Source organism: Hanstruepera marina (genome assembly GCF_019880635.1).
GTDB lineage: Bacteria > Bacteroidota > Bacteroidia > Flavobacteriales > Flavobacteriaceae > Hanstruepera > Hanstruepera marina.
Genome location: NZ_JAINVX010000002.1, coordinates 230,685 through 288,355, shown reverse-complemented (window position 1 = coordinate 288,355; position 57,671 = coordinate 230,685). Strand labels below are relative to the sequence as shown.

Annotated in this window: 58 protein-coding genes, 6 tRNA genes and 1 pseudogene (2 of these 65 cut by a window edge); 26 read left to right on the top strand and 39 right to left on the bottom strand. The window is 34.4% G+C overall.

The features are described from left to right. The 3 genes in view from K7G76_RS09085 to K7G76_RS09075 are tightly spaced (at most 1 nt apart) and all read right to left on the bottom strand, a layout consistent with a single transcriptional unit that may run on beyond the window. Positions 1–247, bottom strand: the 5' portion of a protein-coding gene (locus tag K7G76_RS09085; protein WP_223033887.1) for an Hpt domain-containing protein. It extends 95 nt beyond the left edge of the window; 247 of the gene's 342 nt are visible here — the first part of the coding sequence; it begins with the start codon at positions 245–247; its stop codon lies off the left edge, out of view. Continuing rightward, a complete protein-coding gene (locus K7G76_RS09080; RefSeq protein WP_223033886.1) occupies positions 248–859 on the bottom strand; it encodes a fumarylacetoacetate hydrolase family protein in 612 nt (203 codons plus the stop codon). Between the two features lies 1 nt (position 860). Continuing rightward, positions 861–1,637, bottom strand: coding sequence for a 3'-5' exonuclease (locus tag K7G76_RS09075; protein WP_223033885.1), 777 nt, complete (start codon positions 1,635–1,637; stop codon positions 861–863). A 139-nt stretch (positions 1,638–1,776) separates the two neighbouring features. Between K7G76_RS09075 and K7G76_RS09070 the strand changes: the two genes are divergently transcribed. After that, entirely contained in the window at positions 1,777–2,526 is a 750-nt protein-coding gene (locus K7G76_RS09070; protein WP_223033884.1) for a hypothetical protein, read from the top strand. Positions 2,527–2,533: 7 nt separating this feature from the next. Beyond that, the gene (locus tag K7G76_RS09065) at positions 2,534–3,619 is read left to right on the top strand and encodes an NADH:flavin oxidoreductase (RefSeq protein ID WP_255572974.1); all 1,086 of its coding nucleotides are present in this window, start codon (positions 2,534–2,536) and stop codon (positions 3,617–3,619) included. 83 nt (positions 3,620–3,702) lie between these two features. Here the strand turns inward: K7G76_RS09065 and K7G76_RS15400 are convergent. Beyond that, a pseudogene (locus K7G76_RS15400) lies at positions 3,703–3,801 on the bottom strand (3'-5' exonuclease); the annotation flags it as partial. A gap of 171 nt (positions 3,802–3,972) precedes the next feature. Between K7G76_RS15400 and K7G76_RS09060 the strand changes: the two are divergent. Genes K7G76_RS09060 through K7G76_RS09050 form a run of 3 tightly spaced genes read left to right on the top strand, consistent with a single transcriptional unit; the run spans position 3,973 to position 5,169 of the window. Then, a complete protein-coding gene (locus K7G76_RS09060) occupies positions 3,973–4,515 on the top strand; it encodes an RNA polymerase sigma factor (protein ID WP_223033883.1) in 543 nt (180 codons plus the stop codon). Positions 4,516–4,526: 11 nt separating this feature from the next. Beyond that, positions 4,527–4,925 carry a hypothetical protein gene (locus K7G76_RS09055; RefSeq protein WP_223033882.1) on the top strand — a complete coding sequence of 133 codons (399 nt, stop codon included), beginning with the start codon at positions 4,527–4,529 and terminating at the stop codon, positions 4,923–4,925. Further along, positions 4,918–5,169, top strand: coding sequence for a hypothetical protein (locus K7G76_RS09050; protein ID WP_223033881.1), 252 nt, complete (start codon positions 4,918–4,920; stop codon positions 5,167–5,169). The genes K7G76_RS09055 and K7G76_RS09050 overlap by 8 nt, the downstream gene beginning before the upstream one ends. 90 nt (positions 5,170–5,259) lie before the next feature. On the opposite strand, the gene K7G76_RS09045 is transcribed toward K7G76_RS09050, so the two are convergent. The 3 genes from K7G76_RS09045 to recR all read right to left on the bottom strand — a co-directional run bounded on the left by K7G76_RS09045 (position 5,260) and on the right by recR (position 8,390). Then, positions 5,260–6,576: a dihydrolipoamide acetyltransferase family protein gene (locus K7G76_RS09045; RefSeq protein ID WP_223033880.1), complete on the bottom strand. Its 1,317-nt coding sequence runs from the start codon at positions 6,574–6,576 to the stop codon at positions 5,260–5,262. Positions 6,577–6,656: 80 nt separating this feature from the next. Then, on the bottom strand, positions 6,657–7,763 hold the full coding sequence (locus tag K7G76_RS09040) for a glycosyltransferase family 2 protein (protein WP_223033879.1): 1,107 nt from the start codon (positions 7,761–7,763) through the stop codon (positions 6,657–6,659). A gap of 9 nt (positions 7,764–7,772) precedes the next feature. After that, positions 7,773–8,390, bottom strand: coding sequence for a recombination mediator RecR (recR, locus tag K7G76_RS09035; RefSeq protein WP_223033878.1), 618 nt, complete (start codon positions 8,388–8,390; stop codon positions 7,773–7,775). Between the two features lie 78 nt (positions 8,391–8,468). Between recR and K7G76_RS09030 the strand changes: the two genes are divergently transcribed. Continuing rightward, the gene (locus K7G76_RS09030) at positions 8,469–9,911 is read left to right on the top strand and encodes a sodium:solute symporter (protein WP_223033877.1); all 1,443 of its coding nucleotides are present in this window, start codon (positions 8,469–8,471) and stop codon (positions 9,909–9,911) included. Here K7G76_RS09030 and K7G76_RS09025 read toward each other — a convergent pair. Continuing rightward, positions 9,882–10,244: a CoA-binding protein gene (locus tag K7G76_RS09025; protein WP_223033876.1), complete on the bottom strand. Its 363-nt coding sequence runs from the start codon at positions 10,242–10,244 to the stop codon at positions 9,882–9,884. The two genes, K7G76_RS09030 and K7G76_RS09025, sit on opposite strands and share 30 nt — an antisense overlap. Before the next feature lie 107 nt (positions 10,245–10,351). Between K7G76_RS09025 and K7G76_RS09020 the strand changes: the two genes are divergently transcribed. Continuing rightward, on the top strand, positions 10,352–12,847 hold the full coding sequence (locus K7G76_RS09020; RefSeq protein ID WP_223033875.1) for a TonB-dependent receptor domain-containing protein: 2,496 nt from the start codon (positions 10,352–10,354) through the stop codon (positions 12,845–12,847). A gap of 307 nt (positions 12,848–13,154) precedes the next feature. On the opposite strand, the gene K7G76_RS09015 is transcribed toward K7G76_RS09020, so the two are convergent. After that, complete coding sequence (locus K7G76_RS09015; protein WP_223033874.1) at positions 13,155–14,165, bottom strand: 3-oxoacyl-ACP synthase III family protein; 1,011 nt, start codon at positions 14,163–14,165, stop codon at positions 13,155–13,157. Positions 14,166–14,332: 167 nt separating this feature from the next. Between K7G76_RS09015 and K7G76_RS09010 the strand changes: the two genes are divergently transcribed. The 5 genes from K7G76_RS09010 (at position 14,333) to K7G76_RS08990 (ending at position 22,574) form a co-directional block, all read left to right on the top strand. Next, positions 14,333–16,774 (top strand): alpha/beta hydrolase family protein, encoded by a 2,442-nt coding sequence (locus K7G76_RS09010; RefSeq protein WP_223033873.1) that lies wholly within the window; start codon positions 14,333–14,335, stop codon positions 16,772–16,774. A gap of 145 nt (positions 16,775–16,919) precedes the next feature. Further along, positions 16,920–18,830: a molecular chaperone HtpG gene (htpG, locus tag K7G76_RS09005; RefSeq protein ID WP_223033872.1), complete on the top strand. Its 1,911-nt coding sequence runs from the start codon at positions 16,920–16,922 to the stop codon at positions 18,828–18,830. Positions 18,831–19,046: 216 nt separating this feature from the next. Continuing rightward, the gene (locus K7G76_RS09000; RefSeq protein ID WP_223033871.1) at positions 19,047–20,378 is read left to right on the top strand and encodes an OmpP1/FadL family transporter; all 1,332 of its coding nucleotides are present in this window, start codon (positions 19,047–19,049) and stop codon (positions 20,376–20,378) included. Positions 20,379–20,589: 211 nt separating this feature from the next. Further along, positions 20,590–21,222, top strand: coding sequence for an outer membrane beta-barrel protein (locus K7G76_RS08995; protein WP_223033870.1), 633 nt, complete (start codon positions 20,590–20,592; stop codon positions 21,220–21,222). 110 nt (positions 21,223–21,332) lie between these two features. Next, entirely contained in the window at positions 21,333–22,574 is a 1,242-nt protein-coding gene (locus tag K7G76_RS08990) for a DEAD/DEAH box helicase (protein WP_223033869.1), read from the top strand. Between the two features lie 3 nt (positions 22,575–22,577). Here K7G76_RS08990 and K7G76_RS08985 read toward each other — a convergent pair whose 3' ends face one another. Then, positions 22,578–22,991: a hypothetical protein gene (locus tag K7G76_RS08985; RefSeq protein ID WP_223033868.1), complete on the bottom strand. Its 414-nt coding sequence runs from the start codon at positions 22,989–22,991 to the stop codon at positions 22,578–22,580. Further along, on the bottom strand, positions 22,972–23,562 hold the full coding sequence (locus tag K7G76_RS08980; protein WP_223033867.1) for an RNA polymerase sigma factor: 591 nt from the start codon (positions 23,560–23,562) through the stop codon (positions 22,972–22,974). The genes K7G76_RS08985 and K7G76_RS08980 overlap by 20 nt, the downstream gene beginning before the upstream one ends. Before the next feature lie 139 nt (positions 23,563–23,701). Between K7G76_RS08980 and K7G76_RS08975 the strand changes: the two genes are divergently transcribed. The 4 genes from K7G76_RS08975 to K7G76_RS08960 all read left to right on the top strand — a co-directional run bounded on the left by K7G76_RS08975 (position 23,702) and on the right by K7G76_RS08960 (position 27,284). Next, entirely contained in the window at positions 23,702–24,046 is a 345-nt protein-coding gene (locus K7G76_RS08975) for a DUF6249 domain-containing protein (RefSeq protein ID WP_223033866.1), read from the top strand. Positions 24,047–24,192: 146 nt separating this feature from the next. After that, positions 24,193–25,959 (top strand): DUF885 domain-containing protein, encoded by a 1,767-nt coding sequence (locus K7G76_RS08970; protein WP_255572973.1) that lies wholly within the window; start codon positions 24,193–24,195, stop codon positions 25,957–25,959. 1 nt (position 25,960) lies between these two features. Continuing rightward, positions 25,961–26,938 (top strand): peptidase associated/transthyretin-like domain-containing protein, encoded by a 978-nt coding sequence (locus tag K7G76_RS08965; protein ID WP_223033864.1) that lies wholly within the window; start codon positions 25,961–25,963, stop codon positions 26,936–26,938. Continuing rightward, positions 26,931–27,284: a DoxX family protein gene (locus K7G76_RS08960; protein WP_223033863.1), complete on the top strand. Its 354-nt coding sequence runs from the start codon at positions 26,931–26,933 to the stop codon at positions 27,282–27,284. Before K7G76_RS08965 ends, K7G76_RS08960 begins: the two co-directional genes overlap by 8 nt. Positions 27,285–27,317: 33 nt before the next feature. Here K7G76_RS08960 and K7G76_RS08955 read toward each other — a convergent pair whose 3' ends face one another. Beyond that, positions 27,318–27,992 carry a M15 family metallopeptidase gene (locus K7G76_RS08955; protein ID WP_223033862.1) on the bottom strand — a complete coding sequence of 225 codons (675 nt, stop codon included), beginning with the start codon at positions 27,990–27,992 and terminating at the stop codon, positions 27,318–27,320. A gap of 32 nt (positions 27,993–28,024) precedes the next feature. Here K7G76_RS08955 and K7G76_RS08950 point away from each other — a divergent pair, with 32 nt between their 5' ends. The 8 genes from K7G76_RS08950 to K7G76_RS08915 all read left to right on the top strand — a co-directional run bounded on the left by K7G76_RS08950 (position 28,025) and on the right by K7G76_RS08915 (position 33,996). Continuing rightward, a complete protein-coding gene (locus tag K7G76_RS08950; RefSeq protein WP_223033861.1) occupies positions 28,025–28,624 on the top strand; it encodes an alpha-ketoglutarate-dependent dioxygenase AlkB family protein in 600 nt (199 codons plus the stop codon). A gap of 364 nt (positions 28,625–28,988) precedes the next feature. Then, positions 28,989–29,915, top strand: a complete 927-nt coding sequence (locus K7G76_RS08945) for an alpha/beta hydrolase (protein WP_223033860.1) — start codon at positions 28,989–28,991, stop codon at positions 29,913–29,915. Positions 29,916–30,159: 244 nt separating this feature from the next. Then, on the top strand, positions 30,160–31,020 hold the full coding sequence (locus K7G76_RS08940) for an SPFH domain-containing protein (protein ID WP_223033859.1): 861 nt from the start codon (positions 30,160–30,162) through the stop codon (positions 31,018–31,020). A 3-nt stretch (positions 31,021–31,023) separates the two neighbouring features. Then, complete coding sequence (locus K7G76_RS08935; RefSeq protein ID WP_223033858.1) at positions 31,024–31,182, top strand: DUF4177 domain-containing protein; 159 nt, start codon at positions 31,024–31,026, stop codon at positions 31,180–31,182. Positions 31,183–31,184: 2 nt separating this feature from the next. Next, positions 31,185–31,691, top strand: a complete 507-nt coding sequence (locus K7G76_RS08930; RefSeq protein ID WP_223033857.1) for a DUF1648 domain-containing protein — start codon at positions 31,185–31,187, stop codon at positions 31,689–31,691. A 7-nt stretch (positions 31,692–31,698) separates the two neighbouring features. Continuing rightward, positions 31,699–31,884 (top strand): Arc family DNA binding domain-containing protein, encoded by a 186-nt coding sequence (locus K7G76_RS08925; RefSeq protein WP_223033856.1) that lies wholly within the window; start codon positions 31,699–31,701, stop codon positions 31,882–31,884. A 56-nt stretch (positions 31,885–31,940) separates the two neighbouring features. Beyond that, on the top strand, positions 31,941–33,251 hold the full coding sequence (locus K7G76_RS08920; RefSeq protein WP_223033855.1) for a DUF819 family protein: 1,311 nt from the start codon (positions 31,941–31,943) through the stop codon (positions 33,249–33,251). A 49-nt stretch (positions 33,252–33,300) separates the two neighbouring features. Further along, entirely contained in the window at positions 33,301–33,996 is a 696-nt protein-coding gene (locus K7G76_RS08915) for a DUF4369 domain-containing protein (protein WP_223033854.1), read from the top strand. A 58-nt stretch (positions 33,997–34,054) separates the two neighbouring features. On the opposite strand, the gene K7G76_RS08910 is transcribed toward K7G76_RS08915, so the two are convergent. The 5 genes from K7G76_RS08910 to idi all read right to left on the bottom strand — a co-directional run bounded on the left by K7G76_RS08910 (position 34,055) and on the right by idi (position 36,387). Beyond that, a tRNA-Thr gene (locus K7G76_RS08910) sits at positions 34,055–34,128 on the bottom strand. A gap of 57 nt (positions 34,129–34,185) precedes the next feature. Continuing rightward, positions 34,186–34,455 (bottom strand): hypothetical protein, encoded by a 270-nt coding sequence (locus K7G76_RS08905; protein WP_223033853.1) that lies wholly within the window; start codon positions 34,453–34,455, stop codon positions 34,186–34,188. 27 nt (positions 34,456–34,482) lie between these two features. Beyond that, a complete protein-coding gene (locus K7G76_RS08900; protein WP_223033852.1) occupies positions 34,483–35,454 on the bottom strand; it encodes a type I phosphomannose isomerase catalytic subunit in 972 nt (323 codons plus the stop codon). Next, entirely contained in the window at positions 35,454–35,864 is a 411-nt protein-coding gene (locus K7G76_RS08895; protein ID WP_223033851.1) for a 6-pyruvoyl trahydropterin synthase family protein, read from the bottom strand. Before K7G76_RS08895 ends, K7G76_RS08900 begins: the two co-directional genes overlap by 1 nt. Beyond that, entirely contained in the window at positions 35,845–36,387 is a 543-nt protein-coding gene (gene idi, locus K7G76_RS08890) for an isopentenyl-diphosphate Delta-isomerase (RefSeq protein WP_223033850.1), read from the bottom strand. Before idi ends, K7G76_RS08895 begins: the two co-directional genes overlap by 20 nt. Positions 36,388–36,507: 120 nt before the next feature. On the opposite strand from idi, the gene K7G76_RS08885 reads away from it, so the two are divergent. After that, on the top strand, positions 36,508–38,097 hold the full coding sequence (locus K7G76_RS08885; protein WP_223033849.1) for a peptide chain release factor 3: 1,590 nt from the start codon (positions 36,508–36,510) through the stop codon (positions 38,095–38,097). A 141-nt stretch (positions 38,098–38,238) separates the two neighbouring features. Next, entirely contained in the window at positions 38,239–38,469 is a 231-nt protein-coding gene (locus K7G76_RS08880) for a (4Fe-4S)-binding protein (protein ID WP_223033848.1), read from the top strand. 126 nt (positions 38,470–38,595) lie between these two features. Here K7G76_RS08880 and K7G76_RS08875 read toward each other — a convergent pair whose 3' ends face one another. The 22 genes from K7G76_RS08875 to K7G76_RS08770 all read right to left on the bottom strand — a co-directional run. Beyond that, positions 38,596–38,913: a DUF3467 domain-containing protein gene (locus K7G76_RS08875; RefSeq protein ID WP_223033847.1), complete on the bottom strand. Its 318-nt coding sequence runs from the start codon at positions 38,911–38,913 to the stop codon at positions 38,596–38,598. A gap of 51 nt (positions 38,914–38,964) precedes the next feature. Further along, positions 38,965–43,266 (bottom strand): DNA-directed RNA polymerase subunit beta', encoded by a 4,302-nt coding sequence (rpoC, locus tag K7G76_RS08870; protein WP_223033846.1) that lies wholly within the window; start codon positions 43,264–43,266, stop codon positions 38,965–38,967. Between the two features lie 31 nt (positions 43,267–43,297). After that, complete coding sequence (rpoB, locus tag K7G76_RS08865) at positions 43,298–47,110, bottom strand: DNA-directed RNA polymerase subunit beta (RefSeq protein ID WP_223033845.1); 3,813 nt, start codon at positions 47,108–47,110, stop codon at positions 43,298–43,300. 127 nt (positions 47,111–47,237) lie between these two features. After that, complete coding sequence (gene rplL / locus K7G76_RS08860) at positions 47,238–47,615, bottom strand: 50S ribosomal protein L7/L12 (protein ID WP_103051388.1); 378 nt, start codon at positions 47,613–47,615, stop codon at positions 47,238–47,240. Between the two features lie 66 nt (positions 47,616–47,681). Further along, positions 47,682–48,203: a 50S ribosomal protein L10 gene (rplJ, locus tag K7G76_RS08855; RefSeq protein WP_223033844.1), complete on the bottom strand. Its 522-nt coding sequence runs from the start codon at positions 48,201–48,203 to the stop codon at positions 47,682–47,684. A gap of 19 nt (positions 48,204–48,222) precedes the next feature. Beyond that, positions 48,223–48,912 (bottom strand): 50S ribosomal protein L1, encoded by a 690-nt coding sequence (gene rplA / locus K7G76_RS08850; RefSeq protein WP_223033843.1) that lies wholly within the window; start codon positions 48,910–48,912, stop codon positions 48,223–48,225. 17 nt (positions 48,913–48,929) lie between these two features. Beyond that, on the bottom strand, positions 48,930–49,370 hold the full coding sequence (gene rplK, locus K7G76_RS08845) for a 50S ribosomal protein L11 (protein ID WP_103051391.1): 441 nt from the start codon (positions 49,368–49,370) through the stop codon (positions 48,930–48,932). 72 nt (positions 49,371–49,442) lie between these two features. Next, a complete protein-coding gene (gene nusG / locus K7G76_RS08840) occupies positions 49,443–49,997 on the bottom strand; it encodes a transcription termination/antitermination protein NusG (protein ID WP_223033842.1) in 555 nt (184 codons plus the stop codon). An 11-nt stretch (positions 49,998–50,008) separates the two neighbouring features. Then, on the bottom strand, positions 50,009–50,206 hold the full coding sequence (secE, locus tag K7G76_RS08835) for a preprotein translocase subunit SecE (RefSeq protein ID WP_223033841.1): 198 nt from the start codon (positions 50,204–50,206) through the stop codon (positions 50,009–50,011). Positions 50,207–50,270: 64 nt separating this feature from the next. After that, a tRNA-Trp gene (locus tag K7G76_RS08830) sits at positions 50,271–50,343 on the bottom strand. Positions 50,344–50,404: 61 nt separating this feature from the next. Beyond that, positions 50,405–51,592, bottom strand: coding sequence for an elongation factor Tu (gene tuf, locus K7G76_RS08825; RefSeq protein WP_223033840.1), 1,188 nt, complete (start codon positions 51,590–51,592; stop codon positions 50,405–50,407). Between the two features lie 59 nt (positions 51,593–51,651). Next, positions 51,652–51,723, bottom strand: a tRNA-Thr gene (locus K7G76_RS08820). 59 nt (positions 51,724–51,782) lie between these two features. Next, positions 51,783–51,855, bottom strand: a tRNA-Gly gene (locus tag K7G76_RS08815). A 159-nt stretch (positions 51,856–52,014) separates the two neighbouring features. After that, positions 52,015–52,097, bottom strand: a tRNA-Tyr gene (locus K7G76_RS08810). 141 nt (positions 52,098–52,238) lie between these two features. Then, positions 52,239–52,312, bottom strand: a tRNA-Thr gene (locus K7G76_RS08805). 101 nt (positions 52,313–52,413) lie between these two features. After that, positions 52,414–52,716 (bottom strand): ribosome hibernation-promoting factor, HPF/YfiA family, encoded by a 303-nt coding sequence (gene hpf / locus K7G76_RS08800; RefSeq protein ID WP_223033839.1) that lies wholly within the window; start codon positions 52,714–52,716, stop codon positions 52,414–52,416. Between the two features lie 39 nt (positions 52,717–52,755). Next, entirely contained in the window at positions 52,756–53,646 is an 891-nt protein-coding gene (locus tag K7G76_RS08795; protein ID WP_223033838.1) for a tyrosine-type recombinase/integrase, read from the bottom strand. A gap of 109 nt (positions 53,647–53,755) precedes the next feature. Then, positions 53,756–53,950, bottom strand: a complete 195-nt coding sequence (rpsU, locus tag K7G76_RS08790) for a 30S ribosomal protein S21 (protein ID WP_223033837.1) — start codon at positions 53,948–53,950, stop codon at positions 53,756–53,758. An 81-nt stretch (positions 53,951–54,031) separates the two neighbouring features. Beyond that, on the bottom strand, positions 54,032–55,456 hold the full coding sequence (locus tag K7G76_RS08785; protein WP_223033836.1) for a carboxypeptidase-like regulatory domain-containing protein: 1,425 nt from the start codon (positions 55,454–55,456) through the stop codon (positions 54,032–54,034). A 9-nt stretch (positions 55,457–55,465) separates the two neighbouring features. Next, positions 55,466–56,632: an acyl-CoA dehydrogenase family protein gene (locus K7G76_RS08780; RefSeq protein WP_223033835.1), complete on the bottom strand. Its 1,167-nt coding sequence runs from the start codon at positions 56,630–56,632 to the stop codon at positions 55,466–55,468. An 18-nt stretch (positions 56,633–56,650) separates the two neighbouring features. Further along, the gene (locus K7G76_RS08775) at positions 56,651–57,517 is read right to left on the bottom strand and encodes a ComEA family DNA-binding protein (RefSeq protein ID WP_223033834.1); all 867 of its coding nucleotides are present in this window, start codon (positions 57,515–57,517) and stop codon (positions 56,651–56,653) included. Positions 57,518–57,532: 15 nt separating this feature from the next. Further along, positions 57,533–57,671, bottom strand: the 3' portion of a protein-coding gene (locus K7G76_RS08770; RefSeq protein ID WP_223033833.1) for an alanine/glycine:cation symporter family protein. The gene runs 1,547 nt beyond the window's last position; only the last 139 of its 1,686 coding nucleotides appear in the window; the start codon falls outside the window, past its right edge — the gene reads right to left on this strand; the stop codon is at positions 57,533–57,535.

Below are 57,671 nucleotides of genomic sequence, written 5' to 3'. Positions count from 1 at the left end.
CAAACTTCCCCCAATCTTGAACTTCTATAAGATCTTGAAGCACACCTAATTCGAATAAATCTACCGTTGGTTTCATTTTATGGGCAGCTTGATAGGCTGTATAATAGTCTGTATTTGCAACTGCCACTTTTAAGCGTTCTAAATCTTCTGGTACTTCTTCTAAAAATGCAGCGGCTAATGCAGCTATAAAATCCTCGTCATTATCTGCCATTTCGCGTACACGATATAATTTGTAATGTTGTTCCATTTATTTTATTGTTATAGAAAACAGCTCTTTGTCTTCCAAAAATCCTTTTAGTTTATCGTTTGCAACTACCTTGCCAACTCCAGCAGGTGTTCCGGTAAATATAACATCTCCTATCTTTAAAGTAAAATATTTAGAGACATATTCTATGAGCTCATCAATTTTCCAAAGCATGTGGCTTGTATTTCCTTGTTGTACCACTTCATCATTTTTTTGCAATGAAAAATTTAAATTGTTTATATCAGAAAATGCATCTTTAGGCAACCACTTACCTATTACTGCTGCACCATCAAAAGCTTTAGCCTTTTCCCAAGGCAAACCTTTTTCCTTAAGCTTGGCTTGCAAATCACGTGCAGTAAAGTCAATCCCCAAACCTATTTCATTGTAGTACTTGTGTGCAAATTTACGATCGATGTATTTACCTACTCGATTTATTTTCACCAACACCTCAACTTCATGGTGAACATCATGCGAAAAATCTGGAATAAAAAACGGCTGCTTTTTTAATAGTATGGACGTGTCTGGCTTTAAAAACACAACTGGATCGGTTGGTTTTTCGTTTTCCAACTCTTCAATATGCTTGGTGTAATTACGACCGATGCAGATTAATTTCATATTAATTCAACTTATTATTCAAGGCTCTCAACTTAATGGCAGTCAGCACTTTCTTGGTGTATAATGGAAAATCAGCATTGAGTAACCAACCAAAATAACCTGGTTCTTCTTCTAAAATATCTTCAACGCGCTTACCTTTATGCTTCCCAAACGAGAAAAACTCCTCACCCTTTTTATTATAAGTTATAAAACCAGCAAAGTCTGCAAACTTTTTACGGGAGCTGAACTCTGCTAAAAACTTGGAGTTGTTTTCCAATTCTTCGTATTTGGCGACTTGCGCCTTTAGCACTTCGTAAGTTGCACTGGTATCGGCTTCTGCTGTATGAGCATCTTCCAAGGTTTTATCGCAGTAGAATTTATAGGCAGCACTTAAAGTACGTTGTTCCATTTTATGAAAAATAGTCTGAACATCTATAGACAAGCGATTTTTCATATCAAAATCCACATCAGCACGTAACATTTCTTCGGCTAAAAGCGGAATATCAAAACGGTTTGAGTTAAAACCTCCTAAATCAGAATCCTTAATCATGTTGTGAATCTCTTTAGCCAATTCTTTAAAAGTCGGTTCATTGACTACATCTGCATCTGAAATTCCATGAATAGCTGTTACTTCTTTTGGTATGGGTCTCTCTGGATTGACCAACCAGCGTTTGGATTCTTCCTTGCCATCGGGATATACTTTAAGAATGGCAATCTCCACTATACGGTCGGATGTTATGTTGACACCTGTAGTCTCTAAATCGAAAAAACAAATGGGTTTTGATAAATTAAGATTCATTAAAAAATAGTTTTGGCAAAGGTAGTTAGAATAAACAATTCTATCAATTTTCAATAGACATAACATTTATTATTTGTTTTAAATAATATTTACTAATTTTCAATAAAAATTTGCAGCATTTAATAACACACTTCTACTTATGAAAAAGGTTATTTTTCTTCTCTTAACGCTTACTTTATATTCGTGTAATAATGACGATGATAGTAATACAGGCAATTCAATCCATTATATGAAGATTGAATATAAGAATGAACAAACAAATTATATCACTTACTATTATGAGTTTTATTTTGATTCCGAAGGAAAAGTAACCTCATTTCATTTTAGTGGTCTTGATCCTGCAAATGATCCAGACAATAGCTTTGTTAGTACTTACGAATACAACAACGAAGGTAAAGTTATCAAAGAAATTACAGATGGACAGTTATATCAATCTGTTAATTGGACAAATAATATAGCTGAAGTTTATAATCATCTAAACCAAAAAACAGATGAGTTTATTTTTTTCGATGACGGTACTATTGAAAGACATTATGGGCTTAATATAAGCAACGGTAACATTACAAGAAAATACTACTATGATTCCAATCAAAATATTACGCATTTAGAAAACGACACTGAACGTATTCAGGAATATTGGAATTATGATTTAAACAAACAAAACCCAGTTAATTTATTAAAATCTATTGGAATTTTTAGAATGTGGCAACATCCCTATACTAAAAATATTTTCTATTCTAGAAAAGAATTCCCAATTGATGAAGAAGACCACACAATTCCATTAAAAATCCATGAATACGAATATACATTTGATTCTGAAAACAGAGTAAGAACAATGAAAATCACTAACGATATTTACAATTCTATTCAAGAGTTTACTTATCAATAAATGATTGATGAAAAATAAACCTTCCGAATCTATCACATTTACCTGTGGACTACAAATGAAAAACCGCTTTATGTTGGCTCCTCTTACCAACCAACAAAGTCATGAAAACGGTCAACTTTCTGATGATGAATTTAATTGGCTTACTATGCGAGCCCAAGGTGGTTTTGGATTGGTTATGACCTGTGCTTCGCATGTTCAAAAAATAGGAAAAGGATTCCCAGGTCAGTTAGGCATTTTTTCTGATGATTTAATGGAAGGGCATAAAAAGCTAGTCGCCAAAATTAAAAGCTATGGCAGTTTAGCCGTTATACAGTTGCATCATGCTGGAATGCGTTCACCATATGAAGTCATTAAACAAAAAGCGGTTTGTCCTTCGGATAGTGAAAAACATAACGCCAGAGCTTTGACTCTAGATGAAGTCTATCAACTTAAAGACGATTTTATTCAAGCTGCCATTCGTGCTCAAACTTGTGGTTATGATGGTATTGAAGTTCATGGTGCTCATGGTTATATTTTAACGCAGTTTTTAAGTGATACTATAAATAAACGTCAAGACTGCTATGGTGGTTCTCTAGAAAATCGATCTCGTTTACTTTTTGAAATTGTTGATGGCATTCGCAAAGCCTGTGGTAAAGCATTTTTGTTAGGTGTTCGATTATCGCCAGAGCGATTTGGTATGAAATTATCTGAAATAAAAATTATTAGTCAACAATTAATTGACAACTATAACATTGACTTTTTAGACCTTTCACTTTGGGATTGTTTTAAAAAACCTGAAGAGTATCTAGATTCTGATAAATCATTATTACAACATATAACCGATTTGGATTTTAAAAATGTTAAACTAACGGTTGCTGGTAATATTAGAACTGGTGATGATGTGCAAAACGTATTAGATTCTGGAGTAGATTTTGTAACCATAGGTCGTTCTGGTATTTTACATCATGATTTTCCAAAACGTGTTATAGAAAACCTAAACTTCAAACCAATTGAGAATCCAGTTTCGGAAGCCTATTTAAAATCTGAAGGTTTAAGTGACACATTTATTGAATATATGCGCAGATGGAATGGGTTTGTGGAGGACAATAATTGATTAGGAAACTTATTAAAAAAAGCACAATCCTTTGATTGTGCTTTTTATATTGATAAATACCTTCATTTTGCTATTTGGAGCCCCTTTAAGTAAGTGATCTTAACGATACGGTCTTCTATATTGTTATCACATATCGTTTCCAAATCGAAAAAACAAATGGGTTTTGATAAATTAAGATTCATTAAAAAATAGTTTTGGCAAAGGTAGTTAGATTAATGAATTATTGAGGCTTTAGACACAATTAACTATTAACAATTGAAACAGTTTCAAAACTTATTCGTCAAATAATTATAAAAAAATGCAATAGAATTAAATAATTACGTCTTTATAATTGAGAGCTGTAAAAAAGCACAATGAACCAATCAGAAAACAGTAAAAAATTAAATACATTTTTTAATGAAGAGTATTCTTCTCTTAAATCGTATGTAAGCTCAAACATTAAAGCAAGCATTAATAAAGATGCCGAAGATATTATTCAAGATGTAGCATTAAAACTTTTTACTAGTGCCGACAGATACTCACCTATTAATAACGTTGCGGGCTTTGTTTATCGCGCCATAAGAAACAAAATAATAGACGTCATGAGGTCTTCTAAAAAGGTCAAGGTTAATTATGAATCACAAAATGAAACAAGATTAATTGAGCTTGCAAGTTTAATTTACGAGTCACCACCAGATTTATACCCTGAACAATTGAAACAAGAATTAAAAAAAGCAATCATTAATCTTAAGCCAAACTACAAAGATGTTATTATAGCTATTGACTTTGAAGGATATACTTATAAAGAACTAGAACATGAAACTGGCATTCCTATTGGCACATTGATGTCAAGACGACATAGAGCAATTTCACTCTTATACAAAACATTAATAAACAAGCAAGAAACCATTAGTTAAAAAAAACGAATATGTCAAATTACTTTAAACACAAAATGAGAGGCAAGTCTCCAGGAGAAATTGCCGGAATGATAATCTTTGGAATTATATTTATATCTGGATTAGCCATACTGTTTGGCTTTGTAATAATGTGGCTGTGGAATTGGTTAATGCCATTGATTTTTGATTTACCTACATTGACCTATTGGGAAGCTGTTGGTGTTTTTATATTATTTAAAATATTGTTAGGTGGTTGTGGTGGCTTTGGAGGCAAGGACCATAAATCTTCAAAAAAAACAGGTTGTAATGATGATTCGAAAAGTAAATTTTCCAAATGGAAACATTATGACAATTTCTGGAAAGAAGAAGGAAATAAAGCCTATGAAGCTTATTTAGATAAATTAACCAATAAAGATGAAACTAATGATTAGTCCTTTCTACTATAGACACAAAAGCAATATTAAAGTCCATATATTTAAAACAAACATTCAAAGCAGAGGCGATATTACTGTTTTACAAACTTTACTTGACACAAACCCTGAAATTTTAAAATGGTCAATAGACATGGAAGATATCGACAAGGTATTAAGGATTGAAGCAAAAAAAGAATTAGGTGAAATAGAAATTATTGAACAAGTGACCTCCAAGGGTTTTTATTGTGATGTATTGGAATAAGCCTAATGATGTATAATAAAAAAGCACAATCCTAAAATTGTGCTTTTTTTGTTTTATTGAGAGATTCCTGGACAAGCTCGGAATGACAATTTAAATTTCCCTATTAGGATCCCAAGCTTCTAAATAGTCTTTTACCGCTTTTACAAACTGGCCACCTAATGCACCATTAACCACTCTGTGGTCATACGAATGTGACATAAACATACGGTAACGGATGCCAATAAAATCACCTTCCGGTGTTTCTACAACTGCTGGTACTTTTCTAATGGCCCCAAGTGCCAAAATACCAACTTGTGGCTGATTGATAATAGGTGTTCCCATAATACTACCAAATGTTCCCACATTGGTAACGGTATATGTTCCTCCCTGAATATCGTCAGGCTTTAATTGGTTTTGTCTAGCTCTGCCAGCCAAATCGTTAACCTTTTTGGTCATGCCTACCAAGTTTAACTGATCGGCATCCTTGATAACCGGCACAATTAAATTACCATCGGGTAAGGCTGCCGCCATGCCCAAATTGATGTGCTTTTTCTTTATAATGGTATCGCCTTGCACGGAAATGTTCATCATAGGATAGTCACGTAACGCTCTGGCTACGGCTTCCATGAATATAGGTGTAAAGGTTAGGTTCTCACCTTCGCGCTGTGCGAATTCTTTTTTGACTTTATTACGCCAATTCCAGATATTGGTTACATCGGCCTCAATAAAACTTTGTACGTGAGCCGAAGTTTGAACAGACTCTACCATGTGATGCGCAATGAGTTTGCCCATTCGCGTCATTTCAATAATCTCATCATCACCAGAAGCCACAACAGGTGCTGTTTTTGGTTTTTCAGGTTCTTGAGTTGATTGAGACTTATCGACTGCGCTCGAAGTGACAGTAGTTTGTTGACCTCTATTGCCTAAATAAGCAAGAATATCATTTTTAGTTACACGTCCATCCTTACCTGTTCCTGGCATAGCATCCAACTCGCTTTGCGTGATGCCTTCTTTTTTGGCTATATTCTTAACCAGCGGTGAATAAAAGCGATCGCCTGAAGATACGATTGATGTCGCTGTTTCTTGAGCAGCCACCACTGTTTTCTCTACTTCAGCAACAGCGGGAATTTCTGAAACTATTTCAGTTTTTGCTGGTTCAGGTTGTGATGCTGAAGCACTAGATCCGCCTTCGGTTTCAATAACAGCAATGGTTTGCCCTACTTGAACCACATCGTCAACATCAAATAGTTTTTCAACCAATACACCTTCAACCTCACTTGGCACTTCACTATCTACCTTATCGGTTGCGATTTCTAAAACCGCTTCGTCTGCTTCAATAGTTTCACCTACTTCTTTTAACCAAGAAGTAATGGTCGCTTCTGCTACACTCTCTCCCATTTTTGGGAGTTTTAATTCAAATTTTGCCATATCTGTAATGGAACGCTATTTTTTTAAATTATGACTGCAAAATTAATGAAAAATCATCTAATTGATTGCAGTTTTGTTAATTAATTCTTTTCAAACAACACGATTTCACCTCTGCTCTTCGAGCTATTACTTCCTAGTACAAAATTTGCATTATTAGGTAATATTTTGAAGGAAATGGTACGTTGCGTCTTATAATTGTCAATGAGTTCTATAATGGATTTGTAACTGAACGTATGTGCATCAAAAATAATTTCGGTGTAAGGTTTTAAGTCAGGTAAATTTGAAACCACTTCCATAGGTTTATCAGAAAATGACATTAAAAAATTACAAGACCGTTTGGACAACACCAAATAGGCATCAACCCTTTTTTCTTGTTGCTTGGGTTCTGAACGCAACACATAAGCAGCTTTAATACCAAACCAAACTATGGTATTGAACAGCCAGTTACTCTTAAAATGCTTTTTGTAAAAAATCTGCATCGCTCCGTAAAACCGTTTGGCATATTTAACATCCTTTAAAGTACTTTCGCCTTTATAATGGATAATACTTGTTGTACCATTATAATAGTTTTCATAACCTGACTTTAAAACTTTATAGGAAATATCCACATCTTCACCATACATAAAATAGTCTTCGTCAAATCCGCCTACAGCTTCATAAACCGATTTTTTCATAAACATGAAAGCGCCCACAAAAACAGGAACTTCACCAATACCAAATTCTTCAACTTGATTGGCGTAATAGTCGTACGGATTACCCAACAACTTTTTTAGAGCCACTTTTGGTTTTGGGATATTACGCTTACTTTCTGGCAAAAAATGACCTGTTCCATCTATCAATCGACAACCTACAATTCCTGGATTATCTAGCTGCTTAATAAACTGTAATAACGTGGAAAAAGTATTTTCAGCCACAACCGTATCAGGATTTAAAATACAGACATATTCGCCTTTAGCATGGGCAACACCTAAATTATTCCCTTTTGAAAACCCATCATTGTTTTTGTTTTCAATTAAAACAACTTCTGGAAACTGTGTCTTTACCATTTGGCAACTTGCATCGGACGAATTATTATCCACAACTATAATCTCGGCATCCAAATCAATAATAGCAGCTTCCACACTTTTTAGGCACAACTCCAAAAAGTAGCGCACGTTATAGTTTAGTATGACAACTGATAGTTTCAAATGATACAATTAAGATTTTAGGGAGGCTTCAAAAGGAATACGGTTAATAATACTTCTACCCAAAGTCACCTCATCGGTATATTCCAGTTCGTTACCAACTGAAATACCTCTAGCTATAGTAGATGTCACAACATTGTAATCTTGAATCTGCCTGTAAATATAGAAGTTTGTGGTATCGCCTTCCATGGTAGAGCCTAAAGCAAAAATGAGTTCTTTAACTTTACCTGACTTTACTTTTTCAACCAGTGTTTCAATATTCAAATCATTGGGCCCAATACCATCCATTGGTGAAATTTTTCCGCCCAATACATGATAGAGTCCGCGAAATGAACTGGTATTTTCAATAGCCATAACATCGCGAATGTCCTCAACTACGCAAATAATCTCTTCGGTTCGATACGGATTTGAACAAATTTCGCAAACCGCAGTGTCGCTAATATTGTGGCAGCTTTTACATAAATTAATTTCCGAGCGCATAGCTTTTAAGGCGTCAGACAATTGGTTGGTTTGGCTTTCGGGCTGCCTTAACAAATGCAACACCAAACGCAAAGCCGTTCGTTTACCAATTCCTGGTAATTGTGACATTTCGTTCACGGCACGCTCTAGTAATTTTGATGAAAATTCCATTGCTGCGAATTTACGATTTTACATTTAAGAATTGTATATACAATGGTAATTTGTATTTTGGCTCTACAATAATTTTTTATGAATCCAACGCAAATCATTTTACTCATTGCTGCCTACTTTGGCTTACTGATACTGATATCGTTTTTTACAGGAAAAAAATCTGGAAATGATGCTTTTTTTAAAGGCAATAGGCAATCACCTTGGTATGTGGTAGCCTTCGGTATGATTGGTGCCTCTCTATCTGGGGTGACCTTTATTTCTGTTCCGGGTTGGATTGAAGCCTCGCAGTTTAGTTATATGCAAGTAGTATTGGGCTACATTGTAGGTTATTTGGTTATCGGATTGGTGTTATTGCCTTTATATTACAGATTGAATTTAACATCTATTTATACCTATTTAGAAACTCGATTTGGTAATTATTCTTATAAAACTGGTGCTTCCTTTTTTCTTATATCGCGTGTAATTGGAGCCAGTTTCAGGCTATACTTAGTTGCCAACGTATTACAAATTATTCTATTTGATGAATTAGGCATAGAATTCTGGCAAACAGTCACTATTACTGTACTTTTAATTTGGTTGTACACGTTCAAGTCGGGCATAAAAACCATTGTTTGGACCGATACTTTACAGACGCTCTTTATGCTGATTGCGGTTGGAGTTACCATATACTTTGTGAGTGCTGAATTAGGTTTAAATGGAAGTAATATTTTTAGCTATGTATTGGATAGTGATTTGAGTAAAACCTTCTTTTTCGATGATTTTAAATCTGGAAATTATTTTTGGAAACAATTTATTTCTGGTGCTTTTATAGCTATTGTCATGACAGGTTTAGACCAAGATATGATGCAAAAAAACCTAACCTGCAGAACATTGAAAGATGCACAAAAAAATATGTTCTGGTTTACTATTGTATTGACTATTGTTAATTTTGTATTCTTGAGTTTAGGCTTGCTTTTAACGGTTTATGCACAACAAAATGGTATTGATGCCCATAAGGATGACCTATTTCCTATTTTGGCTAAAAAACATTTAGGCATTGGTGTTTTCGTGTTTTTCTTATTGGGATTAATAGCTGCAGCCTACAGTAGTGCAGATTCGGCCTTAACCTCTTTAACGACATCGTTTAGTATTGATATTTTGGATATTGAAAAGAAACATAACCCTGAAAAACAAGTACGTATTAGAAAACGCATTCATGTACTCATTTCACTTATTTTAATTCTCGTAATCATTGCATTTAAATACATTATTAAAGATGCCAGTGTTATTGCCAAGCTTTTTGTGTTTGCAGGTTATACCTATGGCCCACTATTAGGTCTATATGCTTATGGTTTGTTTACCAAATGGCATGTAAAGGACAAACTAGTTCCGGTAATAGCCATACTGTCGCCTGTCCTTTCCTATATTATTAGTGTTAATAGCTTGAAATGGTTTGGGTTTGAATTTGGTTTCTTTATCTTGATACTGAACGGATTCCTAACCTTTTTAGGTTTAATATTGATTCGTAGACAACAACACTAACGTACAAGCCACTTCAAAATTAACATTGTTTTCTCGCAATAATGTATAAAATGCTGGGTTTTCAGTTCCTGGGTTGAAAATGACACGCTTTGGCTTCAAGCTTATTATATAGTCGTAGTAAGCTTCTTGACGTTTAGGATTTAAATACAAAGTAACAGTATCTATATTATTATAGTTTATTAATTCCGTGTCTATTGTTACTCCAGAAACGTCTCCAGATTTCATTCCAAAAGCAACAACTTTGTGCTTATTTGCCACCAATCGCTGAATGGCATAATGAGAATATCTGTTAGGTTTTAAAGATGCGCCAAATACTAGTGTTTTCCTGCTCATGTGTTAAAGTGTTGTTAAGTAATGTTAAAAAGAGTAACAAGCTGTAAAAATAGACGTCTGTAATAATAATAACAAAAATAAACATCAATCAAAAGACAACCAATCAAATGAAAAAGCTATTAACAGTATGCTTGTTATTATTAACTCTATTCTCGCAAGCTCAAACTTCTGTAAGCAACGTTCCCATTCTTGTTAAAGGAAGCATTACAGGTACAGTAATAGACGCTACTTTAAACCAACCCTTACCCTATGTTACTGTTATTTTAAAAAGTGAAGCTGGTGAAACAATTAATGGTACAATAACTGATAACGAAGGTAAATTTTATATTCAAAAAATACCTGGCGGAAAATATAGTGTAACCATTCAATTTATAGGTTACAAAACAATAGACCAATCCATATCAATTGACCAAGACCATAAAGATATTGATTTAGGCACTTTAACCCTTGAAGAAGAAGCTACAGGGTTAGATGAAGTAACCATTGTAGCCGAAGTATCAACAATTCAACAAAAAGTAGATAGAAAAGTGGTTAATGTTGGTAAAGACTTAACAACCGCTGGAGCAACAGCTTCTGATATTATGAACAATATTCCTTCGGTTAGTGTAGACCAACAAACCGGAAACATTAGCTTGCGTGGTAATGAAAATGTGCGTGTAATGGTAGATGGCACATTATCTAATGTCCCTATAGCGCAATTACTTCGTCAAATACCTTCTACATCAATCAAGCAAATAGAACTCATAACAAATCCTTCGGCAAAATATAACCCTGAAGGTATGAGTGGTATTATTAACATAATTCTTTATAAAAACACCAACATTGGGTTTAACGGAAATGTAAATTTTGGTCTTACCAAAGAAATTAACGCGCGTTTTAATAGCTCTATTGACATGAACTATCGTAATGGCAAAATAAATCTATTTGGGAATTACGGCAATAACGTTGGGTCTAATAATAGCTATGGAAACATTTATAGACCTGACAATACCTCCAATCAGATATTCAATACAGATAGAAACGGTAAATCGCATTTGTTTAAAGTAGGGTTAGACTATTATTTAAACGACAACAACACCATTTCCTTTTTTACCAATCAAAATGTTTTTGATGGAAAAAATGATGGCACGACAGATGTGGTTTATGACAATGGCCCAACCGAACGTCAATTGTTCAACAACACTATTGACAACATTTCTTCACAATATAATTTAGCCTACAAACATGACTTTAAAAAAGAAGGTGAAAAGCTGGATATTGAAATTGATTACAGTGATTTTAATCAAGAAGAAGATGCTAACTTCGATTTTATTAACATCGCCTTCCCGCCAAACTATGAAGATTATGTAAACACAGATCGTGCCCAAACCATCGTAAATGTTGATTATGTTAACCCTCTAAACGACGAAACTAAACTGGAAGCAGGACTTGAAGCCCGACTTTATGATACTACAGTTAATTATAAATCAACAGGGCTTTCTCCAAACCCTGATCAAGACGATATTCCTAACAATGGGGATGAGTTTAGACCAACACCTTCAACATATTTCGATTATAAAAGAGATATTTACTCGGCTTATGTTACTTATGGAAAATCAAAGGAAAAATGGAGTTATCAATTAGGTGTAAGAGCAGAAACAGTAACTGTAGATGCTATTGCTACTAATTTTTTAGAAAATGAAACAGAGATTAATCCATTTGAAAACGATTATATACAATTTTACCCATCTGCCTTTTTAACCTACACTCCTAGTGATAAGAACACCTATCAATTAAGTTACAGCAGACGTGTAGATAGGCCAGGTGTTGGGCAAGTTAACCCTATACGAGAGTGGAGCACACCTTTGTTATCCAATGTTGGAAATCCTGAATTGGAGCCACAGTTCACTAACTCTATTGAAGCTAATTACATTCGTAACCTTGAAAAAGGATCAATTACTGCTGGAGTTTTTTACAGATTAATTGAGGATGAGATTAATAGAGCCGTTTTTGTTGACCGATTAGATTTCAACAAATACATTTTAACTTTTGAAAATTTCGATAACACTTCAGCCTATGGTGTAGAACTATCTAGTAATTACAGACCAACGAAATGGTGGAATTTTAACACCAGTTTCGATTTGTATTACAGACAGCAAAAAGGATTTACCGAGCGTGTAATTGCACCCCCTGGTGTAGACCCTACAGAAGATGACATTATAGTTGATCAAGTTACCGCAGATAATATTATTTGGAATTTTAGAATATTCAACAACTTTAAAGTGGTTAAAAATTTGGACCTATCACTTTTTGCCATGTATAGGGGTGAAGAGGAAGGTATTCAATTTACCAGAAAGCCTATGTACTTCGTAAATACAGGAATCAGATATAGCTTCTTGGAAGACAACAGAGCTACAGTAAGTTTTAACTACAACGATATTTTTAACACCATGGCTTTTGAATTTGAAGGCGAAAATCCAGTACCATCTGTTGGCGGATTTAATTGGGAAAGCAATACATGGAATATAAACATTTCTTATCGTTTTGGAGGAAATAAATATAGAGCGCTTCAACGCAAAAACCGTGACAACAACGAAAAGTCAGGTAGTGGCGGATTTATGTAAAATATATTTAATAGCCTAACATAATAGTTGATGGTTAGTGTTAATGTTTTGGTTATTAAATTAGAAAACCCAGGGTGTCACTGCCTTGGGTTTTTACTTGCCAAGTGTTAAATCATCGTTAAATACAGTTCTATATGAAATAAAAATAGACTTTTTACGTCTATATAAATAAGTGATAAGTTTTTAAGTAATATAACTGTAAAACTTCTTACGGTTAGTGTTAGTTAAAATTGGTTAATAGCGAAAAAACCCGAAGCAGTCTTGCCTCGGGTTTTTTTTATTTATATTCATGCATTTCAAGAATTTATTACCATTTAATAATCACACTACCCCAAGTAAAGCCACTTCCAAAAGCAGCCAGAACAACCGTATCTCCTTTCTTAATCTTGCCTTGTTCCCAAGCTTCGGTTAAAGCAATTGGAATGGAAGCTGCTGTGGTATTTCCATACTTCTGAATATTATTGAACACTTGATCGTCATTCAATTTAAATTTCTTTTGAATAAACTGTGCGATTCGCAAGTTAGCCTGATGCGGTATCAACATATCAATATCATCGACTTGAAGTTTGTTTGTAATAAGTCCTTCCATAATTACTTCACTAAAACGAACTACAGCATTTTTAAATACAAACTGCCCATTCATATAAGGGAAATAGCTTTCATCATTAGGGTCGTTTTCAGCCAATATATCATTTACCCAACGTTTACCCATTCCAGGAGCTACCAACACCAATTCTTCGGCATGCTCTCCTTGCGAATGCAAGTGTGTAGATAAAATACCTTTAGATGTATTTTCTTCACGGGTTAACACAGCTGCTCCAGCACCATCTCCAAAAATTACTGTCACACCTCTTCCACGTGTTGTTTTGTCTAACCCATGAGAATGTAATTCACTACCTATTACTAGCACATTCTTATACATTCCTGTTTTAATAAAATTGTCGGCAACAGATAAGCCGTATACAAAACCTGAGCATTGATTTCTGACATCCAATGCTCCTACAGTTTTAATATCCAAAGCATGCTGAACTTGAACGCCAGGACCTGGGAAATACATATCAGGACTTAAAGTGGCAAATACTATAAAATCTATATCATCTTTGTCAATTCCAGCACGCTCGATAGCAATTTTGGCAGCCTTCACTCCCATAGTTGCTGTAGTATCGCCAGAATTTGGTTTTACCCAACGACGCTCTTTTATTCCTGTTCGTTCTTGAATCCATTCGTCATTTGTGTCCATCATTTTTGACAGATCATCGTTCGTAACCACATTGTCAGGAACATAATATCCTAACCCAATTATCTTTGAATTATACATATATTAAGTTTAAAGTAAGTCACGCAATTTAACTATTTACGGTCTAATTGATTTCAAATGGCAATTGTAATCGTTATGCGTGCATAATAAATGAGATTTAGGTTTTCTTAACTTTTTTTCGTTTGCTTTTTAAGTATCTTTAAGGTTCTAATTAAAATTCCATTATCATGAAGCGTATTTTTACACTCTGTTTATTTCTTTGTTTTTCCTTTGGTTTTTCACAAGAAAACCTAAACTATCAAAAACCGCATCAAAACATTCTAGAATTGGCCGAAGCTCCTCTAGCTCCAAGTATACGTATGGATAGTAAAGGTGAAAACATCGTGTTTTTATACCGAAGTAATTACAAAACCATTGAAGAGCTTTCAGAAACCGAGTTGCGTTTAGGAGGCTTGCGAATTAATCCTGTTACCAATATCGGTAGTAGAACACGTTACTATACCGATGTAAAAGTTAGAAATGGTAAAAGTGGAAATCCTAAAAGTATTTCTGGTATACCAGAAAATGGTCGATTTGCTAATTTTTCGTGGTCTCCCAACCAAGAATTTATGACATTTACTAATACCGTATCCAATGGTGCCGAACTATGGCTTTTAGATGTAATAAATGCTTCTGCAAAAAAAATAACCAATGCCAACTTAAATGCCAATATGGGAAATCCCGTGACCTGGTTTAAAGACAGTAATGCCATGTTGGTTAAAATGCTTCCTGAAAACAGAAAACCATTAATCAACACCAAAGAAGCTGTTCCAACTGGGCCAACCATCTCTGTAAGTGAAGCCGGTGTAAAAGCTCAAAACAGAACCTATCAAGATTTACTTAAAAACAAAAATGACGAGCATAATTTTGAGCAATTAGCTCAATCGGTTATCTACAAAGTTAATTTAGATGGCTCTAAAACCGTATGGAAGGAAAGCAACATGTATCGTGGTTTATCTTTTTCTCCTAATGGTGAATACATTATGATAACAACTATAAAAAAACCGTTTTCCTATTTAGTTCCTTATTATAGATTTCCATCCGCTTCAACCATTTATAGAAGTAATGGTGATAAGGTTAAAACTGTTCTAGAGGTCCCTTTGATTGAAGATTTGCCAAAAGGCTTTATGGCAGAGCGCAAAGGTAAACGAAATTTTACCTGGCGTGATGACAAACCAGCTACATTAGTTTGGGCAGAGGTTTTAGATGGTGGCGACCCTGCCAACGAAGTTCCTTATCGCGATGAAGTATTCCAGCAAGATGCGCCATTTGATGGGCCAGCAAAATCCATTTTAAAAACCAAAGATAGGTTTAGCGGAATTATTTGGGGAAATGACAATACAGCTGTGGCTTACGATTATTGGTGGAATACCAGAAATTCCAGAACCTACGTTTTTAACCCATCTAAATCAGATGAGGCTAAAATTTTATTTGATAGAAATTATCAAGACCGATATAGCGATCCAGGTAGTTTTGTCACCTCTAAAAACGCATTTAACGAGTATGTTTTAGAATTGGATGGTAACAAAGCCTATTTAATCGGTGACGGTTACAGTAAAGAAGGTAAGTTTCCTTTTGTAGATGAATTGAATCTCGAAACCCAAAAAACCAATCGCTTATATCAATCGCAACTTACCGATAAGGTTGAAGATATCTCAAGTGCTCTAGATGCGAAAAAAGGTGAATTTGTGGTTCGTATAGAATCGAAAAACGAATACCCCAACTATTACATTAGAAACATTAAAAAACGTATCGGATTAATTCCTTTAACGCAATTTGAAAATCCGTTTAAAAGCATTCAAGATGTTGAAAAGCAAGTAATAAACTACAAACGTGATGATGGTTTAGACTTAAGCGCCACTTTGTATTTACCAACCAATTACGAGGTAGGCAAAAAGTACCCGATGATTATGTGGGCTTATCCACGTGAGTATAAAGACAAAAATAGTGCTGGTCAGAATACTTCAAGCTCTAATGAGTTCACCTATCCATATTACGGCTCTCCCATTTACTGGGTAACACGTGGTTATGTAGTGTTGGATGATGCCTCATTTCCGATAGTAGGTGAAGGTGACGAAGAGCCAAATGATAGCTTTATTAAGCAATTGGTTGCCAATGGTAAAGCTGCTATTGATGCTGTTGATGATATGGGCTATATAGACCGCGACCGCGTTGCTGTTGGCGGACATAGTTACGGTGCTTTTATGACTGCCAATTTATTATCACATTCCAATTTATTTGCTGCAGGTATTGCTAGAAGCGGTGCCTACAACAGAACATTAACGCCTTTTGGTTTTCAAAGTGAAGAACGCAGCTATTGGGAAGCTCCCGAGATTTATTACAACATGTCACCGTTTATGCATGCCGACACTATGAAAACACCTTTATTATTAATTCATGGTGAAGCCGATAATAATTCAGGGACCTACCCTTTGCAAAGCGAGCGCTATTTTAACGCCTTAAAAGGTTTAGGTGCTCCAGTACGTTTGGTTATGCTGCCAAAAGAAAGTCATGGTTATGCAGCCAAAGAATCCATCATGCATATGCTTTGGGAACAAGACCAATGGTTGGAAAAACACGTAAAAAACAAAGCGGAAGTCAAAACCCCAGAAGAAACTATAAAGAATTAAGTTCTGTATTTTACTTTATTGAAGCATCATTCTATTGAATGGTGCTTTTTTTTACTCAAAATGTCAGTTTGTCACATTTTTTGTCTTGGTACTTTTTTTGTCTATTACCTGTCAGAGTAATAAACACAATTAAAATAGATATATCATGACAAAAGGAAATATTAATGTTTCGGTAGAAAACATCTTCCCACTCATTAAAAAATTCTTATACAGCGACCACGAAATCTTTTTACGTGAGTTAATAAGTAATGCTACAGATGCCACGCTTAAATTAAAGCACCTAACCAGTATTGGTGAAGCTAAAGTAGACTATGGCAATCCACAAATTGAAGTTAAAATTGATAAAGAAGGTAAAAAACTTCATATAATTGACCAAGGTATTGGTATGACAGCTGAAGAGGTTGAAAAATACATCAACCAAGTTGCTTTTTCAGGTGCTGAAGAATTCTTGGATAAATATAAAGATGCTGCTAAAGATTCTGGCATCATAGGCCATTTTGGTCTTGGTTTCTACTCTGCTTTTATGGTAGCAGACAAAGTAGAAATCATCACAAAATCATACAAAGACGAACCAGCTGCGCATTGGACTTGTGATGGATCTCCAGAATTCACATTAGAGCCTGCTAATAAAACAGATCGTGGCACAGAGATTATTCTTCATATTACTGAAGATGATAAAGAGTTTTTAGAAGAATCTCGTATTCGTGAACTGTTGGTAAAGTACAATAAGTTTATGCCTGTACCAATTAAATTTGGAACCAAAGAAATAAACGATCCCGATTTTACGCCTAAAACGACTAAAGATAAGGATGGTAAAGAAACTACTGAACCTCATAAACAAATTACAGTTGATAACATTATCAACAATCCAAATCCCGCTTGGACCAAACAACCCACGGACTTAAAAGATGAGGATTACAATAATTTCTACCGCGAACTGTACCCTATGCAGTTTGAAGAGCCATTATTCCATATTCACTTAAATGTTGATTATCCGTTCAATTTAACTGGGATTTTATATTTCCCTAAAATGACGAACGATTTAAATATTCAACGCGATAAAATCCAATTGTATCAAAATCAGGTTTTTGTAACCGACAATGTTGAAGGTATCGTTCCAGAATTCCTAACCATGTTACGTGGTGTGATTGATTCGCCAGATATTCCATTAAATGTATCACGAAGCTATTTACAAGCCGATGGTGCTGTAAAGAAAATTTCGTCTTACATCACTCGTAAAGTGGCCGATAAGTTAAAATCATTGTTCAATAACAATCGTGAAGATTTCGAAAAGAAATGGGACGACATTAAAATTGTGATTGAATACGGAATGCTTTCAGAAGAAAAATTCTTTGAAAAAGCCGATGCTTTTGCCTTATACCCAACAATTGATGGCAAATACTACACTTATGACGAATTATACAATGCCATTAAAGCGAAACAAACAGATAAAGATGATAAATTAGTCATCCTTTATGCTTCTGATACCGATGCACAACACAGTTACATTGAAGCTGCTAAAGCCAAAGGTTATGAAGTATTGTTATTAGATTCTCCTATTGTTTCGCACTTAATGCAAAAATTGGAAGGTAGTAAGGAGAATATATCATTCGCTCGTGTAGATGCTGATCATATTGATAATTTAATCAAAAAAGATGATACCAAAATTTCAAAATTATCTGATGATGAAAAGAAACAATTGGATGAATTATTGAAAGAAGTCATTCCTTCTGAAAAATTCATGGTGCAATTGGAAACCATGGATAGTGATGCCGCACCATTTATGATTACGCAACCAGAATTTATGCGTCGTATGAAAGAAATGCAGCAAACTGGTGGAGGCGGTATGTTTGGTATGGGCAATATGCCAGAAATGTACAACTTGGTTGTGAACACCAATTCAGAATTGGTTGGTGAAATATTAAATACCAAAACCAAGAAAAAACAAGAGCGTTTAATTAACCAAAGTTTAGATTTAGCAAGATTAAGCCAAGGACTTCTTAAGGGTGAAGAGTTAACAAATTTCATTAAGAGAAGCTATGATATGATTAAGTAACTATCTAATTATATAATAAATAAAAAAACCACTTCATGATGAAGTGGTTTTTTTATTTAAAAAGTGTAAATAATCACTTTGTTTTACTGAATTAGCATGATAAAAATCATAGGAGGGTAAAAGGGTCATATCTAATTTTGTAGTAATCTAACCTTGTAATATTATTTGCAGGTTTTATTTTAAAATGCTGCAAGCATTACATAAAAATAAAAGATTATGAAGATAATTATATCAAGATTTTGGCTAGTTCTTTTTTCAACAACATTATTTGCTCAAACTGGACATATTATGCAAGGTGCAGGGGCCATTAATATGTCTATGGGTGGTGCAGCCACAGGACAACCTATAGATATTTCTGGAGCTCTACAATGGAATCCAGCAGCAATTTCAACATTTGAAAATACTGAAATAAAATTTGATCTTGGGTTATTCTTTTCAAGTCCAGTACTATATTCAACTGTACCCGAATTTGACAACACAGGACAACCCACTGGAAATTTTTTATCTGGTAGCACTAAAGACGATAGAGGTATTTCACCCTTACCATCATTAGCTTTTGTATGGAGTAAAGCAGATAGCAAGCATACCTTTGGAGCATCAGCTATAGGTATAAGTGGATTTGGCGTGACATTCCCAGAAAATATGGGTAACCCAATAAATATGCCACAAAATATGGGAGGGTTTGGTAGAATTGAATCAGACTATATGCTATTACAAGTTGGTTTGACTTGGGCATATGAACTATCAGATAAATTTTCAATAGGATTAGAGCCTACATTCAATTATGCTACATTAGAACTCATGCCTAATCCTACTGCAAATCCAAATGCTTCAGGTTATCCGTCAACAGATAAAGCATCAGCAATAGGTTTTGGTGGGCAAATTGGATTATTCTATCAATCCTTAACTGGATTTAAAGCAGGTATTTCTTATAAAACACCTCAAATATTTAACGATTTCGAGTTTGATAATACCTATTTAGATGGAACTAAAACGACGACTGAATTTAATATGGGCTATCCTGCTATTTATTCTATAGGTCTAGGATATTCCGTTTCAGACTTTGATGTTGCTTTAGATTACAGATTAGTAGATTATAAAAACACCGATGGATTTAGTGAAACAGGATGGACAGACACAGCATCTGTTAGAGGTTTTGGCTGGGAAAATGTAAACATAGTATCAGCAGGTATTCAATACAAGGGTATTAGCAAACTGCCTTTAAGAGTAGGTTATACTTATAGCTCAAATCCAATTAATTCAGACGTAACATTTTTTAATATTCCAGCAACTGCAATTATTAAAAATGCTTTTCAGTTTGGCTTTAGTTATTTAATAAATGACAAATTTTCACTAGATGCTGTGTATCATCATGGTGATAGTAATGGCAAAACCTCTGGACAAGTACTAAACCCAATGCTAGTTGAAGCCTATCCTCCATATGGTGCTTTACCGGGAAGCAATGTGTCCTACGATATGACAACTGATTTAATTATGGTAGGAATAAGCTATAAGTTTAACAGTAAAACTGAAGTAAAAACAGACTAAGCAAAACTGTGAAATGAATAAAACACAGAAGTAAAGGCATCTAGGTTCAGGTGCCTTTTTCATTGGCAATAAATTTTATTAATTCTATAACAATAACCTCCAAAAACAAGGTGTTATTTTTATTATGTATCTTAGCTTTACTAACAATTACATTTCTGGCAACCAACAATTTTTAAAAAAAATATTAACTATTTATTTAAAAGAATGCCTTATGAAAAAATTAAATGTAATCTTATTATTAACTGCGTTTTTAGCTTTCACGTTTGTGCAAGCTCAAGAAGAAACTGAAAAAAAAGAATCTAAATTTAGTGTTATGGCCTTTGGTGGCATTGGTTATGGTATTATGGATAGTGATTCCCAACCCAACTATAATGTCAATGCCAATTCAGCCGAACTGGTATTGAATTATAAAATTAGTGATAACATTGGTCTAGCCACTGGAGGAGCCTATACTAGTTTAACTAGTAATGCTTTTAATTATGCTGGAAACTTTTATCACGAACGAATCCTAATCAAAATCCCACTTCTTGTAACATTTAATTGCTTTGTAGCTGATAATTTTAAATTTATTGCGCATTTAGGTCCTTATGCACAAACCATTTACAAAGATGAATACACTTACAGCAATTTTAGGGTTGACGATGTTTATGAAGGTTGGAATTTTGGTTTTCAATTAGGTCTTGGCTTTCTGTATGATTTCGACAACTGTTTTAGTGCCGGTATAAATTATAGCGGCCAATCTGATTTTTCAAAATTTGAAACCAACACTAGTCAAGTTATTAATGATGAGCAAAAAGTAAAAAACCTAAATACTATAGGTCTTATATTTATATTAGACTTTTAAAATTTAAAAAGGCATCTAAATTTAGATGCCTTTTTTATTTCATTTACCATTCTTTATGATATGGATAAACAAAGTTTAATTTCACATATCTTTGTTGTAAATACTAATTCATGTCATTTAAAGACTTACAACTAATCAATCCGCTTTTAAAATCAATTGAAGAGCAAGGTTATTCGCAGCCTACTAAAGTTCAGCAGAAGGCCATACCAAAAGTATTAGAGAAAAAAGATGTTATTGTAACTGCCCAAACAGGTACTGGTAAAACAGCTGCTTATGCATTACCCATATTACAGCATTTATTCAAAAAACAAGATGCTCCCAAAGGCGGCAAAGTTATTAAAGCTTTAATTGTGAGTCCCACAAGAGAATTAGCGCTACAAATTGGCAATAATTTTAAAGCCTATGGTAGGCATACCAATTTAAGAACAACAGTTATTTTTGGTGGTATTTCAGACAAACCTCAAATAGATGTTTTAACAAAAGGTGTTGATATACTCGTGGCAACTCCAGGTAGATTGATTGATTTACAAAAACAAGGCTTTGTAGATTTAGATCAGGTAGAAATACTGGTTTTGGATGAAGCAGATTTAATGTTGGACATGGGTTTTATTGATGATGTTAGAACAATTGAAACTCTTTGTCCTAAAAACAAACAAATACTTTTGTTTTCGGCCACTATGCCTTTTAAGGTAGAGCAATTAGCAAATTCTATTTTAAAATCACCTAAACGTATTGAAATTTCTTCTACTTCAACAACAGCAATAACAGTAGATCAATACTTATATTATGTACCAAAGCGCAATAAAATAGAATTGTGCCTGCACCTACTTCGAAATACCATAACAGGTAACATTCTCATTTTTAGACGTACAAAATTTGGTGTTAATAAATTAGAAACAACGCTCGTTAAAAACGGTTACAAAGTAGATACCATACATGGCGATAAATCACAAACAGATAGACAGGAAGCACTAAAAAAGTTTAAAAATGGTGTTGTTGATATTTTAATAGCCACAGATGTAGCTGCTAGAGGTATTGATATTAGCGAATTGGATATAGTTATAAATTTTGATATGCCCAACATTCCTGAAACCTATGTTCATAGAATTGGAAGAACAGGCCGTGCAGGACAAAACGGAATAGCCTATTCGCTATGTTCCGCGGACGAAAAAAATTATATTAAAACCATTCAGCAATTTATTCAACAAGAAATTCCTATTGAAGAAAACCACCCCTATCCTTTAGATCCAAAAGCAAAAGCTATTGTTCACAAATCAAAAGAATCAAAAAGCAAGCATAAAAAAGGCCGTAAAAGCAAAGCTTCAAAAAAGAAAAAAAGACGTTGGTATTAACTGTTAAACCTGAAAACGTTTATCAAAAAGATGCTTCAAAACTGGTATTTGCACACAAAGCATAATACCGAATAATCCTATAGCGTAAATTAGTGTTTTAGATAACGATATAGATGAAAACGCGTTAGCCATTTTATTATTGGTTAGGGCATTAAAGTCTATACTATTTAACCAACTCGTGTCAGAATCATTACTATTTAATGCTAAAAACACGGTTGTTAAAACCAAAACTAGTGACAAAACTGCCCAAGCGGGTTTAGAAATAAGCGGCCTATAACGCGTTGCTCTGCTAGCTTCCAACTCTTGTATTTCTTGCATTATTGATGCTGTAAAGTTTGAAGATGGTTTTTCCACCTCCGCTACACTCATCAACTTATCTGTAGTTTCTTCTAACTTTTTATTTAAGTGCTTTTCCATAAACTTCAATAATTTCAGGTTCTAATTGTTGCATAAAAATTGAACCTAGTTTCTTTCTACTTCTAAACAGCTTAACTTTTACATTGTTAGCTGTTAAACCAGTTATTTTAGATATATCATCCAAAGATTGTTCTTCAAAATAATATAGTGTCATTAAAAAGCTATCTTCACTAGGTAACAATTCTAAACATCTTTTTATAGCCCCCTTTTTTTCTTCACGCTCCATGGATTCCAAAGCATTGTCCAATGTTTTTATGTGATGCTCTGTAAACTCATCTATAGCAACTGTATTCTGCTGCCTTTTATTTTTCTTTAATCGGTCTAAACACGTATTATATGTCACGCGATAAATCCAAGTAGAAAACTTTGAATCGCCTTTAAACTTTTTAAGCGATTTATAAACTTTTATAAACGCATCTTGCGAAACCTCTTCTGCCTCCTCCTTGTTTTTCAACATACGCAATGCCAATGTAAACACCAAGTCTTTATAACGTTCCACCAATACAGCAAAGGCATTCGCGTCTCCAGCTATCACATTTTCTATGATTATGTTATCGTCGTTGGTGGTCATTTGGTTTTTAGACGACACAGTTTGCTCCTGGGTTACAGAGAAAAATGAAAAAAAATGTGAAAAAGTTGTAACCATAATTATAAAGGTGTCGTCATAAGCAATGAACACATTAAAAATAATCAATTAAAAACAAACAATTATGGGATCAGAACTAATAATCATACCAATCATTTTCGGTGCAATATTTGGTGTTTTCTACTTGTATTTTTCAACACGAAACAAAGAACGTTTAGCACTAATAGAAAAAGGGGCAGACGCAAGTATTTTTATGAAAGGCAAGCAACAAACCGCTCCGATTTGGAAAGTACTAATTTTAAATGTAGCCCTTTTACTTATGGGTATTGGATTAGGTGTATTTATAGCGTCAATATTATACAATTATACTACTTTAGGTGAGGACGTGTACCCAGCTACAGTTTTCTTTACGGCTGGTGTAGGCCTATTTATAGGTTTTAACTTAACCAAAAATTTAGATAAAGAATAACCAACCACAATTTACAACACTTCTTTTAGCCGTAGTTATTTTAATTACGGCTTTTTTTGTTTGTTAATTGAAATCTTTATTGATTATCTTTAGCATCCTAAACAGCAAAATCAACTACAATGAGGACTTTCTTATTAATCTTATGCATGGCACTTACAGTAATTTCATGTAAAGAAGATTCTAAAAATATGGAGACAACTGCTAAATCCAACGAGCCAAACGAAGCATTTAAAATTATGCTAGACACGTATTACGAAGATGGATTGAAACTTAACCCTGTTAGAGCAACTTTTTCTGGAGACAATCGCTACAATGATCAGTACCCTAACTCTTTATCTGAAGACTATAAATCTAAAACCAAAGCCTACTATACAAAATATGCCAGTTTATTAGAAGAGTTTCCTGACAGTACGTTATCAAAAACCGAACAAATGTCTAAAGCTGTATTAAAATGGGAATGCGATATAGCTTTAGAAGGTTTTAATTATATGCATCGCGACTATATGCCAATAGACCAAATGTGGTCTCCACACCTATCTGTTGGGCAATTAGCCAGTGGTGCTGGTGCTCAACCTTTTAAAACAGTAGAAGATTATCACAATTGGTTGAAACGTTTGGATGGCTACATTGCTTGGTTGCGTTCGGCTAAAGAAAAAATGGCTGAAGGTTCCGAAAAGGGTTATGTATTACCAGAATCATTAATAGTAAAAGTATTACCACAGCTGGAATCTGCCACCATAGAAGACTTGGAACAACATTTATTCTATAAGCCTATATTAAATATGCCTGAATCGTTTAGCGATGAAGATAAAGCTGAAATAACACAAGCCTATACCAAAAAAATCTCTGAAAACCTTATTCCTGCCTACAATGATATATACCAATTCATGAAAACTGACTATCTCAATTTAGGACGGGAAAGTTCAGGAATTAGCAGTACACCCCAAGGTGAAGATTTTTATAATCATATGATAAAACGCTTTACCACAACAAACATGACAGCAGACGAAATCCATAATCTTGGATTGAGCGAAGTTGAACGTATTTCTGCCGAAATGGAAAAAGTAAAAACCCAAGTTGGTTTTGAAGGCGACTTAAAAGCATTTTTCAATTTTGTACGTAACAACAAAGAGTTAATGCCATTTAATGACCCACAACAGGTAATTGATAATTTTAATACCATTCATGAAACCATGAAGCCCCAAATTGAAAAACTTTTCGATTTAAAACCCAAAACACCCTTTGAGGTTAGACGTACTGAAGCCTTTAGAGAAGCATCAGCAAGTGCTGAATATAATCAGGGTTCTCTTGACGGTACACGTCCAGGTATTTTTTATGTTCCCATCCCAGATGTTACCAGCTATAACACTTTTAGTGACGAAGCTTTATTTTTACACGAAGCCATTCCTGGTCATCACTACCAAATTTCATTACAACAAGAAGACCAAGATTTGCCACAATTTAGAAAAACGCTTTGGTATAGCGCCTATGGTGAGGGTTGGGCTTTATATTCTGAATCATTAGGAAAAGAATTAGGCCTATATACTGATCCGTATCAGTATTTTGGTATGTTAGGTATGGAAATGCATCGTGCTATTCGTTTAGTTGTTGATACTGGTATGCATACCAAAGGCTGGACCAGAGAACAAGCCATACAATACTCGTTAGACCATGAAGCTGAAAGTGAGGCTAGCATTATTAGTGAAATTGAACGCTATATGGCCATGCCAGGACAAGCTTTATCTTATAAAATAGGACAATTAAAAATTAGGGCATTGCGTGCCAAAGCAGAAACCGAGTTAGGCACCAATTTTGGTATTAAAGAATTCCACAATCAGGTTTTATCCGTTGGCTGTGTTCCCTTGGCACTTCTTGAAGATAACATTAATACATGGATTGCTGAAAACAAATAATATGCCGTTTAAGAATCTTCAAATCTTAACTTTACTTTTAGCATCTGTAGTTTCCTCTGCACAAGTAACCATTAAGAATGGTAAAACTCAAGACGGAATTCCATATGCTACTGTATCCTTTGGAAATGGTCAAGGTATTTTTGCTGACGATGAAGGTGTTTTTATTTTTACCAAAAAATTATATCCAGATGTCGACACCTTGTTTGTCACCTCTTTAGGTTATAAAGATGTGACCGTTCCTACATCAGAATTGAGCGACACCATTTTAATGGATGAAGAAGTTAGCCAACTTAATGAAGTGGTGTTAATTGCCGATAATCGTAAGTTTACCGAAGAAACACTAAAACCGTATTTAGATGATGATTACTACCATTGTTGGCTACCCACAATCGAATCTGAAATTGCCGTGATTTTCAGAAACCCAGATACCGATCTAAAAAAATTGAGCACGATTCATTTTCCCATAACTTTAGAATCTAAAGATTGGAAGAAACGTAAAAAAAAGAATGCTGAAAAAAAGCCATTTTCCACTTTATTTAAAGTAAAGTTCTATGAAAACAATAACGGTTTACCTGGACAGGTATTAACTTATGATAATATTGTTTTTAAGGCCACCGAAAAAAATGGAGATGTCCATAATTTAGATGTTTCAGCATACAATATCACCTTTCCTGAAAATGGTTTTTTTGTATCCCTTCAAGTTTTAGGATATACTGACACACAAGGAAAACTACTTCCCAATAAAAAATATAAAGAAATAAAAAGCAAAAATGGCATCGTAAAAATACCTACAAACTTTAGACCTTTGTTACCCTTTACAAGTGAAATTCCGGAACACCGCACCTATATAAAGCGTGTGTTTATTAATGGAAATAATTGGGTGCAGTTTAGAAAAGGCAATATAGAGTCCGGGTTGTTTAGTGCTGGTTTAAACAATTACGGAATTGGCATTAGCTATAAGGTTTATAACGATGAGTAATCCTTGGCACTTATATGCTATGGCAATCATGTACATGTTTGCTGGACTTATGCATTTTATAAAACCTAAAATGTATATACGCATTATGCCGCAATACTTACCAAATCATAAGCTACTTGTATATTTAAGTGGTCTGGCTGAAATTGTTTTAGGTATTGCCTTATGTTTTAGCATTACCAAAAATCTAGCTATTTATGGTATTGTACTAATGCTAGCTGTGTTTATGTTGGTGCATGTGTATATGCTATCTAGCAAAAAAGCCGCAGCAGGTATCCCTAAATGGATATTGGTTTTACGAATTCCGTTGCAATTCTTTTTAATGTATTGGGCTTATTATTATCTATAATTGAGATGTTTTTGATATGCAAAAAATTCTTCTCTACTCTATCACAAAATCAAAATAGGTATCTGGAAATGGCTCTCCTCGTAAGGTAAAATGCCACCATTCTTTAGGATAATTCCTAAAACCATGCTTGAGCATAACGGCTTGCAACAACTGTCTATTCTGTTTTTGCTCTTGAGTTAAATTAGTATGTTCGACCCAAGACTGTTCTCCAAAAAAATCATAAGGGCTGCCCATATCCAAAGGTTCTAGAGTATTGCCGTTTATAATTGTTAAATCTAAAGTGCTGCCTCTGCTATGACCCGAACGTGAAGCTATATAGCCATCGCGAAACAAATGACGTTTGTTTACATCTGGATAAAATTGATGTTTGTTAATAGTGTCATTTAAGTCTTTAGCCCATCGCATAAAATGGTTAACCGCTTGTTGAGGCCTGTAACCATCATATACCCTCAAGCACAGGTTCTGTTCCTGCAATTCAATTTGTACATTTTTAAGCGCTTCTGCAGTAGGCTTTGTAATTATTAGGGTATTCGCTTTGTAGCCAACAATGCTATCGCCAACAAAATTATTTGTGGAATAATATCGTAATTCAACATCTAAATCAGGAATTATTGTTTTGGCATACACAAAGCCTTCGGGTAAATGGTCTTGTTTAGTGAAGGCTAAAGCCACTAATACAAATACGAGTAAAAATACTTTGTTTTTCATAGTGTATCAGCTAATTTAGAAAAAATAATACTATGGATTTATTTTCAACGGAAAAAACCATTTTAAAACTACCACAAGCCCATATTGTATATATACCCAACTTCTTAAACACCAATGAAGCTAATGTGCTTTTTAACTTTTTAAAACAGCAGGTAGATTGGCAACACGACAATATTACAATCTTTGGAAAAACCTATAGGCAACCACGTTTAACGGCTTTATATAGTAACACCCAAAAAACCTACACCTACTCTAACATTACTATGAATCCAAAGATATTTACCCCAGAACTATTAAAACTTAAGAAACAAGTAGAGTTAGCTTCTGGTTATCTATTTAATTCTGTATTATTAAATTTCTATCGAGATGGTAATGATAGTAATGGCTGGCATGCAGACAATGAAAAGGAACTTGGCAAGAACCCCGTTATAGCGTCTGTTAGTTTGGGTGCTGAACGCCTATTTCATTTCAAACATCGAACATTAAAACACGAAAAGTATAAATTAAAACTGGAGCACGGTAGCCTGTTAATCATGTCGGGAGAAATGCAGAAGCATTGGCTACATCAAATTCCAAAGACTAAAAGAACAGTTGGGGAACGCATTAATCTAACATTCCGACAAATTATTTAATAAAAAAACCGAGGTCCCTCAACCTCGGTTTAATTTAATTTGCATTTTTTATTATGCTGTTAGATTTAGGGTCTCTAGTATCAACGACATAATGCAAATATTAATTAATTAATCCATTGAACTAAAAAGTAACTTTCTAGTACACTTCAAATGTAAAATTAATACTCAAAAGACACGTTTAAATACGTATTTTTTCGATGAAATGCATGTTTTTTTAACATTTAAAGATTAAATAATGTTTTTTATCGATGAAATACACAATTTAAATCAAAATTCAACTTATAAAATTTGTTATAAAATTATATTTTAAAACCCTATTTTTACGTTGATAAAATGCTATTTAGTCAAACCCTATTTTTTATTTATGAGATCTTCAATTCTAATTCTTTGCCTGGTTTTTCATTTTATATGTTTTTCACAAGAATCAAATCCGCAAGAAAAAAACGTTGTTGTAAACCAACATATTGAAGGTTCGTTATTATTACCTGATTCTGGCCAATCAGATTATTTAGCCATTATTATAGCTGGTTCTGGGCCAACTGACAGAGATGGTAATCAAAATTTTCTTAAAAGCAATAGTCTTAAAAAACTAGCTCAAGGTTTAGCCAAAGAAAACATAGCAACTTTTCGTTATGACAAGCGTATAGTCAAGCAAATACGAAAAGGCAATGTTGACAAAAACATTATGTTTGATGATTTTGTTACCGACGCTAAGTCTGTAGTTGATTATTTTGAAAAACAAGGCACTTTCCCCAATATATATATAATTGGTCACAGTCAAGGCAGTTTGGTAGGTATGTTAGCCATTTCAAATACCGTTAAAGGCTATATTTCTTTGGCTGGTGCCGGACAATCAATAGATATCGTTATTATGGATCAGATACAAAAAACGGCACCTGGTCTATCTGAAGACGCCCAAAAAACTTTCGACATTCTCAAAAAAGGGGAAACAACTACCGAATATCATCCTGCACTGGCTTCAATTTTCAATATAGATACACAGCCGTTCATAACAAACTGGATGAGTTATAATCCACAAGAGCTCATTAAAGATATTGATATTCCAATACTATTGGTTAACGGCACAAAGGATCTTCAAGTATCTGTTGAAGAAGCTAACATGCTTAAAGAGGCTAATAACAGTGCACAACTGGAAATTATTGAAAACATGAACCATGTTTTGTTTATAATTGAAGGCGATGATTTAGAGAACTCTAAATCCTACAATGAGTCTTATCGTGAAATTGCACCCCAATTAATTTCTGCAATTTCTGGTTTTATCAAGACATAAGGAAACCACAAAACATATCATTTACTTCAAAAAGAAAAGCATCCCGAGAGGGATGCTTTTACTTACTAACCAACCAAAAATATGAAATGTTATTGTTTTTAATTAAAGTAACCACACATTAATTAAAGTTAAGTTACAATAACAACTTATAGTGTTCAATTAGCGTGCCAAACTTAATTTGCAGGATAATTATTTTTATGATATATTTGTGATATCATTTTAATATCATAATAAATTTTTAATCATGAAAGAAGAAAAAATAATAGTTCCGGCAAATGGCTACCTTATGCTTTTTGTATTCTTGTTTATATTTTTTGGCACAATTGTATTTGCCATTACAGCTAATAAGCCAGAATTCTTGCCCATTTTAATCATCGCTTTATTAATTGCTCCTGGTTTTATAATGGTACAACCAAATGGATCGCGCGTCCTGTTATTATTTGGTAAATACGTAGGTACCGTAAAGAAAAACGGTTTCTATTGGGTAAATCCGTTTTATACCAAAAAGAAAATCTCATTACGAGCTAGCAATTTTGACAGCGAGCGCTTAAAAGTAAACGACAAACTGGGTAATCCTGTAATGATAAGCACCATATTGGTTTGGCGAGTACAAAACACTTACAAAGCAGCTTTTGATGTAGATAATTACGAAAACTTTGTTCGCGTGCAAACCGATGCAGCTGTAAGAAAGCTAGCCAGTATGTATCCTTACGATAATTTTGCAGATGAGGGTGTTGATGAGGATATTACACTCCGCTCTAGTGTAAATGAGGTTAGCAATGCTTTAGAAAAGGAAATAGATGAACGTTTATCTATTGCTGGTATTGAGGTTCTTGAAGCTAGAATTGGCTATTTGGCCTATGCGCAAGAAATTGCCAATGCCATGTTAAAACGCCAACAAGCCACTGCCATTGTTGCAGCAAGACACAAAATTGTTGAAGGTGCCGTTAGTATGGTGGAAATGGCTTTAGAGGAATTAGGCAAAAAACAGATTGTTGATTTAGATGAAGAACGCAAAGCTGCTATGGTGAGTAATCTCATGGTTATCCTTTGTGGCGATAAAGATGCATCCCCTGTTTTAAATACTGGAACTTTAAATCATTAATAGATGAAAGAATATAAAGTAATTGTACCAAAAATTGGGTTTAAAAATCGAACACAAAATTTTGAAGACATCTTGAATCAACACGCTCGTGAAGGCTGGGTTGTTAATCATATTGGGCAAGGCTGGAGTAGCGTTGTATTCGAAAGGAATAAAAACAGATAACCATGCGTAATACTAGACCAAGAATAAAAGTCCCTTTTGAAGGTATCGATATATTCCTAGAATTGGTTTCTATTACACTATTGTTATTAATATGGATTTATGTATTTGTTGAATACACCAATTTACCAGAAACCATCGCATCGCATTTTAATGCCAAAGGTGAAGCCGACGGTTATAGTAATAAATTGTATTTATGGTTTATACCATTATTAGCAACGGTATTGTATGTTGGACTATTTGCATTAAATAAATATCCTCATGTTCATAATTACATGGTAAATATTACAGAAGAAAATGCCCTTAAGAATTACAGATTTAGTACCCGAATAGTAAGAGTGGTTAATACATTAACAGTTATTATGTTTGCTTATATAATTTATTATATTGTTCAAAGCGCCAAAGACAACCAAATACATTTAAGTAATTGGTTTGTCCCAGTTATAATTGGTTTTAGTTTATTATTGCCAATTGTAATACTCATATATTATAAAAAATTAAACAAGTCTTAATATTACAATGTCAAAAAAGAAAGCATTTGCATTACGAATAAATGAAGACATGCTCAAAGCCATTGAAAAATGGGCTTCTGATGAGTTTAGAAGTACCAATGGCCAAATTGAGTGGATGCTTATGCAGTATTTAAAAGAACATAAACGTGACCCAAAGCCAAAAAAAGATACCAATAAAAAAAGCGACCAATAACGGTCGCTTTTTTTAACCCATTTATTTTGGTATTTTGCAGTTCTAATTAAACTAATATGCAAGAAGCACCTATTTTTACTGACGATACAATTGTTTTTGGGCTCCTAATGTTAACGTTAGGTTTTATTTTTTATACAGAATCATTAAAAACTGGATTTTGGTCTAAATTCTATAAGATAGTACCCGGACTATTTATGGCTTATATGTTACCCGCTGTTTTAACAACATCAGGGCTTATTGCTCCTGAATGGGAAACCACATCTGAATCTGGTGAAGTTATAAAACACAGTACAAATCTCTATTATGTAGCCAGTAGATATCTATTACCAGCAGCTTTGGTGCTTATGACATTAAGTATCGACTTAAAGGCCGTTTTTAATTTAGGTTGGAAGGCTTTAGTTATGTTCCTAACAGGAACCTTGGGCATTGTAATTGGGGGACCTATAGCCATACTTTTAGTCTCAATGTTTTCACCAGAAACTGTTGGAGGTGTTGGTCCAGATGCGGTATGGAGAGGTTTATCTACATTAGCGGGAAGCTGGATTGGTGGTGGTGCCAACCAAACAGCCATGCTAGAAATTTATGGATACAATCAATCAGAATATGGTAAAATGGTGTTTGTTGATATAGTTGTTGCCAATATTTGGATGGCTATTATTTTAATTGGAATAGGCCGTTCAAAAATAATTGACAACTGGTTAAAAGCCGATAACTCCGCTATCGAATCCTTAAAAGAGAAAGTAACCTCTTTTGCCAAAAGTGTAAAACGTAATCCGTCTTTAACAGATATTATGATTATTGTAGCCATAGCTTTTGGAACCGTAAGTTTTTCCCATATTGGCGCAAATATTCTTGCGCCTTATTTTGAAGGTATAGTGGATAATATTGATTCAGCTACCACTAGAAATACGTTTACATTCCTTGGTTCAAAATTCTTTTGGATGATAAGTATTGCAACACTAATAGCCATTCTACTTTCTTTTACAAAAGCTAAAAATTATGAAGGCGCAGGAGCCAGTAAATTTGGCAGTGTATTTATCTATATACTTGTCGCTTCAATAGGTATGAAAATTGATTTAGGATCTATTTTTGATAACCCTGGGCTCATTGCAGTAGGACTGATTTGGATGTCCATTCATGCTGTGTTATTAATTATAATGGCAAAACTAATAAAAGCACCTTACTTCTTTTTAGCTGTAGGTAGTCAGGCCAATGTTGGCGGTGCTGCTTCTGCTCCAATTGTTGCATCAGCATTTCATCCTTCGTTAGCTACTGTTGGTGTGCTATTGGCTGTATTTGGGTATGCCATTGGAACCATAGCTGCAATTGGTTGTACAATTCTTATGGAATTAGCAGCCGTTAGCTAGTATTTAATTAATTTTTATAAGATATTTGCGCTCGTTAATTTAAACGTCAATGAGAAATTTAATCACTATTATAATTGCTTTATTAATTGTTTCCTGCTCGAGTGAGAAACAATACGATTTAACAGTAAAAGGGCAAGTTAAAGGCCTAAAAAAGGGAACACTCTATTTACAAAAAGTAAAAGATTCCACTTTAATAAGCGTAGATTCTTTAATTGTTAATGGTGATCCTACTTTTGAATTACATAGCGATTTAGAAACTCCTGAGGTGTTTTATCTTCATTTAAATAAAACCAATAGCGACGATAAAAAAATAGCCTTTTTTGCAGATAAAGGCATTACCGAAATTAACACAACACTAAAAGACTTTGTTTTTGATGCTGACATAAAAGGTTCAAAACAACAGGAAAAACTTGATGAATATAAAAAGGTTATGTCCCGCTTTAATGATAGGAGTTTAGAATTGATTAAAGAGGAATTTGAAGCAAAAACCAACAGAGATTCAATAGCTATAGCTGAAAATCAAAAGGCATATGAAAGCTTATTGAAAGGAAAATACCTTTATACCGTTAATTTTGCAATTAATAACAAGGACAGCGAAGTTGCCCCTTACGTCGCTTTAACAGAAATTTACGATGCTAAAATTAAATGGTTGGATACTATTAACAATGCTTTAAATCCAGAAATCAAATCTTCTAAATATGGTTTAATGCTAGATGAATTTATCAAGGATAGAAAATCTGAATAAACACTAAATAAACTAGAATAAAAAAAAACGATACAAAATTTTGTATCGTTTTTTTTAGAGCCGATGGAGGGACTCGAACCCACGACCTGCTGATTACAAATCAGCTGCTCTAGCCAGCTGAGCTACATCGGCAAAACAGTTCGCAAATATAATCTTGTAAACTATATTTGCAAATTATTTTTTTTAAAATTAACCTAACTTGTTTATTTTTTCGATTAACTCACGACCTTTAGATTCAAGCTCCTGATTAATTGCCTTAAAGTGTGCTTTTTTATCTTCAACACTTCTATCGTTTACTTTTGCAATTAAAGTGTCAAAAGTCTCAATAGCCTCATCAATAATAGCTTCACTTTTTTTTGTGTCTTTGTCTGTATTTGAATATTCCCAAACATAAACAGCTTCAATAATATCACCTAAAACGTAATTAATATCCTTTTTTAGGTCTCTTTTATTTGCCATAATTCTATAATTTATTTTGCTACAAAATTACACATAAACTTCTAATAGTGTAGTATTTTTAGCAGTAATTTCGAAGTCTTTAATTGCTGCTGGTATAAGTATTGTTTCGCCTTTCTTTATATGCTCTTGAGAATTAATTGTAGTAATATTTGCTTCACCTTCTACACACATATAAATTATAAACGAATCGTGGTTATTTAGCTTCTTTAAAGTCTGATTAACTTCAAGATAATTTGTAGTAAAATAAGGACAGCTGACCATTTCATTAGGCCTGTTTTCAGTTTTACTATAAGAAACCCTAAAGTTATCTGGCATGCTAAAGTTAAAGGCATCTATAGCTAAATCGTTATGCAATTCGCGTTCATTACCTTCATCATCCACACGATCCCAATCGTAAACACGATAGGTAATATCACTTGTTTGTTGTATCTCAGCTAAAAGAACACCAGCTCCAATAGCATGCACACGGCCAACTTCAATGAAATAGGTGTCCCCAGTTTTTACCTTATCAAAATTTAAAATTTTTGTGAGCGTTTTGTCTTCTAAATGCTTCAAATATTTTTCGGCAGTCATATCCTGATTAAATCCCACAATTAAATTAGAATCTTCATCGGATTGCATAACATACCACATCTCGGTTTTTCCAAACGAGTTATGACGTTTAGCAGCTAATTCATCATTGGGGTGCAATTGAATGGACAAATCTTCTTTAGCGTCTATAAACTTTATAAGTAAAGGAAACTTTTCTCCAAACTGTTTAAAGTTTTTGGCACCAATAAGTTCTTCTTTATACATACCTAATAATTGCTTTAACGATTTTCCTTTAAGGTTTCCATTAGAAACTATGGAAGTATCCCCCTCTACATCACTAATTTCCCAGCTTTCTCCAACATTAGGTAAGTCAGAGTGTTTGTTTAACAACGTATTTAATTTTTGTCCGCCCCAAATCTTTTCTTTTAGTATAGGGTAAAATTTCAAAGGGTGTAAATTGTTATTCATCATTTGCCGTTATAGCTTACAAAGTTTCTTGGTGTTTCGTAAAGGGTAACCTCAAGTTCTAAATTAGCTGGTAGTTTTGCTTTCATTTTGTTGTAAATAACAACAACAATATTTTCAGCCGTTGGATTTAAATCTTTAAACTCTGGTACTTCTATATTCAGGTTTTTATGGTCAAAAGCATCTTCAACCTCACTTTTTATGATGTCTTTCAACACCTTCATATCAATCACATAGCCAGTTTCCTTATCAATTTCTCCCGTAACACTTGCTATCAATTCATAGTTGTGACCGTGATAATTTGGGTTATTACATTTACCAAATACAGCATTGTTCTTATCAAAATCCCAATCTTTTCTGTACAATCTATGCGCTGCGTTAAAATGGGCTTTCCTACTTACCGTTACCTTCATTTTGTGAAATGTTAATGGAATTATAGAATTTATCGAAAATTATTTTAAACCAAGCTGTATATAATTCGGGGTTTACTTTTATGTCCTCTTGAACCGATTCTAATGTCATCCATTTCCAATCGGCCACTTCATCAGGATTAATATGTGGAACACCTTGATATCTGCCTATCAAAATATGGTCGTACTCATGTTCAGTCAGTCCATTATCAAAAGGCGCTTTATAAATAAAAGATGTGGTTTCTGCTAGTTCGGTGACAAAACCCATTTCTTCCTGTAAACGGCGTTTACCAGCTTCAATATTACTTTCTCCAGCTCTTTGATGACTACAGCAGGTGTTCGTCCATAAGCCTGGCGAATGGTACTTATGCAAAGCGCGCTGCTGAAGCATTAATTCATTTTTATCATTAAAAACAAAAACAGAAAAGGCACGGTGCAATAGCGCTTTTTCATGAGCCTCCATTTTGGGCATCAATCCTATTTGTTCATCGTTTTCATTAACGAGGATAACGTGTTCTTCAATCATAGTTTCACAAAAATACCAAGATATACATTAATATTCCTATACTTAATTATAAAATGTGTTAAGGCTTTATAAATTGACAATTTTAAAAGTATCTTTGCAACCCATATTTCAAAGCATATTATGAGTTTTAAAAGTGAAATAGAAAGACGTAGAACATTCGGGATTATATCGCATCCTGATGCTGGAAAAACTACATTAACCGAAAAATTATTACTTTTTGGAGGCGCTATTCAAGAAGCTGGTGCTGTAAAAAGTAACAAGATTAAAAAAGGAGCTACAAGTGACTTTATGGAAATTGAGCGCCAAAGAGGAATTTCTGTAGCTACTTCGGTCTTGGCTTTTGAATATAATGGTATTAAAATTAATATTCTTGACACTCCTGGTCACAAGGATTTTGCTGAAGATACTTTTAGAACTTTAACTGCTGTAGATAGTGTTATTGTAGTTATTGATGTTGCCAAAGGTGTTGAGGAACAAACCGAAAAATTGGTTGAAGTTTGCCGTATGCGTAATATTCCGATGATTGTTTTTATTAACAAGTTGGATCGTGAAGGGAAAGATGCTTTTGATTTATTGGATGAAGTTGAACAGAAACTAGGACTTAGCGTTGTTCCATTGAGCTTTCCTATTGGAATGGGCTACGATTTTAAAGGCATTTATAATCTTTGGGAAAAAAATGTAAACCTATTCAGTGGTGATAGCCGAAAAAATATTGAGGAAACTATTGAAATTAACGACTTAAGCTCTCCAGAGCTTAACAAATTAGTTGGAGATAACGCTGCAGATACACTACGAGATGAAATTGAATTGGTTGAAGGTATCTATCCTACATTTGATAAAGAAGAATATTTAAATGGTAAGCAGCAACCTGTTTTCTTTGGTTCTGCTTTAAATAATTTTGGAGTTCGTGAATTGCTAGATTGTTTTGTTGAAATTGCTCCAAAACCAAGGCCAAAACAAAGTGAAGAACGGTTAGTAAAACCTGATGAACAAAAATTTACTGGGTTTGTTTTTAAAATCCACGCTAATATGGACCCTAATCATCGTGATAGATTAGCTTTCGTAAAAATAGTTTCGGGTAAGTTTGAGCGCAATAAGCCCTATCTACATGTTAGAAACAATAAAAAGTTAAAGTTCTCTAGCCCTAATGCTTTCTTTGCAGAGAAGAAGGAAATTGTAGATGTTTCCTATCCTGGTGATATTGTAGGTTTACACGATACTGGAAATTTCAAAATTGGAGACACCTTAACTGAAGGCGAAAATATCAACTATAGAGGTATTCCTAGCTTTTCCCCAGAGCATTTTAGGTACATTAATAATGCCGATCCTTTAAAATCGAAACAACTTTTTAAAGGGATTGACCAGCTAATGGATGAAGGTGTAGCGCAATTATTTACATTAGAACTAAATGGTCGCAAGGTTATTGGAACAGTTGGTGCGCTACAATATGAAGTCATTCAATACAGATTAGAGCATGAGTATGGAGCCAAATGTACCTATGAAAATTTAAATGTCCATAAAGCCTGTTGGGTAGATCCCGAAGATGAAAAGAACGAAGAGTATAAAGAATTCTTGAGGGTAAAGCAACGGTTTCTAGCAAAGGATAAACACGATCAGTTAGTTTTTCTAGCTGACTCACCTTTTTCATTACAAATGACACAGCAGAAATATCCTAGTATTAGGTTCCATTTTACTTCTGAATTCAATTAATTACAGTGTCATTTATCTAATTTTTTAGCAAAAATTTGCTTTTTATCGATTTTTTAATACTTTTAATCGATATTTAGTATGATTGAATTAACTTGATATTTACATTTAGTATAGATTATAACCCCAAATATTAATCTACTTATGGAAACAAACGACAATGTTTTCAGTAATAATGATATTACTGTTACCTATAACCCTAATGCTTGCATAAATGCCGAACGTTGTGCTCGTGAGCTTTCTAATGTTTTTAGAAATTCTGTAATTCCTTGGATTGATCTTGATGGAGCTTCTACAGAAGAAATTATTAAGCAAGTTAAAAAATGCCCATCTGGTGCCTTACAGTTTTGCTTAAATAAAAAAGAGGCTTGCTAAAAAAGCAAACCTCTCCTATTCATTTTCTTTAAAAAACTTGTTTAAGCTTGACCCGTCGGACCAAAATTCAAAGGTATTGGTGGTTGCTACATGTAAACATGTCGAGCAACTCTTCACCAATTAAAATTAGGCTTGACCCGTCGGACCAAAATTCAAAGGTATTGGTGGTTGCTCGTAATCTTTGATTTCACCATGGGCATTTTCAAACCTAGCAACATTTTCACCTAAAGCCTTTAATAAGCGTTTAGCATGTTGAGGCGTCAAAATAATACGCGACTTCACCTTACTTTTAGGCGTACCTGGCATTATACTAACAAAATCAACAACAAATTCAGAAACTGAATGGTTAATTATAGCCAAATTGGAGTAAGTCCCTTCGGCTACTTTTTCATCAATTTCAATATTTATCTGACCTTGTTTTTTTTGATTTTTATTATCACTCATAATAGTATTATATAAAAAAATAGCGTGAATTTCTTCACGCTATTTTTAATATTAGTTATAATTAACTTCTTGCTTCACTTGCATCATCTCATCGAACTCTTCTTTAGAACCAACAATAATGTTTTCGTAAGTTCTCATACCTGTTCCAGCAGGAATTCTATGACCAACAATTACATTTTCTTTAAGTCCTTCTAAAGTATCAACTTTACCATTTACAGCAGCTTCGTTAAGAACTTTTGTAGTTTCTTGGAACGATGCAGCTGAAATAAATGATTTAGTTTGTAATGACGCTCTTGTAATACCTTGAAGTATTGGCGTTGCTGTAGCTGGTTGCGCATCACGTGCTTCAACTAGCTTCTTATCTTCACGACGTAATAATGAATTTTCATCACGCAATTCACGAGGTGAAATAATTTGACCTGCTTTAATATTTTCAGAGTCACCAGCATCTTCAACTACTTTCATTCCAAAGATTTCATCGTTTTCTTCGATAAAGTCTGATTTATGAACTAATTGATTCTCAAGGAATGTCGTATCACCAGAATCAATAATTCTAACTTTACGCATCATTTGTCTTACAACAACTTCAAAGTGCTTATCATTAATTTTCACACCTTGTAAACGATAAACTTCCTGTACTTCATTTACTAAATATTGTTGTACAGCTGAAGGTCCTTTAATATTTAAAATATCGTTTGGAGTTACAGAACCATCAGATAATGGCATACCCGCTTTAACAAAATCATTTTCTTGAACTAGAATCTGATTTGATAATTTAACCAAGTATTTCTTGATATCACCTAATTTAGATTCAACAATAATCTCACGATTACCTCTTTTGATCTTACCAAATGAAACGACACCGTCAATATCACTCACCACTGCTGGGTTGGATGGGTTACGTGCTTCAAATAATTCTGTTACACGAGGAAGACCACCTGTAATATCACCAGATTTAGCTGATTTACGAGGGATTTTAACTAAAATCTTACCAACTTTAATTTTTTCGCCATCGTCAATCATAAGGTGAGCACCAACAGGTAAGTTATAAGAACGGATAACATTTCCTTTAGCATCATCAATATGCAATGTTGGAATTAATTTCTTATTTCTAGATTCAGAAATTACTTTTTCTTGGAATCCAGTTTGTTCATCAATCTCAACTTGATAAGTAACACCTTGTTCAATATTTTCATAACGAACTTTACCTGCAAATTCAGAAATAATTACACCGTTATATGGATCCCATTGGCAAACAACCTCGCCTTTTTTAAGTTCTTGACCATTCTTAATGAATATAGTAGAACCATAAGGAATGTTATTTGTACTTAATGTAATTCCAGTTTTCTTATCTATTAATTTTAATTCAGATGTTCGAGAAATAACAATATTAGCTGCATTACCTTCAGAATCTTCTCCTTTTACAGTTTTTAATTCATCAATTTCAGCAATACCGTCAAACTTAACAGCCAATTTATTCTCTTCTGATATGTTTCCAGCAATACCACCTACATGGAACGTACGTAATGTAAGCTGTGTACCAGGTTCTCCAATAGATTGTGCAGCAACTACACCTACAGCTTCACCACGTTGAACCATTTTACCAGTTGCCAAATTACGGCCGTAACATTTAGCACAAATACCTTTTTTAGCTTCACAACTTAATGGTGAACGTACTTCAACCGATTCAATTGGTGAATTTTCAATAGATTTAGCAACAACTTCATCAATCATCTCGCCACTAGCTACTAACAGCTCGTCTGAATGTGGATTGTATACATCGTTTAATGAAATACGACCTACGATACGTTCGCCAAGAGTTTCAACAACTTCATCGTTCTTCTTCAACGGAGTAACTTCAACACCTCGCAATGTTCCACAATCTTCGCTATTTACAATAACATCTTGAGAAACATCAACTAAACGACGCGTAAGGTAACCAGCATCTGCTGTTTTAAGAGCCGTATCCGCAAGACCTTTACGTGCACCGTGCGTAGAGATAAAGTATTCTAAAATTGAAAGACCTTCTTTAAAGTTAGAAAGAATAGGGTTTTCAATAATCTCACCACCACCTGCAGTTGATTTTTTAGGTTTAGCCATTAATCCACGCATACCTGTAAGCTGACGAATCTGTTCTTTAGATCCACGAGCTCCAGAGTCAAGCATCATGTACACCGAGTTAAAACCTTGTTGATCTTCACGAATACGCTTCATTGACAATTCAGTCAATTCAGCATTTGTAGAGGTCCAAATATCAATAACTTGGTTGTAACGTTCGTTATTTGTAATAAGCCCCATGTTATAGTTAGCCGTAATACCGTCTACTAAACCATTAGCCTTATCAATCATATCATGCTTTTCTGGTGGGATAATAATATCACCTAAACTAAATGATAGACCTCCTTGGAATGCAAAATTGTAACCTAATGTTTTTATTTCATCAAGGAACTCTGCTGTTTCAGGAACACTAGTAACTTTTAAAATATCACCAATAATGTTACGAAGTGATTTTTTAGTCAATACCTGATTAATAAATCCTGCATGGTGCGGTACTTTTTCATTAAATAACACACGTCCAACTGTCGTTTCAATTATTTGTAAGGTTAACTTACCTTCTTCATTGAAATCCCATGTTCTTACTTTGATAGCTGCGTTCAAATCAACACGCTTTTCATTGTAAGCTATGATTACTTCTTCTGGAGAATAGAACGTTAATCCTTCACCTTTAATTTTTACATCATCAGTAGATCTACGTTCCTTGGTCATATAGTATAATCCAAGTACCATATCTTGAGATGGTACCGCTACTGGTGAACCATTAGCTGGATTAAGGATATTGTGAGAAGCTAACATTAATAATTGTGCTTCCAAAATAGCCTCTGGACCAAGAGGTAAATGTACCGCCATTTGGTCACCATCAAAATCGGCATTAAATGCCGTAGTTACCAATGGGTGTAGTTGGATAGCTTTTCCTTCAATTAATTTTGGTTGAAAAGCTTGAATACCCAATCTGTGCAATGTAGGAGCACGGTTAAGTAATACTGGATGTCCTTTCAGAACATTTTCCAAGATATCCCAAACCACAGGCTCTCTTTTATCTATAATTTTCTTTGCAGATTTTACAGTCTTAACAATACCTCTTTCAATTAACTTTCTAATTACGAAAGGTTTGTATAATTCTGCTGCCATATTTTTTGGCAATCCACATTCGTATAATTTTAATTCAGGACCAACGACAATTACCGAACGAGCAGAATAATCAACACGTTTACCTAAAAGGTTTTGACGGAAACGTCCTTGCTTACCTTTTAATGAATCTGATAATGATTTTAATGGTCTGTTAGAATCCGTTTTAACAGCAGAAGACTTACGCGTATTATCAAATAACGAATCTACAGATTCCTGTAACATACGCTTTTCGTTACGCAAAATCACTTCCGGTGCTTTAATTTCAACCAATCTTTTAAGACGGTTGTTACGGATAATAACACGACGATACAGATCATTCAAATCTGAAGTTGCAAAACGCCCACCATCTAATGGTACTAAAGGACGTAATTCTGGTGGGATGATTGGAATAACTTTCATAATCATCCACTCGGCGCGATTCTCACGGTTTTCGTTAGACTCACGCAATGCTTCAACAACTTGTAAACGCTTTAACGCTTCAGTTTTACGTTGTTTAGATGTTTCAGTATTCGCTTTGTGACGTAATTCAAATGATAATTCATCTAAATCAATACGCGATAACAACTCAATTAAACATTCAGCTCCCATTTTAGCCAAAAACTTATTAGGATCAGTATCCTCTAAATATTGGTTTTCTTGCGGAAGGGTCTCTAAAATGTTTAAATATTCTTCTTCAGTAAGGAAATCCATTTTTTGTACTGGCTCACCTTCTGCATTCTTGGCAATACCTGGTTGGATTACTACGTAACGTTCGTAGTAAATGATCATATCTAATTTTTTAGATGGTAAACCAAGTAAATAACCTATTTTATTTGGTAACGAACGGAAGTACCAGATATGCGCAACAGGAACCACTAAATTAATGTGTCCTACTCTATCACGACGTACTTTCTTTTCAGTTACTTCAACACCACAACGGTCACATACAATACCTTTGTATCGTATACGCTTGTATTTTCCACAAGCACACTCATAATCCTTTACAGGACCAAAAATACGCTCACAAAACAAACCATCACGCTCTGGTTTATGAGTTCGATAATTGATAGTTTCTGGCTTTAAAACTTCACCTCTAGATTCTGCTAAAATAGATTCTGGTGAAGCTAAACCAATTGAGATTTTGTTAAATCTCTGTACTGTATTCTTATCTTGTTTTCTTGCCATAATATATGGTTGAAATGATTTTTTTAATTAACTACTCCTCTAATCTGATATCCAATCCTAGACCTTTTAATTCATGCATTAATACATTGAATGATTCTGGTAATCCAGGCTCTGGCATTGGCTCACCCTTAACAATACTTTCGTATGTTTTGGCTCTACCAATAACATCATCAGATTTAACGGTCAATATTTCTCTTAATGTTGCAGACGCTCCGTAAGCTTCAAGAGCCCAAACCTCCATTTCACCAAAACGCTGACCACCAAACTGTGCTTTACCACCTAATGGCTGTTGCGTAATTAATGAGTAAGGTCCTATAGAACGTGCGTGCATCTTATCGTCAACCATATGACCAAGCTTTAACATGTAGATAACACCTACGGTTGCTGGTTGGTCAAAACGGTCACCAGTACCACCATCATATAGATAGGTGTGTCCAAATCTTGGAATTCCAGCTTCATCTGTAAACTCATTGATTTGGTCTAACGTAGCACCATCAAAAATTGGTGTTGCATACGTACGGTTTAATTTTTGACCGGCCCATCCAAGAACAGTTTCATATATCTGACCAATGTTCATACGCGATGGTACACCAAGTGGGTTCAATACGATATCAACAGGTGTTCCATCTTCTAGGAATGGCATATCTTCCTGACGAACGATACGCGCTACAATACCTTTGTTACCGTGACGACCTGCCATTTTATCACCAACTTTAAGCTTACGCTTTTTAGCAATATAAACTTTAGCTAATTTGATGATACCAGCTGGCAATTCATCTCCTACAGAAATTGTAAACTTCTCACGACGTAAAGAACCTTGTAAGTCATTTTCTTTAATCTTGTAGTTGTGAATTAAATCGGCAACCAATTTATTAGTAGCGTCATCTGTTGTCCATTGTCCACTTGTTAAGTGAACATAATCGTCAACAGCGTTTAACATTTTAAGTGTGTACTTTTTACCTTTTGGTAAAACCTCTTCACCTAAATCATTATAAACACCTTGAGCAGTTTTACCACCTACAATAGCAAATAATTTTTCAACTAAAATACTCTGTAAGTCGTCGAACTTCTTATTATATAATGCTTCTAACTGTGCAATATCCTCTTTATCTTGAGCACGCTTGCGTTTATCTTTTACAGCACGAGCAAATAATTTTTTGTCAATTACAACACCATTTAATGAAGGTGACGCTTTTAATGATGCATCCTTAACATCACCGGCTTTATCACCAAAAATGGCACGTAATAATTTTTCTTCCGGAGTAGGATCTGATTCACCTTTAGGTGTAATCTTACCAATAAGAATATCACCAGGTTTTACTTCAGCGCCCACACGAATCATACCGTGTTCATCTAAATCTTTGGTAGCTTCTTCAGAAACGTTAGGGATATCGTTAGTTAACTCTTCGTTTCCTAATTTTGTATCACGTACTTCTAAAGAATATTCATCAATATGGATAGACGTAAAGATATCTTCGCGAACCACTTTTTCAGAAATCACAATCGCATCCTCAAAGTTATACCCTTTCCAAGGCATAAAGGCTACTTTCATATTTCTACCTAAAGCTAACTCTCCATTTTGAGTTGCATAACCTTCACAAAGTACTTGACCTTTGCTAACTTTATCACCTTTTTTAACAATTGGCTTTAAGTTAATGGAAGTCCCTTGGTTAGTTTTTCTAAACTTTACTAATGGATACGTCTTGGTATCGCTATCAAAACTTACTTTAGCTTCATCTTCAGTTCTATCGTATTTGATAACAATTTCATTGGCATCAACGTACTCAACAACACCACTTCCTTCTGCATTAATTAATACACGAGAATCAGATGCAACCTGTCTTTCCAATCCGGTACCAACAATTGGCGCTTGCGGACGTAATAATGGAACTGCTTGACGCATCATGTTTGATCCCATTAAGGCACGGTTTGCATCATCATGTTCCAAGAATGGAATTAATGACGCTGAAATAGAGGCAATCTGATTAGGAGCTACATCAGTATAATGAACTTGATTTGGTTCAATTACTGGGAAGTCACCTTCCATTCTAGCAATTACCTTATCATGTACAATTTTACCTTTGTCGTCAACTTCAACAGTTGCTTGAGCAATTAATTGCTCTTCTTCCTCTTCAGCACTTAAATAAATTGGATCACCTTTAATATCAACCACACCATCTTCAACTTTTCTATAAGGCGTTTCAATGAATCCCATTGAGTTTACTTTAGCGTAAACCGATAATGAAGAAATTAAACCAATGTTTGGCCCTTCAGGTGTTTCAATAGGACACAATCTTCCGTAGTGTGTATAGTGAACGTCACGAACCTCGAAACCTGCTCTTTCTCTTGATAGACCTCCAGGTCCTAAAGCTGATAAACGACGTTTGTGTGTTATCTCTGCCAATGGATTCGTTTGATCCATGAATTGAGATAACTGGTTAGTACCAAAGAATGAGTTAATAACAGACGATAATGTCTTGGCATTAATCAAATCAATTGGTGTAAACACTTCATTATCACGAACGTTCATACGCTCACGAATAGTACGAGCCATACGTGCTAAACCAACACCAAACTGTTGTGATAATTGTTCACCTACAGTACGTACACGACGGTTTGATAAGTGATCAATATCATCAATCTCTGCTTTAGAGTTGATAAGCTCTATTAAATATTTAATAATGGTAATGATATCTTCTTTGGTAAGCACTTGCTTGTCCATTCCAATATCAAGACCTAATTTTTTGTTCATTCTGTAACGACCTACTTCACCTAATGAGTAACGTTGGTCTGAAAAGAATAACTTGTCAATAATGCCACGAGCAGTTTCCTCATCTGGCGGCTCTGCATTACGTAATTGACGGTATATGTGTTCAACAGCCTCTTTTTCAGAGTTTGTTGGATCTTTTTGTAATGTATTGTGAATAATGGCGTAATCACCTTGTTGTGCACTCTCTTTATGCAAAAGAATTGTTTTTACACTAGTTTCAAGGATTTCTTCAATATTCTCTTTATCAAGAACGGTATCACGATCTAAAACAATTTCGTTACGCTCAATAGATACTACTTCACCCGTATCTTCATCAACAAAATCCTCATGCCATGTGTTAAGAACACGTGCAGCTAATTTACGTCCTAATACTTTTTTCAATCCGGCTTTAGATACTTTTACCTCTTCTGCCAAATCAAAAATTTCTAAAATGTCTTTATCTCTTTCAAAACCTATGGCTCTGAATAAGGTAGTAACAGGTAACTTTTTCTTACGGTCAATATACGCATACATAACACTGTTAATATCTGTAGCGAATTCAATCCAAGATCCTTTAAATGGAATTACTCTTGCTGAGTATAATTTTGTTCCGTTTGCGTGAAATGATTGACCAAAGAATACACCTGGAGAACGGTGTAATTGTGATACAACAACACGTTCAGCACCATTAATTACAAATGTACCACTAGGCGTCATGTAAGGAATAGTACCTAAGTACACATCTTGAACAATGGTCTCGAAATCCTCATGTTCAGGGTCTGTACAGTACAGTTTCAATCGGGCCTTTAGCGGAACGCTATATGTAAGTCCACGCTCAATACACTCTTCTATGGTGTAACGTGGCGGGTCGATAAAGTAATCTAAAAATTCTAAAACAAATTGATTACGTGTGTCTGTTATTGGGAAGTTTTCCATGAAGGTATTGTATAACCCTTCATCTCCTCGTTCTTCAGATTTAGTTTCTAGCTGGAAAAAATCCTGGAAGGATTTTATCTGAATATCCATAAAGTCTGGATATTCGGTTCTATTGACAATAGACGAGAAATTTAATCTTTCAGCTTGTTTTGCTAACATCAATGGACGGAATTTTGATTAAAAAAAATGTGACTGCGTAGTATGTCACGGTTATATACGCAAAATGGTCTAGGCCCAAAAGTGATTAACTTCAGGCCTAAACCGTTATGTGTTTGAGGCGTTAAGCTTACTTAAGCTCAACCTCTGCTCCTGCTTCTTCTAAAGAAGTTTTTAAGCCTTCAGCTTCGTCTTTAGAAACACCTTCTTTAATTGCGCTAGGTGCACCATCAACTAATTCTTTAGCTTCTTTTAATCCTAAGCCAGTTAATTCCTTAACTAATTTTACAACTGCTAATTTAGAACCACCAGCGGCTTTAAGGATTACATCGAATTCTGATTTTTCTTCAGCAGCTTCACCACCACCAGCACCTGGGCCAGCAGCAACAGCTACTGCAGCAGCAGCAGGCTCGATACCATACTCATCTTTTAAAATAGTAGCTAACTCATTAACTTCTTTTACTGATAAGTTAACTAATTGTTCTGCGAAATCTTTTAAATCTGCCATTTTTCTATCGTTTTAATAAATTTTTAATTTTAATATAATTGTGTAAAAAGTGCGTACTTTTTTGGATTACCCTTCTTTTTCGGATAATGTTTTAATAATACCTGCAAGCTTACCGCCACTAGACTGAAGTGCTGAAATAACGCTCTTCGCTGGTGATTGTAATAAGCCGATAATATCGCCGATAACTTCTTCTTTAGATTTGATATCAACTAAAGCGTCTAATTGTTCGTCGCCTATGTAAATGGCTTCCTCAATAAAAGCACCTTTTAAAAGTGGTTTATCTGATTTTTTACGGAAGTTTTTAATTACTTTGGCTGGCGCATTACCAGTTTCAGCATACATGACTGAAGTATTTCCCTTTAAAATTGAAGGAAGGTCTCCAAAATCTTTATCTGATGCTTCCATTGCTTTTTCAAGCAAGGTATTCTTAACAACTGCTAATTTAATGTTAGCCTTAAAGCAAGCACGACGTAAATCTGAAGTCGTACCAGCATTCAATCCAGAAATATCTGCTAAATAGATATTTGAACTATTGGCTAATTGTGCAGTTAAGTCTTCAATTACTTGTGATTTTTCTTCTCTTGTCATAATAAAAGTTTTAAACTACTTAACCAATTTTTGGGTCAACGGCTAAACTTGGACTCATAGTACTAGACATGTAAATGCTCTTCACATAAGTTCCTTTAGCTGCAGTTGGCTTAAGTTTCATTAATGTTTGTAATAATTCATTTGCATTACCTGCAATTTTATCAGCACTGAAAGATGCTTTACCTATAGATGCGTGTACAATACCTGTTTTATCAACTTTAAAGTCAATTTTACCGGCTTTTACATCGCTAACAGCTTTAGCGACATCCATAGTTACTGTACCAGTTTTTGGGTTTGGCATTAAACCACGAGGACCTAACACGCGTCCTAAAGGACCTAATTTACCCATTACACTTGGCATAGTAATAATTACATCTACGTCAGTCCATCCACCTTTAATTTTATCAAGGTATTCGTCTAATCCAACAAAATCAGCGCCAGCTTCTTTAGCTTCTGCTTCTTTGTCTGGAGTTACCAATGCTAATACTTTCACATCCTTACCAGTACCATGAGGTAATGTTACAACCCCTCTAACCATTTGATTAGCTTTACGAGGATCAACTCCTAAACGTACTGCTAAATCAACAGAGGCATCAAACTTGGTATTGGTAATTTCTTTTACTAATGAAGACGCTTCATCAATAGAATACAGTTTTCCCTTTTCTATTTTTGCTAAAGCCTCCTTTTGTTTTCTTGTTAATCTTGCCATTTTAAAAATTTTTTAGATTAATTAGGGGCTTGGCCTCCTTTTACAGTTATACCCATAGATCTTGCAGTTCCAGCTACCATTGTCATGGCAGATTCAACTGTAAATGCATTTAAATCCTGCATTTTGTCTTCAGCTATGGTTCTAATCTGATCCCAAGAAACTTTAGCTACTTTTTTAATATGAGGTTCACCAGAACCCTTCTTCACCTTGGCCGCTTCTAATAATTGTACTGCTGCAGGAGGAGTTTTGATTACAAAATCAAATGATTTGTCTTTGTAAACAGAAATCACAACAGGTAAAACTTTACCTGGCTTATCTTGGGTTCTCGCATTAAACTGCTTACAGAACTCCATGATATTAACTCCAGCGGCACCTAAAGCGGGTCCAACCGGTGGCGACGGATTCGCTGCACCTCCCCTAACTTGTAGTTTAACTACTTTACTTAATTCTTTTGCCATTTTTAATAATTTAGTTTCATACAATTCTTATGATTGGAAGCGTAAGATTGTATTTATATCTTGTAACAATTATTATACTTTTTCAACTTGCATATAACTCAATTCCAATGGTGTTTTTCTTCCGAAAATCTTAACCATTACTTCAAGTTTACGCTTTTCTTCATTTATCTTCTCGATAGTTCCATCGAATCCATTAAACGGTCCATCAATTACTTTAACGGTTTCTCCTTTTGTAAATGGTATCGCCACATTTGTATCAGCCTCTAATGATAACTCATCTACTTTACCTAACATCCTATTAACTTCAGATTGTCTTAACGGCACTGGATCTCCACCTTTTGTCTCTCCTAAAAATCCGATAACATTAGTTACAGATTTAATGATATGTGGAATTTCTCCAGTTAAATTTGCTTTTATCATGATGTAGCCAGGAAAATAAACTTTCTCTTTGTTTATCTTCTTGCCATTTCTGATTTGGATAACCTTTTCAGTTGGCACTAAAACCTCATCCACATAATCCCCAAATCCTAAACGGGCAATTTCGTTTTCAATGTAAGTCTTGATCTTGTTTTCTTGACCACTTACAGCTCTAACTACATACCACTTTTTTTCGTTTCCTTCAGACATACAATTTTAATTTAACCGTTAATCCATTTAAAGTAAAATCCTATGGCCTTGCTGAACACTGTATCTACTCCCCAAATTGCTAACGAGAAAATAATTGAAAACACTGCTACTAACACTGTTAAGCTTTGCGCTTCAGCCCAAGATGGCCAAGTCACATTATTTTTTAACTCTCCAAACGATTCTTTTATATAGTTTACAATTCCAGCCATTATATGTTTTATTTACAATTTTAGAGTATCAAATATGTTGAGACTCACTGTTTTGTTTTACTTGCACGGGTTGAGAGGCTCGAACTCCCGACACCTGGTTTTGGAGACCAGTGCTCTACCAACTGAGCTAAACCCGTAAATACAAGTCAAGGTATTCCGAAAAACGAAATACCTTAACTTACTATTTATTGAATTTTATTAGTCTAAAATTTCAGTTACCTGACCAGCACCAACTGTTCTACCTCCTTCACGGATAGCGAAACGTAAACCTACGTTCATTGCAATTGGTTGGATTAACTCAACAGTGATAGTTAAGTTATCACCAGGCATTACCATTTCAACTCCATCAGGAAGCGCAATGTTTCCAGTTACGTCAGTTGTACGAACGTAGAACTGTGGACGGTAGTTATTGTGGAATGGTGTATGACGACCACCTTCTTCTTTTTTCAAGATATAAACCTCTGCCTTAAATTTAGCGTGAGGAGTTACAGATCCTGGCTTCGTGATTACCATACCTCTAGAGATTTGAGTTTTTTCAATACCTCTTAATAAGATACCTGCGTTATCACCAGCTTCACCTCTATCAAGAATTTGACGGAACATTTCGATACCAGTAATAGTAGATGTCAATTTTTCAGCACCCATACCAATAATCTCAACAGGATCACCTGTATTTGCAACACCTGTTTCGATACGACCTGTAGCAACAGTTCCACGACCTGTAATTGAGAATACATCTTCAATAGGCATTAAGAAAGGCTTATCCATATCACGAGTTGGCTCTTCAATCCATGAATCACAAGCTTCCATTAATTCTAATACTGTATCAACCCACTTTTGCTCACCGTTAAGTGCACCTAAAGCTGAACCAGATACAACAGGTCCATTATCACCATCGTACTCATAGAAGTTTAATAAGTCTCTAACTTCCATGTCTACTAATTCTAATAATTCCTCATCATCAACCATATCAACCTTGTTTAAGAAAACAACGATTCTTGGAATACCTACCTGACGACCTAATAAGATGTGCTCACGAGTTTGTGGCATAGGACCATCAGTTGCAGCAACAACTAAAATAGCACCATCCATTTGAGCAGCACCAGTTACCATGTTCTTTACGTAATCCGCGTGACCTGGACAGTCAACGTGAGCATAGTGACGATTAGCTGTTTGATATTCTACGTGAGATGTATTAATTGTAATACCTCTTTCCTTCTCTTCTGGAGCGTTATCAATCTGATCAAATGATCTTGCTTCTGAAAAACCTGCATCAGCTAATACTTTAGTAATAGCAGCAGTTAAAGTTGTTTTACCGTGATCTACGTGTCCAATAGTACCAATATTTAAATGTGGTTTTGAACGATCGAAAGTTGCCTTTGCCATGTTTAATTTATTTAATCTTAATTTATATTAGTGTTCAATTTTATTCAATCCTGAAAAAGAGCCAATGACGAGATTTGAACTCGTGACCTCTTCCTTACCAAGGAAACGCTCTACCCCTGAGCTACACCGGCGTAAAGTGTTTTTTTCTCATTTAATTAATGAGAATCCTGCCTTCGCAGGATTTTTTTTGAGCGGGAGACCGGGTTCGAACCGGCGACATTCAGCTTGGAAGGCTGACGCTCTACCAACTGAGCTACTCCCGCAATTTATTATCAACATAATTTGATAAATGGTTTTCTATATTTCAAATTTTGGATTACTCGCTATCGCTCGTGATCCCTAAAGGGAAACCCTTCACAAATATTTTGAGATAAATCCTTACAAAAGCCAGCTTTTGACGTCTTCATATTCAAAATATTTTGTGGGGAGAGCAGGATTCGAACCTGCGAAGTTAAAAAACAACAGATTTACAGTCTGTCCTCGTTGGCCGCTTGAGTATCTCCCCAATAAAAAATAATATTCAATCTTTTTAAAGAACTTGAGCCGATGGAGGGACTCCCTTCGACTGCGCTCAGGATAAACTTCTCGTCCCGCTTGAATTCCGTTTTCTTAATTTGGAATACAACCCTGTGCTTTCATTTTTTAGAGCCGATGGAGGGACTCGAACCCACGACCTGCTGATTACAAATCAGCTGCTCTAGCCAGCTGAGCTACATCGGCTTTTACCTTGCTTTTTTAACTAAAAAAAAGCCCGCTATTTCTAACGGACTGCAAATGTATATATTTATTTTCTTATTCAAAACATTTTTTGAAAAATTTTGTCATAAATATGCTCTTAATTTTTCTTTTCGCTTTTTTAGCTGTCTTTCTAATGATGCAACTGCACTATCAGCTCCTTCTTCAAATGTTTTGCATTGCTTTTTTACAACAAAGCTATCTCCAGGAACACTAACACGAGCTTCGAAGATTTTATTTTCTTTATCACTTGTATTTTCAACTTTTAAATACACGTCTGATTGTATGACCTTATCATAAAATAACTCTAACTTATCCATACGCTTTTGAATAAAGTCTATCAATTTTTTATCTGCATTAAAATTGACTGATTGCGTGTTTACTTTCATACTCTTCTATTATTAAGTTAAACATTAGTGTTTTTCGATTTACTTTTTACTTCTAGGGTGCGCATTCATGTAGACTTTTTTTAACTCTGCAATACTGTTGTGTGTGTACACTTGAGTTGCTGCTAAACTAGAATGACCTAATAATTCCTTTACAGTATTTAAATCGGCACCTTGATTAAGTAAATGTGTCGCAAATGAATGTCTTAATATATGCGGACTCTTTTTTACTTTAGAAGATGCCAAACTAAAATAATCATTAATTATTCGGTAAACAAGAGTTTCATAAATTTTAACGCCTTTTTGTGTTAAAAATAACATATCCTTATCTTGAATATTCTCTAATGATTTTCTTACATATATATAGGTCTGCAAATTTTTGAGAACTGAATCCAATAACGGAATAATACGTTCTTTGTTGCGCTTACCCAATACCTTAATTGTTTTGTTAGAAAAATCAATACTGTTTAACCTTAATTCAACCAATTCAATCCGTCTGATTCCTGTTGAATAAAACAACTCTATAATCACCTTATCTCTTATACCTTTAAATGAATCGTCAAAATTTAATTCATCTAAAACTATAGCCACTTCAGATTCTGAAAACGGAATCTGAACTTTCTTACTTGTTTTTAATGCTTTGTGTTTGGCCAAAGGATTCACTTTTATGTCTTCAACTTTTAAAAGAAACTTATAGTAAGTGTTTAATGCTGATATTTTCCTGTTAATCGTTCGGTTTGATATTTCCTTATCCACAAGAGATACAATCCAACTTCGTATAAGTGGATAGGTGACAGTACTCAAATCTGTAGATTGATATTCTTGGTTTAAAAAATTATAAAAATCATTTAAATCTTTTTCGTAAGCTTGAATAGTGAGCTTGGAATAATTTTTCTCTAAAAGCAAATAATCTAAAAAGGATTTAAAAGGCATATTTTATGAAGCAGTAGATTTTTATAAAAATACAAAGTTTAAATTACAATTATGCTAGAATAAAAAAATCCTGCATAATGCAGGATTTTTTTATTTATTGAGCCTCTATTTAAATCTCTTCTTGATCTCTTAAACTCTGAATATATTGCGCTTTTTGAATTTGCGCTCTACGTGCTACAGAAGGCTTTGTATATTGCTTGCGTTCTTGCAACTGATTCTTAATTGTTGTTCTAACAAACTTACGTTTGTAACGCTTTAACGCTCTATCTATATTTTCACCGTCTTTTACTGGAATTATTAACATAGTTCTTAACCTCCTCTCTTTTAGAATTTTCAGGCTGCAAAAATAATAACTAATTTGAATTCTGCAACAGAAATTAAAAAATTATTCTTTATATAATGAGTAGCGTTGTGTTAGATCTTGAATAAGTTTTTCCTCCTCTTCACTTTCCAACAAAGTATTGTAGTTTTTCCAAAAGGCTTTATCATAAGGTTTTGGTGAGAATATATCAGCATCCCAAGATTTTGATAGCTCATCAGTAACCATATCTTGATCTGTAATAATTTCGGTGAATAAAATTTCTTGAACTGTATAATAATAACGTTCTTCTTTGTTAACTGCAGATTCATCAATTTCAGTTCTTGGGTCGTCCTGTGCAACACCAACATTAACTAATTTAGGTGTTTCGTAATACACATAATTGAGGTACATTTTGTCTTGATACTCTTTATAATTGATTATCAATTTATGGTTTAAATACGTATCGAATAACGTTTTGCTTCGGCTACGCTGCGCTTTTGACGCCGCATGCAATTCGTATTCTATTCGCTTTATGGCATACGTATCCCAATAGATGTAGATCCACCCTTTTGGTTGATAACCATCATTAAAAACACCTTTAGTCTCTAAATTTACATGCTCGAAACTTTCGGATATTTGTATTTTATAAATTTTCCTATCGTTTTCAACCAACACCGTATCTAACTTAAACATATGCTTGCTTAAAATATCTTCAGCATCAAACAAGGCTTTAGGGTTTTCAGAATTTCTGACCACGTTTAACTTTCCATGGAAGAGAGTTTCCAATCCATTAATTCTGTTATCATTCCATTTAATAGCTTTAACCAGTGAAGCCGTTTCTATAGTATCGCGATTAAGATTTCGTGAACGTAATTTAACGCCTCTATTTCGCAAGTAAGATGTATAAGTCAATAAACTATCAACATCTCTTAAGTCGTAACTCTTACGTACTTGATCTACATTAATTTTCACATCCTCTCCAGGAATTGTATCAAAACCAGGATCGTACAAAGTAATAGCACTTTCAATAAGCCATTTAAATTCTTTTTTATTACGCTCTTTATGGCGTAAAAAACCTTTTTGAAGATAAGCCGAATCCGCCAAGTTCTCGGTTAGCTCTTCCAAAGCTCGAAGTACAATATCATTTCCTGTTTTTGGTCGCGTTTCTGCCACTAGCAATACTTCGTCTAAAGAAGCCACATCGGGTTCTAGATATACATCAAACGTATTATCAAATTCATCAACCGGCACCTTATAACTCTTAAAACCAATTGATGAAATAACCAGGGTATCTTTTAGATGCTTATTGGGAATAACAAGTAAAAACTTTCCGTCTTCATTAGTTATGGTTCCAATGGTTGTATTTTGGACATACACACTGGCACTTTCCAAAGGCAAAAACGATTCGGCATCTAAAACTGAATTTTTAATTTCGGTTTGCGAGAATGTGCTAGTGAAAACTAGAAAACAAAATAAAACGAGTGATTTTTTTAAAACCTTAATAATCATAAAAGCGAATTAGGTTGCTGGTTTATAATCCTTGCCATCTAGCGTCATTTTAGCTATTATCTCACGAAGAATTTCAGAGGTGCCACCGCCAATTGGTCCAAGACGGCTATCGCGCAACAATCTTGCCATAGGATATTCTTCCATATACCCATAACCGCCTAAAAATTGCAGGCATTGATAAATAACCTCGTCTGCCATTTTTGTGGATTGTAATTTAGAGACCGTTGCTTCTTTAACTACATAAATACCTTTATTCATGCGATATGCTACCGAATAATTAAACTCCTTACACACTTCCATGTAGCTATAGGCATCAGAAAAGGCATGACGTAAAGCTTGAAACTTATCTATACTTTGACCAAAAGCTTTACGCTCACTCATATATTGTTTTGCATAATCTAAAGCATATTCTGCTCTAGCATGCGCATTAACGCCCATAATTAAACGCTCAAAAGCAAAATGTTGCATAATGTAATTAAAGCCTTTATTCTCTTCTCCCATTAAATTTGAAGCAGGAATAGTAACATTATCAAAAGCTATTTCTGCAGTATCACTTGCACGCCATCCTAGCTTGTCCAATTTAGTCGACGAAACCCCAAGAGTATCACGATCAATGACAAACATACTTATGCCTTTATTTCCCAGTTCCGGATTGGTTTTAGCTGCAACTATCAAATAATCACTATAGACACCATTTGTAATAAAGGTTTTAGAACCATTAATAACATAATTATCACCTTGCTTGACAGCAGTTGTTCGCATACCAGCAACATCACTTCCTCCAAAAGGCTCCGTTACACAAAGACAGCCTATCATATCTCCTGAAATACTAGCAGACAAATATTTTTGCTTAATAGCTTCGCTACCTTCAGCATTTACATGAGTCATGGCCAAATAAGCATGAGCCCACATATTAGCAGCAAAACCACCAGAGTTTATTTTTTGCAACTCTTCAAGAAAGATAACCGTGTAAAATAAATCGAGATTTAATCCGCCGTAAGCTTCCGGATAATTCACTCCAAAAAATCCCATGTCTCCAAACTTCTTCCAAATAAAACGTTCTACGGTTCCATCTTTCTCCCATTTTTCAATATGAGGAACCACTTCTTTTTGTAAGAAATCTTTCAAACTCTGCCTAAACATGTTATGTTCTTCTGTGAAGTACATACTATTCATACCTTCTTTTTTATGTGATTAATTGAGCATCAAATATAACTTAATTATATCAATTTTATGAACTGGGAAGTCCTTAACTTTTGTTAATTCATCCAATGATTTGAAACCATCGCGCAAGGTTCTTTCCTCTATAATGTCATGGGCAATTTCATAATCTATATACTTAATAGTAACCAATTGATCTTTAGTGGCTGTATTTAAATTTATTTTTTGAAAGGTTCGTGGCGTTTTTACGGTAAACGCTTTACCTATATTCTTTATAACGTCAGGCTTTAGCCCGTAAACTTCCTGTAGTTCTATATCAGCTGCAAAACCTCCAACTTTAGTTCTATAGTTAATAATGTTATCTGATAGTTTTTCGCCAATACCATATACACGCTGCAACTGACTTGCTGTTGCTGTATTTAAATCTGTTTTCTGCTCAAACGTCTTGGGTGTGTTATTGTATTGAGTTGCTCGATATGTTTTTGGTTTAGGGTTAGCAACCCATTCAGGAAATTTAAAATAAGGTGAAATTTCTTCAAGTAAAGTATCAGATACTTTAGTCACTTGTTGAAACTCTTGAGCAGAATTAACCCATTTATCTCTAGCTCGAAAATCATGAAGTCTATCGATTTCTTCGGTACTCATGCCAAGTGTATATCCTTTATAATCTGTAATGAAATTTGGATTAAAAGGATAAATTTTAGGCTTGCTTTCAACAATTTTAATTGACTTTAGTGAGTCTATTTCAAGTTGCCATTTTATAATCTGTTCTGAATTCTGAACATCTGGTTTACTTGATGAAGCAGAATAAAATATTGCTATTTGAAGAAGAATTATACAAATGAGCAATAAAAAAATCCCATTTCGTTGTTTTTTGGTAAACGCGAAATGGGATTTCATATATTTTAGTTTTTATTATTCTTCTATGGCATCAGCTTTAAGCTTGATGGCGTCTAGATATCTATTTAATTGTTTTTTAACAACTGGGAACAAGAAGTAAAGACCAACCATATTCGGGAATACCATAGCAAAAATCATAGCATCAGAGAACGCC

Bases quoted from the DNA above. Each gene is read 5' to 3' on its own strand.
- htpG (WP_223033872.1), top strand. From the start codon at position 16,920: ATGACAAAAGGAAATATTAATGTTTCGGTAGAAAACATCTTCCCACTC.
- K7G76_RS08985 (WP_223033868.1), bottom strand. From the start codon at position 22,991: ATGGAAAAGCACTTAAATAAAAAGTTAGAAGAAACTACAGATAAGTTG.
- K7G76_RS08900 (WP_223033852.1), bottom strand. From the start codon at position 35,454: ATGAATAACAATTTACACCCTTTGAAATTTTACCCTATACTAAAAGAA.
- K7G76_RS09025 (WP_223033876.1), bottom strand. From the start codon at position 10,244: ATGAGCAGGAAAACACTAGTATTTGGCGCATCTTTAAAACCTAACAGA.
- K7G76_RS08915 (WP_223033854.1), top strand. From the start codon at position 33,301: ATGAGAAATTTAATCACTATTATAATTGCTTTATTAATTGTTTCCTGC.
- secE (WP_223033841.1), bottom strand. From the start codon at position 50,206: ATGGCTGGAATTGTAAACTATATAAAAGAATCGTTTGGAGAGTTAAAA.
- K7G76_RS09065 (WP_255572974.1), top strand. From the start codon at position 2,534: ATGAAAAATAAACCTTCCGAATCTATCACATTTACCTGTGGACTACAA.
- K7G76_RS08895 (WP_223033851.1), bottom strand. From the start codon at position 35,864: ATGAAGGTAACGGTAAGTAGGAAAGCCCATTTTAACGCAGCGCATAGA.
- K7G76_RS08990 (WP_223033869.1), top strand. From the start codon at position 21,333: ATGTCATTTAAAGACTTACAACTAATCAATCCGCTTTTAAAATCAATT.
- K7G76_RS08930 (WP_223033857.1), top strand. From the start codon at position 31,185: ATGCGTAATACTAGACCAAGAATAAAAGTCCCTTTTGAAGGTATCGAT.
- K7G76_RS08960 (WP_223033863.1), top strand. From the start codon at position 26,931: ATGAGTAATCCTTGGCACTTATATGCTATGGCAATCATGTACATGTTT.
- K7G76_RS08945 (WP_223033860.1), top strand. From the start codon at position 28,989: ATGAGATCTTCAATTCTAATTCTTTGCCTGGTTTTTCATTTTATATGT.
- K7G76_RS08880 (WP_223033848.1), top strand. From the start codon at position 38,239: ATGGAAACAAACGACAATGTTTTCAGTAATAATGATATTACTGTTACC.
- K7G76_RS09015 (WP_223033874.1), bottom strand. From the start codon at position 14,165: ATGTATAATTCAAAGATAATTGGGTTAGGATATTATGTTCCTGACAAT.
- K7G76_RS08885 (WP_223033849.1), top strand. From the start codon at position 36,508: ATGAGTTTTAAAAGTGAAATAGAAAGACGTAGAACATTCGGGATTATA.
- rplK (WP_103051391.1), bottom strand. From the start codon at position 49,370: ATGGCAAAAGAATTAAGTAAAGTAGTTAAACTACAAGTTAGGGGAGGT.
- idi (WP_223033850.1), bottom strand. From the start codon at position 36,387: ATGATTGAAGAACACGTTATCCTCGTTAATGAAAACGATGAACAAATA.
- rplJ (WP_223033844.1), bottom strand. From the start codon at position 48,203: ATGACAAGAGAAGAAAAATCACAAGTAATTGAAGACTTAACTGCACAA.
- K7G76_RS09075 (WP_223033885.1), bottom strand. From the start codon at position 1,637: ATGAATCTTAATTTATCAAAACCCATTTGTTTTTTCGATTTAGAGACT.
- K7G76_RS08920 (WP_223033855.1), top strand. From the start codon at position 31,941: ATGCAAGAAGCACCTATTTTTACTGACGATACAATTGTTTTTGGGCTC.
- K7G76_RS08785 (WP_223033836.1), bottom strand. From the start codon at position 55,456: ATGATTATTAAGGTTTTAAAAAAATCACTCGTTTTATTTTGTTTTCTA.
- K7G76_RS08965 (WP_223033864.1), top strand. From the start codon at position 25,961: ATGCCGTTTAAGAATCTTCAAATCTTAACTTTACTTTTAGCATCTGTA.
- K7G76_RS09055 (WP_223033882.1), top strand. From the start codon at position 4,527: ATGTCAAATTACTTTAAACACAAAATGAGAGGCAAGTCTCCAGGAGAA.
- rplA (WP_223033843.1), bottom strand. From the start codon at position 48,912: ATGGCAAGATTAACAAGAAAACAAAAGGAGGCTTTAGCAAAAATAGAA.
- K7G76_RS09070 (WP_223033884.1), top strand. From the start codon at position 1,777: ATGAAAAAGGTTATTTTTCTTCTCTTAACGCTTACTTTATATTCGTGT.
- recR (WP_223033878.1), bottom strand. From the start codon at position 8,390: ATGGAATTTTCATCAAAATTACTAGAGCGTGCCGTGAACGAAATGTCA.
- K7G76_RS08775 (WP_223033834.1), bottom strand. From the start codon at position 57,517: ATGAAATCCCATTTCGCGTTTACCAAAAAACAACGAAATGGGATTTTT.
- K7G76_RS08935 (WP_223033858.1), top strand. From the start codon at position 31,024: ATGAAAGAATATAAAGTAATTGTACCAAAAATTGGGTTTAAAAATCGA.
- K7G76_RS09050 (WP_223033881.1), top strand. From the start codon at position 4,918: ATGATTAGTCCTTTCTACTATAGACACAAAAGCAATATTAAAGTCCAT.
- tuf (WP_223033840.1), bottom strand. From the start codon at position 51,592: ATGGCAAAGGCAACTTTCGATCGTTCAAAACCACATTTAAATATTGGT.
- rpsU (WP_223033837.1), bottom strand. From the start codon at position 53,950: ATGTTAATAATTCCAGTAAAAGACGGTGAAAATATAGATAGAGCGTTA.
- K7G76_RS09020 (WP_223033875.1), top strand. From the start codon at position 10,352: ATGAAAAAGCTATTAACAGTATGCTTGTTATTATTAACTCTATTCTCG.
- rpoC (WP_223033846.1), bottom strand. From the start codon at position 43,266: ATGGCAAGAAAACAAGATAAGAATACAGTACAGAGATTTAACAAAATC.
- K7G76_RS08940 (WP_223033859.1), top strand. From the start codon at position 30,160: ATGAAAGAAGAAAAAATAATAGTTCCGGCAAATGGCTACCTTATGCTT.
- K7G76_RS08905 (WP_223033853.1), bottom strand. From the start codon at position 34,455: ATGGCAAATAAAAGAGACCTAAAAAAGGATATTAATTACGTTTTAGGT.
- rpoB (WP_223033845.1), bottom strand. From the start codon at position 47,110: ATGTTAGCAAAACAAGCTGAAAGATTAAATTTCTCGTCTATTGTCAAT.
- K7G76_RS09080 (WP_223033886.1), bottom strand. From the start codon at position 859: ATGAAATTAATCTGCATCGGTCGTAATTACACCAAGCATATTGAAGAG.
- K7G76_RS09045 (WP_223033880.1), bottom strand. From the start codon at position 6,576: ATGGCAAAATTTGAATTAAAACTCCCAAAAATGGGAGAGAGTGTAGCA.
- K7G76_RS08875 (WP_223033847.1), bottom strand. From the start codon at position 38,913: ATGAGTGATAATAAAAATCAAAAAAAACAAGGTCAGATAAATATTGAA.
- K7G76_RS09030 (WP_223033877.1), top strand. From the start codon at position 8,469: ATGAATCCAACGCAAATCATTTTACTCATTGCTGCCTACTTTGGCTTA.
- K7G76_RS08980 (WP_223033867.1), bottom strand. From the start codon at position 23,562: ATGACCACCAACGACGATAACATAATCATAGAAAATGTGATAGCTGGA.
- K7G76_RS08975 (WP_223033866.1), top strand. From the start codon at position 23,702: ATGGGATCAGAACTAATAATCATACCAATCATTTTCGGTGCAATATTT.
- K7G76_RS08780 (WP_223033835.1), bottom strand. From the start codon at position 56,632: ATGAATAGTATGTACTTCACAGAAGAACATAACATGTTTAGGCAGAGT.
- nusG (WP_223033842.1), bottom strand. From the start codon at position 49,997: ATGTCTGAAGGAAACGAAAAAAAGTGGTATGTAGTTAGAGCTGTAAGT.
- K7G76_RS09010 (WP_223033873.1), top strand. From the start codon at position 14,333: ATGAAGCGTATTTTTACACTCTGTTTATTTCTTTGTTTTTCCTTTGGT.
- K7G76_RS08955 (WP_223033862.1), bottom strand. From the start codon at position 27,992: ATGAAAAACAAAGTATTTTTACTCGTATTTGTATTAGTGGCTTTAGCC.
- hpf (WP_223033839.1), bottom strand. From the start codon at position 52,716: ATGAAAGTAAACACGCAATCAGTCAATTTTAATGCAGATAAAAAATTG.
- K7G76_RS08995 (WP_223033870.1), top strand. From the start codon at position 20,590: ATGAAAAAATTAAATGTAATCTTATTATTAACTGCGTTTTTAGCTTTC.
- K7G76_RS08950 (WP_223033861.1), top strand. From the start codon at position 28,025: ATGGATTTATTTTCAACGGAAAAAACCATTTTAAAACTACCACAAGCC.
- K7G76_RS08925 (WP_223033856.1), top strand. From the start codon at position 31,699: ATGTCAAAAAAGAAAGCATTTGCATTACGAATAAATGAAGACATGCTC.
- K7G76_RS08970 (WP_255572973.1), top strand. From the start codon at position 24,193: ATGGCACTTACAGTAATTTCATGTAAAGAAGATTCTAAAAATATGGAG.
- rplL (WP_103051388.1), bottom strand. From the start codon at position 47,615: ATGGCAGATTTAAAAGATTTCGCAGAACAATTAGTTAACTTATCAGTA.
- K7G76_RS08795 (WP_223033838.1), bottom strand. From the start codon at position 53,646: ATGCCTTTTAAATCCTTTTTAGATTATTTGCTTTTAGAGAAAAATTAT.
- K7G76_RS09000 (WP_223033871.1), top strand. From the start codon at position 19,047: ATGAAGATAATTATATCAAGATTTTGGCTAGTTCTTTTTTCAACAACA.
- K7G76_RS09060 (WP_223033883.1), top strand. From the start codon at position 3,973: ATGAACCAATCAGAAAACAGTAAAAAATTAAATACATTTTTTAATGAA.